At 34.0% G+C, this 57,671-nt stretch carries 44 protein-coding genes; 12 read left to right on the forward strand and 32 right to left on the reverse strand.

Annotated features, from left to right (window positions below):
- The first annotated feature begins 296 nt into the window (after positions 1–296).
- A complete protein-coding gene (locus QLQ96_RS19560; RefSeq protein ID WP_482492684.1) occupies positions 297–1,052 on the forward strand; it encodes a response regulator transcription factor in 756 nt (251 codons plus the stop codon).
- A gap of 130 nt (positions 1,053–1,182) precedes the next feature.
- Here QLQ96_RS19560 and QLQ96_RS19565 read toward each other — a convergent pair whose 3' ends face one another.
- From QLQ96_RS19565 to QLQ96_RS19645, 17 genes are all read right to left on the reverse strand, one after another.
- On the reverse strand, positions 1,183–1,359 hold the full coding sequence (locus QLQ96_RS19565) for a histone H1 (RefSeq protein WP_482492686.1): 177 nt from the start codon (positions 1,357–1,359) through the stop codon (positions 1,183–1,185).
- A gap of 308 nt (positions 1,360–1,667) precedes the next feature.
- Positions 1,668–2,990, reverse strand: a complete 1,323-nt coding sequence (locus tag QLQ96_RS19570; protein ID WP_482492688.1) for a rhamnogalacturonidase — start codon at positions 2,988–2,990, stop codon at positions 1,668–1,670.
- Positions 2,991–3,013: 23 nt separating this feature from the next.
- Positions 3,014–4,303, reverse strand: coding sequence for a DUF4861 domain-containing protein (locus QLQ96_RS19575; protein WP_482492689.1), 1,290 nt, complete (start codon positions 4,301–4,303; stop codon positions 3,014–3,016).
- A 189-nt stretch (positions 4,304–4,492) separates the two neighbouring features.
- On the reverse strand, positions 4,493–4,927 hold the full coding sequence (locus QLQ96_RS19580) for a hypothetical protein (protein ID WP_482492690.1): 435 nt from the start codon (positions 4,925–4,927) through the stop codon (positions 4,493–4,495).
- 164 nt (positions 4,928–5,091) lie between these two features.
- The gene (locus QLQ96_RS19585; RefSeq protein ID WP_482492692.1) at positions 5,092–5,625 is read right to left on the reverse strand and encodes a YcxB family protein; all 534 of its coding nucleotides are present in this window, start codon (positions 5,623–5,625) and stop codon (positions 5,092–5,094) included.
- A 213-nt stretch (positions 5,626–5,838) separates the two neighbouring features.
- On the reverse strand, positions 5,839–6,582 hold the full coding sequence (locus QLQ96_RS19590) for a rhamnogalacturonan acetylesterase (RefSeq protein ID WP_482492694.1): 744 nt from the start codon (positions 6,580–6,582) through the stop codon (positions 5,839–5,841).
- Between the two features lie 253 nt (positions 6,583–6,835).
- Positions 6,836–8,191, reverse strand: a complete 1,356-nt coding sequence (locus QLQ96_RS19595; protein ID WP_482492696.1) for a glycoside hydrolase family 28 protein — start codon at positions 8,189–8,191, stop codon at positions 6,836–6,838.
- A gap of 88 nt (positions 8,192–8,279) precedes the next feature.
- Entirely contained in the window at positions 8,280–10,280 is a 2,001-nt protein-coding gene (gene pelA, locus QLQ96_RS19600) for a pectate lyase (RefSeq protein ID WP_482492699.1), read from the reverse strand.
- A gap of 6 nt (positions 10,281–10,286) precedes the next feature.
- On the reverse strand, positions 10,287–11,876 hold the full coding sequence (locus QLQ96_RS19605) for a glycoside hydrolase family 43 protein (RefSeq protein ID WP_482492701.1): 1,590 nt from the start codon (positions 11,874–11,876) through the stop codon (positions 10,287–10,289).
- 171 nt (positions 11,877–12,047) lie between these two features.
- The gene (locus QLQ96_RS19610; protein ID WP_482492702.1) at positions 12,048–13,271 is read right to left on the reverse strand and encodes a glycoside hydrolase family 88/105 protein; all 1,224 of its coding nucleotides are present in this window, start codon (positions 13,269–13,271) and stop codon (positions 12,048–12,050) included.
- 22 nt (positions 13,272–13,293) lie between these two features.
- Positions 13,294–14,499 carry a glycoside hydrolase family 88/105 protein gene (locus QLQ96_RS19615; RefSeq protein ID WP_482492703.1) on the reverse strand — a complete coding sequence of 402 codons (1,206 nt, stop codon included), beginning with the start codon at positions 14,497–14,499 and terminating at the stop codon, positions 13,294–13,296.
- 10 nt (positions 14,500–14,509) lie between these two features.
- Positions 14,510–15,718 (reverse strand): glycoside hydrolase family 88/105 protein, encoded by a 1,209-nt coding sequence (locus QLQ96_RS19620; RefSeq protein WP_482492705.1) that lies wholly within the window; start codon positions 15,716–15,718, stop codon positions 14,510–14,512.
- A gap of 5 nt (positions 15,719–15,723) precedes the next feature.
- Positions 15,724–16,689 (reverse strand): DUF4861 family protein, encoded by a 966-nt coding sequence (locus QLQ96_RS19625; protein WP_482492707.1) that lies wholly within the window; start codon positions 16,687–16,689, stop codon positions 15,724–15,726.
- A 12-nt stretch (positions 16,690–16,701) separates the two neighbouring features.
- Positions 16,702–17,637 (reverse strand): alpha/beta hydrolase fold domain-containing protein, encoded by a 936-nt coding sequence (locus QLQ96_RS19630; protein WP_482492709.1) that lies wholly within the window; start codon positions 17,635–17,637, stop codon positions 16,702–16,704.
- Between the two features lie 98 nt (positions 17,638–17,735).
- Positions 17,736–19,409 carry a RagB/SusD family nutrient uptake outer membrane protein gene (locus QLQ96_RS19635; protein WP_482492711.1) on the reverse strand — a complete coding sequence of 558 codons (1,674 nt, stop codon included), beginning with the start codon at positions 19,407–19,409 and terminating at the stop codon, positions 17,736–17,738.
- Between the two features lie 13 nt (positions 19,410–19,422).
- Complete coding sequence (locus QLQ96_RS19640) at positions 19,423–22,554, reverse strand: SusC/RagA family TonB-linked outer membrane protein (protein ID WP_482492713.1); 3,132 nt, start codon at positions 22,552–22,554, stop codon at positions 19,423–19,425.
- Between the two features lie 33 nt (positions 22,555–22,587).
- A complete protein-coding gene (locus QLQ96_RS19645) occupies positions 22,588–24,027 on the reverse strand; it encodes a glycoside hydrolase family 28 protein (protein WP_482492715.1) in 1,440 nt (479 codons plus the stop codon).
- 287 nt (positions 24,028–24,314) lie between these two features.
- Between QLQ96_RS19645 and QLQ96_RS19650 the strand changes: the two genes are divergently transcribed.
- Positions 24,315–25,343, forward strand: a complete 1,029-nt coding sequence (locus QLQ96_RS19650) for a LacI family DNA-binding transcriptional regulator (protein ID WP_482492717.1) — start codon at positions 24,315–24,317, stop codon at positions 25,341–25,343.
- 149 nt (positions 25,344–25,492) lie between these two features.
- On the opposite strand, the gene QLQ96_RS19655 is transcribed toward QLQ96_RS19650, so the two are convergent.
- The 9 genes from QLQ96_RS19655 to QLQ96_RS19695 all read right to left on the reverse strand — a co-directional run bounded on the left by QLQ96_RS19655 (position 25,493) and on the right by QLQ96_RS19695 (position 36,803).
- Positions 25,493–27,115 (reverse strand): UxaA family hydrolase, encoded by a 1,623-nt coding sequence (locus QLQ96_RS19655; protein ID WP_482492719.1) that lies wholly within the window; start codon positions 27,113–27,115, stop codon positions 25,493–25,495.
- Between the two features lie 229 nt (positions 27,116–27,344).
- Complete coding sequence (locus tag QLQ96_RS19660; RefSeq protein ID WP_482492720.1) at positions 27,345–28,790, reverse strand: tagaturonate reductase; 1,446 nt, start codon at positions 28,788–28,790, stop codon at positions 27,345–27,347.
- Positions 28,791–29,010: 220 nt separating this feature from the next.
- A complete protein-coding gene (locus tag QLQ96_RS19665; RefSeq protein ID WP_482492721.1) occupies positions 29,011–29,679 on the reverse strand; it encodes a bifunctional 4-hydroxy-2-oxoglutarate aldolase/2-dehydro-3-deoxy-phosphogluconate aldolase in 669 nt (222 codons plus the stop codon).
- 10 nt (positions 29,680–29,689) lie between these two features.
- On the reverse strand, positions 29,690–30,712 hold the full coding sequence (locus tag QLQ96_RS19670; protein WP_482492723.1) for a PfkB family carbohydrate kinase: 1,023 nt from the start codon (positions 30,710–30,712) through the stop codon (positions 29,690–29,692).
- Between the two features lie 106 nt (positions 30,713–30,818).
- Positions 30,819–32,219, reverse strand: a complete 1,401-nt coding sequence (gene uxaC / locus QLQ96_RS19675; protein ID WP_482492725.1) for a glucuronate isomerase — start codon at positions 32,217–32,219, stop codon at positions 30,819–30,821.
- Between the two features lie 24 nt (positions 32,220–32,243).
- Entirely contained in the window at positions 32,244–33,035 is a 792-nt protein-coding gene (locus tag QLQ96_RS19680; RefSeq protein ID WP_482492727.1) for a gluconate 5-dehydrogenase, read from the reverse strand.
- A 4-nt stretch (positions 33,036–33,039) separates the two neighbouring features.
- Positions 33,040–33,879, reverse strand: a complete 840-nt coding sequence (kduI, locus tag QLQ96_RS19685) for a 5-dehydro-4-deoxy-D-glucuronate isomerase (RefSeq protein WP_482492728.1) — start codon at positions 33,877–33,879, stop codon at positions 33,040–33,042.
- A 98-nt stretch (positions 33,880–33,977) separates the two neighbouring features.
- The gene (locus QLQ96_RS19690; RefSeq protein ID WP_482492730.1) at positions 33,978–35,294 is read right to left on the reverse strand and encodes an MFS transporter; all 1,317 of its coding nucleotides are present in this window, start codon (positions 35,292–35,294) and stop codon (positions 33,978–33,980) included.
- A gap of 42 nt (positions 35,295–35,336) precedes the next feature.
- The gene (locus tag QLQ96_RS19695) at positions 35,337–36,803 is read right to left on the reverse strand and encodes an MFS transporter (protein WP_482492732.1); all 1,467 of its coding nucleotides are present in this window, start codon (positions 36,801–36,803) and stop codon (positions 35,337–35,339) included.
- Positions 36,804–37,209: 406 nt separating this feature from the next.
- Between QLQ96_RS19695 and QLQ96_RS19700 the strand changes: the two genes are divergently transcribed.
- Positions 37,210–38,148 (forward strand): alpha/beta hydrolase, encoded by a 939-nt coding sequence (locus tag QLQ96_RS19700; protein ID WP_482492733.1) that lies wholly within the window; start codon positions 37,210–37,212, stop codon positions 38,146–38,148.
- Between the two features lie 89 nt (positions 38,149–38,237).
- Here QLQ96_RS19700 and QLQ96_RS19705 read toward each other — a convergent pair whose 3' ends face one another.
- From QLQ96_RS19705 to QLQ96_RS19715, 3 genes are all read right to left on the reverse strand, one after another.
- Positions 38,238–39,677: a PepSY-associated TM helix domain-containing protein gene (locus tag QLQ96_RS19705; protein WP_482492735.1), complete on the reverse strand. Its 1,440-nt coding sequence runs from the start codon at positions 39,675–39,677 to the stop codon at positions 38,238–38,240.
- A gap of 71 nt (positions 39,678–39,748) precedes the next feature.
- Positions 39,749–40,984 (reverse strand): DUF4374 domain-containing protein, encoded by a 1,236-nt coding sequence (locus tag QLQ96_RS19710; RefSeq protein ID WP_482492736.1) that lies wholly within the window; start codon positions 40,982–40,984, stop codon positions 39,749–39,751.
- Between the two features lie 24 nt (positions 40,985–41,008).
- Positions 41,009–43,399: a TonB-dependent receptor gene (locus tag QLQ96_RS19715; protein ID WP_482492737.1), complete on the reverse strand. Its 2,391-nt coding sequence runs from the start codon at positions 43,397–43,399 to the stop codon at positions 41,009–41,011.
- A gap of 107 nt (positions 43,400–43,506) precedes the next feature.
- Here QLQ96_RS19715 and QLQ96_RS19720 point away from each other — a divergent pair, with 107 nt between their 5' ends.
- The 6 genes from QLQ96_RS19720 to QLQ96_RS19745 all read left to right on the forward strand — a co-directional run bounded on the left by QLQ96_RS19720 (position 43,507) and on the right by QLQ96_RS19745 (position 49,127).
- Positions 43,507–44,538 (forward strand): helix-turn-helix domain-containing protein, encoded by a 1,032-nt coding sequence (locus QLQ96_RS19720; RefSeq protein WP_482492738.1) that lies wholly within the window; start codon positions 43,507–43,509, stop codon positions 44,536–44,538.
- A 579-nt stretch (positions 44,539–45,117) separates the two neighbouring features.
- Positions 45,118–45,432, forward strand: a complete 315-nt coding sequence (locus QLQ96_RS19725; RefSeq protein ID WP_482492740.1) for a hypothetical protein — start codon at positions 45,118–45,120, stop codon at positions 45,430–45,432.
- A gap of 23 nt (positions 45,433–45,455) precedes the next feature.
- Positions 45,456–46,016, forward strand: coding sequence for a 2'-5' RNA ligase family protein (locus QLQ96_RS19730; protein ID WP_482492741.1), 561 nt, complete (start codon positions 45,456–45,458; stop codon positions 46,014–46,016).
- A 270-nt stretch (positions 46,017–46,286) separates the two neighbouring features.
- Complete coding sequence (locus tag QLQ96_RS19735; protein WP_482492742.1) at positions 46,287–47,210, forward strand: helix-turn-helix domain-containing protein; 924 nt, start codon at positions 46,287–46,289, stop codon at positions 47,208–47,210.
- 329 nt (positions 47,211–47,539) lie between these two features.
- Positions 47,540–48,262: an SDR family oxidoreductase gene (locus QLQ96_RS19740; RefSeq protein ID WP_482492743.1), complete on the forward strand. Its 723-nt coding sequence runs from the start codon at positions 47,540–47,542 to the stop codon at positions 48,260–48,262.
- Between the two features lie 100 nt (positions 48,263–48,362).
- A complete protein-coding gene (locus QLQ96_RS19745; protein ID WP_482492744.1) occupies positions 48,363–49,127 on the forward strand; it encodes an SDR family oxidoreductase in 765 nt (254 codons plus the stop codon).
- A gap of 158 nt (positions 49,128–49,285) precedes the next feature.
- Here the strand turns inward: QLQ96_RS19745 and QLQ96_RS19750 are convergent, their stop codons facing one another.
- The 3 genes from QLQ96_RS19750 to QLQ96_RS19760 all read right to left on the reverse strand — a co-directional run bounded on the left by QLQ96_RS19750 (position 49,286) and on the right by QLQ96_RS19760 (position 51,622).
- Entirely contained in the window at positions 49,286–49,759 is a 474-nt protein-coding gene (locus QLQ96_RS19750) for a hypothetical protein (RefSeq protein WP_482492746.1), read from the reverse strand.
- A gap of 124 nt (positions 49,760–49,883) precedes the next feature.
- Complete coding sequence (locus QLQ96_RS19755; RefSeq protein WP_482492748.1) at positions 49,884–50,588, reverse strand: LytR/AlgR family response regulator transcription factor; 705 nt, start codon at positions 50,586–50,588, stop codon at positions 49,884–49,886.
- Complete coding sequence (locus tag QLQ96_RS19760) at positions 50,585–51,622, reverse strand: sensor histidine kinase (protein ID WP_482492749.1); 1,038 nt, start codon at positions 51,620–51,622, stop codon at positions 50,585–50,587. Before QLQ96_RS19760 ends, QLQ96_RS19755 begins: the two co-directional genes overlap by 4 nt.
- A 173-nt stretch (positions 51,623–51,795) precedes the next feature.
- Here QLQ96_RS19760 and QLQ96_RS19765 point away from each other — a divergent pair, with 173 nt between their 5' ends.
- From QLQ96_RS19765 to QLQ96_RS19775, 3 genes are read left to right on the forward strand one after another with little or no spacing between them, the layout of a single operon-like run.
- Positions 51,796–53,181 carry a TolC family protein gene (locus QLQ96_RS19765; RefSeq protein ID WP_482492751.1) on the forward strand — a complete coding sequence of 462 codons (1,386 nt, stop codon included), beginning with the start codon at positions 51,796–51,798 and terminating at the stop codon, positions 53,179–53,181.
- A gap of 12 nt (positions 53,182–53,193) precedes the next feature.
- A complete protein-coding gene (locus QLQ96_RS19770; RefSeq protein WP_482492752.1) occupies positions 53,194–56,478 on the forward strand; it encodes an efflux RND transporter permease subunit in 3,285 nt (1,094 codons plus the stop codon).
- A complete protein-coding gene (locus QLQ96_RS19775; protein WP_482492753.1) occupies positions 56,468–57,556 on the forward strand; it encodes an efflux RND transporter periplasmic adaptor subunit in 1,089 nt (362 codons plus the stop codon). Before QLQ96_RS19770 ends, QLQ96_RS19775 begins: the two co-directional genes overlap by 11 nt.
- Positions 57,557–57,671 lie beyond the last annotated feature (115 nt).

Below are 57,671 nucleotides of genomic sequence, written 5' to 3' on the forward strand. Positions count from 1 at the left end.
CTTTGAATATATTGATCCCATTCCCGTGGTGTGAAGGTGTCTTTTATTCCTGTTTCCAATAAATCTTTATTATTTTTCCTGTCGGATAACTGTTTGACATGATGGATTAGTTTATACTGCTTTTATCAAACATTCGTGCATTACTTTACGCAAAAGAGCTTGATAATAAGTCAAGTAAAACAATTAAGAATTTTATAATTAATTTAAATCCCATTTTTTATTATATTTCAGTCCTATAATCCTACAAATATATTTGCAAAAAAAGCATTAGACAATACTTATAAATGACCATTTTTATGAAAAACATAAAAGATGATTTGAGTGAACAACTTTTGGAACAGAAAAACTCTGGCGGTTTTCATAATACGCAAATTTTAAAAACGTGTCAGGAAATCGCTCAAAATTTTGCTGATTTAGAAAATGGTATTGCTGTTCTGAGCGATTTGTATAACAATAAAAGCTATATCTATTCTGGGAAAATAGCCGATGAACTTTCCATTTTTAGAAAAGATCAAGTGCAAGAAATTGAGAGTATTTGGGAAGAAGACCTTTTTGGCAAATTAAATTCGGATGATGTATTGCAAAAATACCTTTTAGAACTTCATTTTTTTCAGTTCATAAAAACGATTCCGATAGAGGAACGAAAAGACTTTTGTGTAATCAGCAAATTGAGAATGAATAATAAAGAGGCGGAGAAATCTTTACTGCACAAAATGTTCTATTTTTCTAATGAACACGAAGATGTTGAATTGGCACTTTGCCTTTACAATTTTGATTTTTCTCTCGCTCTGCAATACGAAGGTGCGATCATAAATACAGCAACTGGAAATATTGTAAAACAGAACGAAAAACAAAATGAATTCTTTCTTTCTGCAAGAGAGAAAGAAGTTCTTAAAATGCTGCAAGCAGGCAAACAAAGCAAAGAGATTGCAACTCTACTATTTATTAGCATCAATACAGTAAGCCGCCATCGCCAAAATATTCTTGAGAAAATGAAAGTGAGTAATACAGTAGAAGCTTGTTATATTGCGGCAAAGCTGAAGTGGATATAGTTTTTTTTGAGGAGCTAAGATTCTGAGATGCTAAGGTTCTAAGTTTTTTTCTCTTTGTCTCAAACTATATTCTTTGTACTTTGTACTTTGCAAAATAAAAAACCCCGCTTTATCAGCGGGGTTAGTTGTATTATTTTTTTGATTCTTCGATAGAAACTTTTCTAAACTCTTTTAAAAGTTTTTCAATTTCTAAAGTTGATTTACGTGCTCTTGGTCCAGCAGCTTTAATTCCTTTTTCAGTCAAAGATTCAGATTCAGCTTTGAATGTTTCAATTTCGGCGTTGATTTTTACTAATAAATCTTTCATGCTTATATATTGTTAAATTAAGCCACAAAAATAAAAGTTTGTGTGATAGTTCCAACACTTTTGCTGTTAAATTTAATGCAGTTTTTCATTCATTTCCTTTACAATAAATTGACTTCTATTTTTTCAAAACCCCTAGTAACCACAATGTATTAACAATCAAATACTTGTTGAAAAAAGTGTTTTTACAACACCTATTTTAATGCTTTGTAGAAAGTATCTTATTGGCTACATTTTTATTTAAAATACAGGCTGAAAATGCTCCAATTTGTTAATTTTTACATGAAAAAATTCCAAAAAAAGAGAAAAAATCACTCAAAAAGCATCTTGTTGAGATACACATGCTTAAATATAATTCCGTTTATAATACTCTTATCAATCTTAGTTTTAGAGGATTCTATATTCAAGTTTTCAAATCTAAAATTGCTCAATCTCACGTTCGGATCTTTTTCTACTCCGTAAAAATTAGTGCATTTGAGATTAATGTTTTTTAAAGTAATGTGATCTCCAAAGGATAACGGAATATCTTGACGATCTTTTAAATCGTAAAATTGTCGCCAAGCAAAAATAGCCAAACCAGTTTCGGCCTGACCTTCTATATTTTCAACCAAAATATATTCGTAACGCTGTGGTGTATCTGGTCGCATTTTCAGCCAAAGCAATCGTGAAGCTCCCTCAATCTTACTGTTTCTAAAAATGACATTTCGATTATGAATCGCTTCACTTCCATTGGTCAAAGCCGAATGACAAAATCCAAAAGTACAATCCTCAATTATAATGTTTTTATTAGATCCGTTATTTTGGTCTTTATCAGCATAAGGACCTTTGCCGCCTTTTAAAGCAACCGCATCGTCATTAACCGACATGTAGCAGTTTTTTATCAAAACATTTTCGCAGACATCCAAATCAACGGCATCTGTGCTAGGCGCTTTAATTCCGATATGAGGCGAGAAAATATAAAGATTTAGCAGTTTTACTTTATTGCATTTGTAAAAATGATTCGTCCAAAAACCAGAATTAATCAATTTGACATCCTGAAATTGAACATCATTTGAGTTCCATATAAAAACTAATCTTGGTCTAGAAACTTCAAGATTTGTACAATCGGGATTTTCACTGCGTCTTTTCCAGAAAGCTTCCCAAAACTTTTTGCCATTTCCATTTATAGTTCCTTCGCCAGAAATAGAAAAGCGATCAACTCCGTAAGCATTAATTAAAGCTGGAAAATACTCCAGATTTTGCCCTTCAATTCTTGAAGCTCCAATTGGATAATCAATGATATTATCTGAACCTTTTAAGACAGCTCCTTTAGCTAAATATAAAGCTGTTTTTGGTTTAAAAAACAAAGCACCGCTCAAGAATACGCCTTTCGGAATTACAATTACACCGCCTCCATTTGCCGATGCTTGGTCAATTACCGCTTGAATGGTCTGAGTTTGAACTATTGTACTGTCTTGTTTGACACCAAAATCTGTTATGCGATATTGCTTTCCTAAATCTTTTAATTGCAATTTCTGATGATTTTTGAACCACTCATCAACTGGAGTTCCGTCAGGAAAATGTTCTTGATTGTGTTGCGAAAAAGATAAATTCAAACTACTTATAAAAGCTAAAACAACAAGAATCTTTCTCATTTTGAACCGTTATAATTTCAAAATTACTTTATTTCAATTTTTATTTTAGCAGAAAGCTGGTTGGCTAAATTCGTCACATACTTGGTAAAAAAAGCGGAATCATTAAAACCTTTGTCCGCACTTAACTCCCACGCTGCAATTGCATAATAGCTGATTTCTTTTTTATTATCAACTTTTAATTTTGCTAAATAAGAATCTGTCAGCTGTCCAGTTTTAGGAGCTTCAATATAACCTTGATAAACATTTAAAGGAACTAAAATTGCTGTTCCTAAAATCCATTGGCGCTCATAAGTCAAATAGTCGTGCTGAATTAAGCAAACCCAATCTCCAGCTTCAATAACCTGAAGCGGGTTTTTATTATTTAAATTAGAAATTGCTGCAAGAAAAGTTTCTTTCCCTTTGATACCATCAATTGAAACTGTGTTTTTAAAACCATACATTCCTAGCCAGATCGAAGTGGTTTCATGGACTTGATAAAGATTTTCAGAAGCTTTCCAGTTTTGATATTGGTAACTTAGAACAGAATTTACTGGCCCTTCTGCTACAATTTTAAAAGTTGTTTTTTCGACATTATTAATTGTATCATTTCCTAGAATTCCAAGTCGATTTATTTTATTATCAATTAATAACGCATAACCGCCTAAACCTACAGAATTTCCAACTGGAAAAATATCTCTTCCCCAATCATACATAACATGATAATTGTCTTCGACTGCACCTTTACTGTTTATGCCTACATTTTCTGGAGTTATCCCTGGAAGCTTTTTTCCGAAAACATCTTTAGAATTTCTTCCATCCAAATAATGTCTAAAACCAACCTTGTCATTTTCCCAAGTTGGCCCGTCTGTCTGGTATTTTTGGTATCCCAATTTTTTATGAACCTGATCTGCCATTAAAACTTCCTGCGTATCTGGATGAACTGGGAGATTTTTACCTTCTCTTTTTCCAAAACGAACGCTAGTTTTTACTGTAAACTTTGGATCTGTTTCAGACCACTTTAATTGAATATTTTTTTCTTCCTTTGGCGAAAAATCAGCTGTAAAGAAAAGTTCGTCCCATTTTCCGTCGCCATTAAGATCATTGGTTTGTGCCGGAATTGTATCTTTTTTAGAAAGTAAAATCGGAAAAGTTCCTTTTATACTGCTTTCTCCCAAATTCTCTCTTTTTATTGAAATTGCTCTTTGTGAAAGTGCTAAAGAGCTATTGTTTTTTAATACAATCGTTTTTTCTGATACATTTTGAGAAACTTTACAGCTTGTTAATAAAGTTGCTGCTAAAGTAATTGGAAGATAAAATAATACTCTTGTTTTCATTCTGTCTTATTCTTTATTTTTTTACAGAACAATTTAAGAGTTTTAATTGTTATAACAACACTTAAAAACAAAAAACTTCTGTTTTTAACTTATATATTGTCAAAAAAAATGCAGGATAAAGCACCACACTTACCCCGCATTTAAAGCACTAATTTGTGCTAGAAAAAAAACATAAAAAATAAAATTATATTACATTAAATAATACATTGCCCTGTAATATTCGGGAAACTCAATATTATTGGGTTGCTTCAAAGAAATTTTATGAGCTGTTGAGTCTTTTTTCTTTTTAAAAAAAGCTTTTATTTCCTTAAAAATTTCTCTGCTTGTTTTACACTCATCAAACAAAATCAAATTATTCATTACTTCTAAAAATGACAAACTTGTATAAAACTGCTTATCAAATAGACAAACCAAAACATTTCTAGTTATATTTTGCTGCAGAAAAGCAAGAAGTTCATTTTTATCATAAACTACATAAATAATGCGATCATAATGCTTTAACTTTTCTTCGCTATTATCAAAAAAAGATTTTTCAAAAAAATCAAATTCAGCTTTTAATTTTCTTCTAAACATTTTTAAAAAGGTGCCTTTATTATCTCGCACTAAAATTTTTTCCTTTTCCATTCGCATTTTTTTAGATCCTAGTAATAAGTATTTTAGTTTCTTAATAATCATCAATTAAGAAATGTAAAATTATATTTATGATTTGTAATTTACAGTCCTAGTAAGCCATAAAAAGATAAGAATAAGACAATTTCTAACAAGCATTATATTTTTAGAAATGGAGCTTAAACCTTGATAACATGAGTAACATTTTTTTCAACAAAAGAGAGGAGTTCTTCAATTTTTCTAGAATTGCTTTCTTTCTTAGAAATAGATATGATATAACCATTTCGCTCTTTTATATATAGAAATAAGAAGTTTTTGGTTTGAATAACTTTTTCAATTTGCGACCATTTATGAGTTAGTTCTCCCAAAGGCGATTTCACACAAATATCAGAATAGGTAAAAGAGAGCTTATATTTATTGGAAGATTTTTTCGATGTGATAATTATTTTTGCCAATTTAAAAATCGATTTAGAAATAACATCTATCAGTAAAAACTGAATTACTACAAAAAAAACAACCAAAAGCAGACTTCTTATCAACCAATCAAAATAATCCATTTGCAGGCTAAAATCATTTAATATCAGTAACAATAAAACAATCAGAAGACCAAATACAATTCGTTCTTTAAACAAATGCTTAAAATACATTTTGTTAAGCATTTTTATTTCTGAAACATCCAATTGAAATTCTAACGAAAAGTTTGCAATATTCATGCTTGTATATTTTTCCTATTATTCTTGAAGCAAAAGTATAACTAAGTCAATCCTCAAAATCGACATTAAAGTCTTTAAACTATCAAAATAAGACTGAATTCAAAATAGAAGGTTTTTCATTAATTACAAAAAGAAGAAAAACAAAAAACCTGTAATTTCATAAGGTTGAAATTACAGGTCTGCACTGCTTTTTTTTTTTAGTTTAAACTAAAGCTATTTTATTTCTTTTTTTAGTTTCTGCAAAGAAGAATCTTGAAATTGTTTGATTTGATTGATAACAATTTGAGCTATTTCTGTTGCTCCTTTTAAAGACAAATGTGTATCATCTTCTTTATCTTTATCATAATACGGATTTTCGCCTGCTTTAAAATGCAAGTGCAACAGCTTAGATTGTTCTGGTCCGTAAGCTTGTTCTAATAATTCTGTATGATATTCTAAATCGATAAAAGGAACTTTATATTCCTGAGCTACCAAACGGGTTTCTAATGGGTAATCGCCATGTGTTGGAACTAGAACTCCTTTTTCGTTAAAATTACGTCTTGAAATTGAAGTCAATAAAACAGGGATTGCGCCCTTTGCCCTACTTTCATTTACAAATTTTATAAGGTTATACCTGTAAGCGGTATGCGGATTAGTGTAACGACTTGGATCTTCTATTTTTTCGTCATTATGTCCAAATTCAATAAAAACATAATCTCCTTTTTTTAGTTTATCATAAATTGAATCCCAACGTTTTTCTGCTATAAAACTCTTTGTGCTTCTACCGTTTACAGCTTTATTTTCTACAATTATATTATCTGTAAAAAAAGGTTGTAAAACTTGTGCCCATCCGTGTTCTGGATTTTTTTCAGGGTCTTTTTTATTCGCCATTGTAGAGTCACCAATGCAATATAAGGTAGTTTTTTGAGCTACTGCTGCTGTATTGATTAATAGTATTAGGAGTATGTATTTTTTCATTTGCTTGTGTGTTTTATTTTACCACTAAGTTTATTTTTTAACCGCAAAGTGCGCAAAGGCTACGCAAAGAACGCTAAGTTTTTCTTTTTTAATCCTCTTTGGCTTAAGGGCGCTAAGCTTTGTGGATATTCTTTGTGTTAGACGCACTGCACTGCGTCTCTACAGCAAATCTTTATACATACAGCTTTGCGTCCTCTGCGTTTTCTAAAGGCATTTTTCTTAAAAAAACTTTGCGTACTTTGCGGTAAAATTTCTAGTTTTTCGAAACTGCCGTAGGCACGCTAGCTTTTTGCCCGATAAAAACATCTGTCATCAAAACATTTTCTGCGTTTTCGTTGGACAACGCGTTTTTTGCTTCTTTAATTTCTATGTTTTTTAAGGATATATTTCTGATTTTTTTATCTGGAAATCCTTGAATTACGATTCCAGATTCTGATGCTTTGTTACAAGTGATATTCGAAAAATGTACATTTGATATATCCGATTGAAAACCTCTTCCTTCTCCATGATAATTGGCTGTAATGTAAAGGCAGTCTTCTACTTGATCTAATTGAATATTTCTAACAAATATATTTTTGATATATCCTCCGCGATCAGCATTGGTTTTCAAATAAATGCCTCTTTTTAAATAACCAACCGTTTTGCAATTTTCTACAAATACATTCTGTACACCTGCCGACATTTCACTGCCGATTACAACTCCATGCAATCCTTTAAAATTACAATTTCTAATGACAATGTTTTGACTCGGAGTTGCTGTATTGGCTCTTCCTTCGTGATCTCTTCCTGCTTTTATCGCCACATTATCGTCACCGTTGTCGAAAGTAACATTCTCAATTAAAACGTCTTTTGCATATTCTGGATCGATGCCGTCGTTGTTATGATTTAGCGATTTATAGCTTATGCCACGAACAGTAATGCTTTCAGATTTTAAAAGATGGAGACACCAAAATGGCGAATTTTCGATTCTAACATTTTCAACCAAAACGTTCTTACAGTTCAGAAACTGAATCATCTGCGGTCTTAAGAAATAACCTTCTCCAAATTTTCTTTCGCTTAATGGAGTATTGTTATGGTTCATTTCGCGGCTTCTGTTTTTGCCTTCGTTTTCTTTTGCTTTAAAAGTTTTCCACGTTTTTCCTCCTTCTCCGTCAATTGTTCCTTCTCCAGAAATGGAAATATTCGTGCAATTATTAGCATAAATAAGCGGACTGTAATTATATAACATTGTTCCTTCCCAACTTGTTAAAACCATTGGAAGATAATCTTTGGGATTATCACTGAACTTTATTTTAGCTCCTTTTTCAATTCTAAGGCTTACATTACTTACAAAATGTATCGGTCCGTTGATTTTATAAATTCCTTTTGAAACTATAATTGTTCCTCCATTATTCTTTTTACACAAGGCCATTGCTTTATCAAAAGCCTTTTTATTGTCTGTAATAGAATCGCCTTTTGCACCCAATGTCAAAACATTAATACGATAGGAAGTTATTAGCGGAAGCTGAATTCGTTTCACAATAGAATCCACTTTAGCAGACGGAAAATCGCTATTCTGTGCAAATGATGCCCATGAAAGGAATATTAGAAAAAGGTATTTGAAATTCATGTTTTTTTATTTTAAGTTCGTGCTAGTCGCAGTCGCAGTCCCAGTTTTCAGTGCCGACTGAAACTGCGACTGAGAACTGCGACTGTGACTAAAGAGAATACCAGTTTACGATTTTGTCTTTAAGAATGTTTTCGATTGAATATTGTGTTGCTTCTTTTTTTGAAAGCTGATGTGACCATTTTACTCTTTTAGAGGGCTGAAATCCTTCTCCGCTGCAATTGTATTCTGCGTAAAAAGATTTTTTTTCTGCTTCTGGTTTTGACCAATTTTCCCAGCCTTCAGGTTTAATTTGATTACCCATTTCGCAGTTTATAAAAACCGTTTTAGCATAAATGCGCCAAGGTCTTCCTAAATAAACGTCTTTTGCTTCTGGATTTGCTGTGATTTTACAGTTTTTAAAAACGAAACCGAATGCAGTTCCTTCCGGAGTTGAAGCCGCTGTGATATAAGAACTTTTTATACTGTGAATAGTACAATTTTCAAATAAAGCTGTTGCGCCTCCAAATATAAAATCGGTTGTTCCTTCAATATAACAATCTTTAAAATATTGTTTGGCATCTTTTCCAGACAAATATAAAGTATCTTGATTTCCCAAAAGTATACAATTTGTAATCTTAGCGCGATTTGCCACTACAGATAATGCAATAGCTTGTCCATGTTCGCCAGAAGTATTTTTAATCGTAAGATTTGATGCTGAAAAATCATCTCCTTCGACCAAAAGTGTAGACGTGTAAAAAGTACTATTTCTTCCTAAACCAATTTTAGAGAAATTATCATCGTAAGTAATTATTGTATTTTCTTTGCTTTCTCCTTGTAAAACGACATTGTTGTTCCATTCTGGAATTCGCACTTTTTCGTTATAAATTCCGTTTTTTACAAAGATTGTTACTTTCTCATACGGAAATGCTGGCGTTGCATAAACGGCATCTTGAATTTTAGTAAAATCTCCAGAACCGTCTTGTGCTACTGTAATGTAGTTTATATTTTTCTTTTCTGTAGCGCCAACTTTAGTCCCGTTTTTAACTGCCCAATCAGCATATTTTTTCAAAACTTCTTCGGGTGCATCTGAGTACCACGAATAACCGTTTCTTCTCTCTGATCCAATTTGATCCAGCGACTTTTTCTTAATTCCGTCACGATCACAAAAGAATGGTTCGTTGGTTTCTAGATCCATAAATCTTGCCCAAATTGGTTTTGCATTTACGGTCGGAATCATTTTTTTATCTACAATTTTCCCAGCATCATTCAGTACTCTTTTTTCTTCTAAATTGGTGATTTTTGTTTTTTCAAACCATGCTGCAGCACTTTTAACCGCAGTCACAATTTCTCGCGAAGGCTTATCAATTGACATTAAAAGCAATGTGATTTTAGCCGATTCGTAACCGCTTAAAGATGCTAGTTCAAAAGCTCTTGCATTTGCGGGAGCAAGTGTAACTTCGTCATGCTGTGCGCACCATGCAGTTAAAACTCCGTTTTGTTTGTATTGCGTTTTCAAAACACAATCAATTCCTTTATCGAATGCTTTTTTACATTTTTCGACAATTTCTGCTGAGGGTTTAATGCTGTAATAATCTGTCTGATCTGCAACAGCTCTTATAACATTAATAATATTGACCATCGAATCATCATTGTAAGTAATATGAGTATAATAGCCTTTTTTTAACGGATAAAACTGTGGCCATCCGCCATTTGCATATTGAGCTTTAAGAAGATAATTTAAGCCTTTTAAGAAAGATTCTTGGTAGCGTTCGTCTTTAACCTGTGCATACATTTTAGACATAAAAAGCATTTCCTGACAAGTTGCTCCGTTGTCTGTAGTAGTTTCTACAGCCGTTTTTTTAAGCGAAATTAAATCCTTTTTCTGCTTTTCAGTCAATTCATCTTGCATTTGGATATTCTTTGGCCATCCTCCAATATCTCTTTGGTATAGCAACACATTCTCTGCTATTTTTTTGGCTTCCGCCGAAGCAAACCAAGAAGCATCATTCTTTCGAATAATTTCAGACCATTTTTTGTACGTATTTTGAGATTTTACAGCAAAACTGCAAAGGCATAAAAAAAGCACTATTTGTTTTTTAAACTGCATCATTTCTTTTTATTTTGTTATTCTAAACCAATCAACTTCAACATTTCCCGAATCGTTTTTTACTTCTTCGCCTAAAGCAAAAAGTCCGACTTTAGCTCCAATCCATTTTCCTTCTTTTGCTTTAAAATCATTTCCAATTTTTTGATAATTTTGATCGTCTAAACTGTAAAAGAAGCTGCAAATTCCTTCTTTACCGATTTTTACTCTCAAATAAATGGTATTGGTTTCTATTGCTATCGGTGTGGTTTCTGTTTCTGAAACTGTTTTATCAAATGTTCCCGTTTTCTGACTTAAGAATAGTTTTCCTCCATTATTTTTAAAACTTAGAAAACTATAATCTAATCCCATTACGATTAAACCTGTAGATTCCTTATTTAATCTCGGGTTGAAAGTCAGTTTTGTTGTGGCTGTAAATTCTTCTGCTGGAAATTTCTGCAACAATAAATTTGGAGCATTGAAGATGTTTTGAGAAGATGTATTGCAAAATAAATTCAAGTAACCTAAACTCGTTGGAAATCCCCAATTGATTTGTCTGTTTGCTTGCCATTGCCATTGCAAACCTAATTTTGGCTCATTAAATTCGTCAGATTCTGCTGGAGTTTCAATTGGATATTTTTTACCAACATTTGGTTTTTTATAAGTAGTAACTGGTTCTCCAATTCCGTTTTTATCGTAATCCTCGCCCATTACTGGCCAGTCGTTTACCCATTTTACTGGTTGCAGATGTACAATTCGTCCGTAAGCTTCTTTATCCTGAAAATGAAAAAACCAATCTTCGCCTGTCTGAGTCGTAACCCAAGCACCTTGATGCGGACCATTTATCTTGGTCGAACCTTGTTCTAGAACCTTCTTTTTTTCATACGGTCCGAAAACATTTTTCGATCTTAAAATAGTCTGCCATCCTGTTGGAACTCCGCCTGCAGGAGCAAAAATATAGTAATAGCCATTTCGTTTATAAAATTTAGGGCCTTCAATTGTTTCTTCGCCTTTATGTCCGTCAATTACCATTACTTCATCGTTATTTACAACGGTACCTTCTGGATTCATGGTACAAACTACCAAAAGGCTTTTAATTTGTGCACGGCTTCCAGCAAAAGCATGAGTCATATACGCTTTACCATCAGTATCCCAAAGCGGACTAGGATCTATCAAACCTTTTCCTGCTTTTACTAAAAGCGGTTCAGACCAAGGCCCTTCTGCTTTTTTTGATTTAATCAAATAAATTCCGAAATCAGGATCAGGATAATAAATGTAAAATTCATTTTTATGATAAGTTATGCTTGGCGCCCAAACTCCATTTCCGTGCTGAACTCTATCGTAGGTTTCAAAAGGCGGCTGTTTTACCAAAGCATGACCAATAATTTTCCAGTTTACTAAATCTTTAGAATGCAAAATCGGAAGACCTGGAATACAGTTAAAAGAAGAAGCCGTCATATAATAATCATCGCCTACACGAACAACATCTGGATCTGAATAATCGGCATGCAGAATCGGATTGGTAAATGTTCCGTCTCCGTTATCCGATGTCCAGACTTGTGCGTTATTCTTCTGAAAGCAAAAAATGGCAAGAAGAAAAAGGATGATTTTTATATTTTTCATTTGAAACTATTATTTTCTGAAAATTTAACGTTTTGTTTTTTGTCATTTCGACCGAAGGGAGAAATCGCACTAGAAACTCTATACTGAATGTCGCCAATCTTTGTCGAATTCCGAGTGCGATTTCTCCCTTCGGTCGAAAAGACAAACTATATGTAAATCATTAATAATTGATTATCTATTTAATTCTAAAGCTGCCAAAATAAATGGTCCTGTTGCCTTAGGATCGTTGTCTTTTTTTCTTTCGTTTACGTAATATTCGTAAGATCCGTCACGGTAAGGATTTCCACCTAAACCGGCAACTTGACAACAGTTTGTTAAAGTGATTCCGCCATCTTGATCCACTTTTTTGATTAATACCGTTGTTAATCCGTCAAAAGCTTTGTTGGCTGCTTTTTTAAATTTAGCCGGCAAATATCCTTTGTTAGCTCCTTTTGCAAAAGCATACGAAAACATTGCAGATCCAGAAGCTTCTAAATAATTGTCTTTTCCGCCAGGTTTATCTGTAACTTGATACCACAATCCAGATTTATCTTGGAATTTTAGTAAAGCCTCAGAAACATTATTTAAATACTTAATCAAGTCTTTTCTTTTCGGATGATCTTTTGGCATATAATCTAAAACATCAACCAAAGCCATTGCATACCAGCCTAAAGATCTAGACCAGAAATTTGGAGAGTTTCCTGTTTCTTTATTTGCCCAAGGCATTTGTTTGCTTTCGTCCCAACCATGGTATAATAATCCTGTTTTTGGATCTGTAGCTTTTAATTGAATTATTTCAAATTGTTTTGCGATATCATCAAAGCTTTTTCCGTTTTCGAATTTAGCTGTATATTCTGCGTAGAAAGGCTCTCCCATATACAAACCGTCTAACCACATTTGATTTGGATAGATTTGTTTGTGCCAGAATCCGCCGCTTTGTGTTCTTGGCTGTTCTGTAAGTTGTTTACGAATTAATTGCAATGCTTTTAAATATTTCTCTTCTTTTGAAGTTTCATAAACATCAAAAAGCAAACGTCCTGGCAATACTAAATCAATGTTGTATTTCTCAAATTCGTAAGTATTAATGCTTCCGTCAGCTTGAACAAAATTATCTACATAACCTCTTATGTAAGCTTTGTATTTAGGGTCCGGATTTTTTTTGTACAATTCTTCGATTGAATGCAATACTAAAGCGTGAACATAATCCCACTTTGGCTTTTTAGCATCGTCGATCATATATGCTTCTGGATGACGTTTCATCAATGTCAAGGCCATTTTATCAGACCATTTCGCATTTTTTCCAATTACGATGTCTGTTTTTGCTGGCTCTTGCGATGTTACTTTACAACTTGTAATGGTCATAAAACAAGCCATCAAAATCGACATAAAATAACCTTGCTTTCTACTCTTTTTCATTTCAAAATATATTTAAATTCTACTATTTTTCTAATTCAACTGCGGCTAAAATAAAAGGCCCTAATCCGTGAGAATTGTCTATTTTTATTTTTTCACCTATATAATATTCATAAGAACCATCTCTATACGGATTTCCTCCTAACCCCGCGCTCGCGCAAACTTGTGTAATGTGTATTTCTCCGTCTGAATCTACTGTAATGAGTTTTTTTACAATACCGTCAAATCCTTTTTCTGCTAAGTTTTTATAGCTTTTTGGCAAATACCCTTTTTTTGCTCCTTTCGCAAATGCGTAAACAAACATCTCAGAACCCGATGCTTCAAGATAATTTCCTTTTTTATTTCCGGCATCTGTAACTTGATACCATAATCCTGATTTATCTTGATATTTTGCCACAGCTTTCGAAATGTCATTCAAATACTGAATCAGTTCTTTTCTTTTTGGATGATATTTTGGCATGTAATCCAAAACATCTACCAAAGCCATCATGTACCAGCCAATAGATCGTGACCAAAAATTAGGTGAAGTTCCCGTTTCTTTATTTGCCCAATCCATTTTTTTACTTTCATCCCAAGCATGGAAAAGAAGTCCTGTTTTTGGGTCTAAAGTATGCTGGTGAACCTGCTCAAACTGTTTTGCAATATCATCGAAACCTTTTCCTTGTTGAAACTCAGCTGTGTAATGCGCATAAAAAGGAGTTCCCATATACAAACCATCCAACCACATTTGATTTGGATAAATCTTCTTGTGCCAAAATCCTCCCGAATTTGTTCTCGGATGTGTCTCTAATTGTTTTCTTAAAAGTTGCAAAGCCTTCAGATAACGTTCGTCTTTTGTTTGTTTATAAACTTCAAAAAGCCCTTTACCAGCATTTATATAATCAATATTGTAATCTTCTAATTTATAGTTTAGAATATCTCCAGAACTGTTTATTGCCGTTTCGTAATACTCTTTAACATAATTGAAATAAATCGGATTTTGTGTTTTATTGTATAAATTCTCAAAAGCAGTCATCACAAGACCTAACTTATAATCCCATTTTGGTTTTTCGTTATTATCGATCTGCCAAGCTTTTGGATCACGTTTCATAATAGAAAGAGCCATTCTTTCAGACCACTTTAAATCTTTAGAAATAGCAATTGTTTTTTCCTGAGCCGTTACATTCAAAAATGAAAATAACAGACATCCCATCGCAATCAGTGAACCAAAATATTTTTTCTTTCTATCCATTTTAAAACATTTATTTATCCAATTCGATTGCACTTAACAAAAATGCTCCCAAACCTATTGCACCGTTATCTTTTGTTTTAGAAGCTAAATAATAACTGTTTGTTCCATCGCGGAATGGTTTTCCGCCCAAACCTACATTTGATGAAACATTCAAAACATTTACTTCTCCCTTTTTATCTACTTTCACAAATTCTTTTACAAAACTGTCAAATGATTTTTTGGCTGTTGATTTATAGCTTGACGCTAAATAACCTTTGTTCGTACCTTTTGCAAAAGCATAAATAATCATTCCAGAAGCTGATGGTTCTACGTAATTTCCGTACAATTCTGGTTTATCGGCAACTTGATACCAAAGCCCATTTTCACTTTTAACCTGATTCACATTTTTTGCAATCTGATTCAAATAGCCTACCAAAACTTTATATTTTGGATGTGATTTCGGAAAATAATCTAACGTTTCAACCAAAGCCACCATGTACCAGCCAATTCCTCTTCCCCAGATTGTTGGCGAAGTTCCCGTTTGTTTATCTGCCCATGCAATCTCTTTACTTTCATCCCAAGCTTGGTAAACCAAACCTGTTTTTTTATCTACTATATGATTTTGAACCAATTCAAATTGTTTCGCAATATCATCCAGACTTTTTCCTTTTTCGTATTTAACGGTAAACTGAGCGTAAAAAGGTTCTGCCATATACAAACCGTCAATCCACATTTGATTTGGATAAATCTGTTTGTGCCAAAATCCTCCACTTGGTGTTCTCGGCTGACTTTCTAATTGATTTCTAAGTTGTCCCAGAATCTTCTGATAGCGAGAATCTTTTGTTATATCATATAAATTAAACAACAGTTTTCCTGGATTCAAACAATCGATATTGTATTCTTTACTATCATATTTTTTGATATTTCCCGTACTGTCAATCATTCCATCAACATATTCTTTGATGTAATTCAGGTATTTTTTATTGTTTGTTTTTTGATATAATTTTTCAAAACCAGATAATACAAAACCCATTTTATAATCCCATTTTGGCTTTTCATTTCCGTCAAGCTGCCAAGCATTTGGGTATTTATTTAAAATAGAAAGCGCTGTTCGTTCTGACCATTTTAAGTCGTACGGAATTGCATCAGCTTGGTCTTGCGCATTAATTTTGTTTCCAAAAATTAGAATCAAAACCAAAATGCCTTTAAAAATGAAGTTTGTAGAAAGAGATTTGCGCATAAAAATTACATTTTGCCTTTTTTATTCAGTACTTCCAATTGTTTGTCTAAATATTTAGCAAATTCTTCTTTTGTTTTGATTCCGTTCACCTCTTGTTCCCAAGCTCCTAAAAGGTAAAAAGTCACCGCTTTTGTAGTTGGTTTGAAAACTAATAGATAATCTAAATCTGTATCTGGAATATTTTCGATAGTACTAATTTCATAAAAAATTGCCATTCCTAACTTATCCGGAACCAAAGATTGTTCTCCGTAAGTTGCTAAATATGCCCATTTTTTATTTTTGCTTTCTTTTTTAAGCAATTCACCCGTTTTTGTTTTTACAATTCCAGTACAAATTCCTTGTATTGCTTGTGAAGCTTTAATTGTATGCTGCGTGTAAAGCTGATCTGGTTTAATTGTCAATTCTGAAATAAAATCAATTTTATCTGAAGCCGTTTTCCATCCGTAGTAATTTACTTTTACTGTAGATTCGTTTGATTTGTTAGCCACTGTTGCAATTGTTGAATCTACTTCACGGAAGTGTAATTTTTCGTTGTTTAAATAACGATCGATAGAACCAATTCCGATTCCTTTTCCAGCTTTCAAAATGTCAGCTCCCCAATCGCTCATGTTATGATAAGAATCAAATCCGTCTTGACCAACAAGTGGAAGAATATTTTCTGAAGTCTTTTTTCCGAAGATATCAATAGCATTTCTCCAGTCTAAATACAAACGATATCCAATTCTATTATTTTCCCATCCTGGTCCTTCGTAACGAATATCAAAAGAGTGGTCTGTATGCTCAGGAGCCAATTTTAATCGGTCCACATTTTTAAAAACAGTTCCGCCTTTATATTTTCTTCCTTCCCATTTTCCATCTGTTTTTGCAGAAATTTCGGCGTAAGTTTTATTGGTTTTGATATCGTATTTCTGCGCATTTACAGCTGTCAAACCCGCGAAAAATAAAATTGCTGTGGTGATTTTTGCTTTCATTTGTATTCTAAATTATTTAAAAATTTTATCTAAAAATCGTACGCTGTACGAAATTGTCTGTGTAAACCAAGGGTCGTAAAACCAAAATGAATGGGGAGAATCTGGAATTGTCTGCACTTCATTGTAGATTTTATAATTGTTTAAAATCTTGATCATGTCGTCTCTTCCTGCATGAAATCTCGGAATACTGCTGCAGATGTATAAAACGGGTGGCGTATTTTTGTCTGTATGGCTTAATGCCGAAGCGTTTTTCCAATTCTCAGGTATTTCATCTGATTTTCCTCCTAACCAAAAAGCAGCCATATCTCCTTCTGATGATTCTGGATGTTTGAATGCCAAAACTCCATCAACATCAATTATGGCGTGAACTTTTGACGAAGATTTGCTTTTAAAATTTTTATCTTCAAAAAGCGGATTATTATTTGTTGTACCAATCAAACCTGCCATTTGCCCTCCCGAAGAACAGCCCAAAACCGCAATTTTGTTTGGATCTACATTAAATTTCGCCGCATTGTCTTTAATAAATTTTATTGCATTCTTGACATCAATAACCCCTTCAGGATATTTTGCTTCTAATGATAATCTGTATTCGATTGCAAAACAAGAATAGCCTTTTGCAGCAATTTCTTTTCCTATAAACTGCATATGGCTTTTATTTCCTGATCGCCAACCTCCACCGTGAATCATAATCACTGCTGGATTTTTTTTCTTTTTTGTATTGATAAAAACATCAAAATGCAAAGCGCGATCTTTTTGATTGTAAACCAAATCGAACGTTTCTTTAACCTCTGGATTGGCTTTTACTTCTGGAATTGTAATAAAGGGATATTTCTTAATTAATTTAGTATAAGTGCTTTTTATCGTATAAGATGTGTCAACGTTGTACTGCTGGCTTTGCATTACAATGACATTAAAAAACAATACTAAGATTAATTTAACTTTTTGCATTTTAAAAATTATTTTTAGTTAAGAAAGGAGTTCGACATATAGTCAAACTCCTTTTTAACTACTTCAAAAAACATAGTTCTCAAAAAACTAACAAATTACTAATAACCAGGATTCTGAGGAAAATCTTTGTTTTGGTTTAAATCCAAAACGGTTTGAGGTATTGGTCTTAAAATTTTTTGGTTGCCATCAATACCAACAAAATTTGCTTCTTTTATTTTATAGTTATGAGCTGAAGCTCTAGCTACCAAAGTTCCAGTACGTTTTAAGTCGAACCAGCGTTTGTATTCTCCTAATAATTCACGTCCTCTTTCGTCTAAGATATAGTCGATATTAAATTGAGCTAAAGTCGCATTGGCAACACCTGCTCTTCTTCTTACTTCGTTTAAACGGTCTAAACCAGTTTGTGGATTTCCTGCTTTTAAATAAGCTTCAGCAGCTACTAAATAAGTTTCTCCAAGTCTCGAAACAATAATATCTCTTGTGCTTACAGGTCCCGTACTTGATGGCGTAGTTGGATCTGGATCATCAAATTTCTTAACTGGAATAGTATAGCAATCTAAGTTTTTAATTAATGTATGTGCCGCAGAATATTCTCCCCATGGATGATAAACAAATGTCGAAGCTAATCTAGAAGCATTCGTTGTCATGTAAGTAGCTTTATCTGTGGGCGTAAACCATTTTGGCTCGTAAAAATGTCTCACTTTTAAAGTCGCAGGATTTGTACTTCTGTAATACGGATAATATAAAATAGTTTTTGTAACTCCGTTTGTTGTTTCTGGTCCTTCTAAGATTTCAGTCATAAAAGTAGCATTCCATCTTGCATCGCCTTTTTCGTATAAACCTAAAGCATAATCAGTTGGACATAAGTTGTAACTTCTTAATGGAGCTCCTGTTTCTGCTCCTCCTAAATAAGAACTGAAATAGTAAAACTGGTTGTTACCCAATTTTGTAGGATCTGTACTTGTTGATGCTTTATCGTATTGAACAGAGAAAATTGTTTCTGCATTTAAATCGTTTCCTGGTTTAAATAACTGGTCGAACGCGATTGCTAAAGTTTGTCCTGCAATTGCAGCATCAGCATAAGCGGCAGCTTTTGAAAAATCATCTGCTTTACCAAAACTTTCGTATCCTCTTGTTAAATATACTTTTGCTAATAAATCGTTTACGGCTCTCTTGTTTACTTTTCCAGCTGTACTGTAAGTTGAAGTTCCAACATTCGCTAAAGCGAAATCTAAATCGGCAATGATTTGCGTATATACTTCTTCAGCAGAATTTCTTGTAAAAGATAAAACTGGAGTTGTGATGTTATCCAAAACAATAGGTACACCGCCATAAGTCTGCACTAATAAGAAATAAGCATTTGCTCTTAAATAACGTGCCTCGCCAACAAGTGTGTTTATGTTTGGTGTCTGTTCTGTTATTGTAGAATAATATACAGTCTTGTTTACTGCTTGAATTTGCTGATAACAAGAATTGTACAAATCTGCAACGTTATCTGAAGAAGGAATTAAAAGCGTATATTGGCTTAATCCTGCTGGTTCTGGAGTTCTTCCTTCAGCATACATATCTGTTCCTGCTTCAAAAAGCCACGGATTTCCTCCGTAAATTCCTTTTAACCAAGCATAATTTGTATTGACTAATAACTGAAATCCTGTTGCTGTTTTGTATGTTGCGTCTGCCGGTACAAACGAACGGCTATCTTCTTCAATATATTCACTGCATGAACTTACAGATGCAGCAATTATTCCTAGCATTACTATTATTTTTTTCATTTGAATATCTTTATTAAAATTTAACACTTAATCCTAATTGTGTAGTTACTGCAGCTGGACGGTTTACTCCAAAAGCAGAACCTGCCCATTCTGGATCGTAACCATCAAAATCTGTAAACACAAACGGATCTAGAACGTTTACATAAATTCTGAAATTAGAAATTTTCAATTTTTTCAATAATTCAGAATCTAAAGTGTAACCTAAAGATATATTTTTGATTTTCACATAAGAAACATCTCTGTAGTAACCAAATAAAGAAGTCCAATAAGCTCCTGCTCCAGTTGCAACTGGTCCTGGTCTTGGGTTTGTAGTGTTAGCATTTGCCTCGATTCCAGCACCGTTGGTTGGAATAAAGTAATCCATTGCTAATTTTTGACGTCCTCTATCACTTACATCGGCAAAGTTTTGGTGGAAAGTACTTAAAACTGTTTGCCCTTGGCTTGTTAAAACTGAGAAATTAAAATCAAATTGTCCAACAGTAAGTTTTGAATATAAACTTCCTTGCCATTCTGGATTTGGATTTCCAATAACCGTTCTATCGTCTTGGTTAAATTTACCATCACCATTTAAATCTTTCGGTCTTGCTTGTCCGGGAGCCATTCCGTAAGATGCTGCCTGAGCTGCTTCACTTTCTTGCCAAACTCCGTCGTAAACATAATTGTAGTTCGGATTTAATGGCGCTCCAAGGATTAATTTATTACCAATATCACTTACTTTATCTTGATTGTAAATTGACTCTAATTTGTTTACGTTTTTAGTAAACGTAAAAGTAGTTTCCCAAGTTACATTTTTAGTTCTAATATTTTTTGTAGTCAATAAAGCCTCGATACCTTTATTACTTACAGAACCAACGTTTGCAAATGTATTTTTCCATCCTGATTCTGATGGCAACTGCTGTTTGTAAATCAAATTGTCTGACAATCTATCATATACATCTACAGTACCTGTAATTCTATTGTTTAAGAATCCGAAATCAACACCAAGATTATATTCTCTAGTTTTTTCCCAAGTTAAATTTGGATTAGCCAAATTCTCTGACTGCCATCCTGGAAGTACATTTGCGCCTTGAGCATAAAAAGTCTGTTGGTTTAAAAGTGCTTGAGATGTATAAGGAGCTACGTTATCATTTCCTGTGTAACCAATACTTGCGCGTAATTTTAAATCTGAAACAACCTTGCTGCTAGCTAAAAATGATTCTTTGCTCAATTTCCATCCTAAAGCCAATGATGGAAAACTTTGCCATTTATTGCCTTCAGACAATACAGATGAACCATCCCATCTTGTAGATGCTGTAACCAAATATTTGTCTTTAAATCCGTAGTTTATACGTACCGCATACGAGTTCAAAGTATTTTTTGCATAAGCAGATTTAACTACATAACTTGTTTGTGCTCCAGAACCCATGTTGTCTGTTCCAACATCAAAAGGCTGATTATTAGAATATAGATATGAACTTTCATCTGTATTTGAATACAAACTCTGCAATAATAATACGCTAACATCATGAACTTCATTAAAAGTATGTTTCAAATCAACTTGATTATCCCAAGTATAGTTGAAGTTGTTTACGTTTTCTAAAGTAGCAGAATTTTTTCCGTTTAATGTTACCCCAGCATTTGTTTGCGCTGTGTAAGCTTTAGAATTTTGCGTATCCATAATTCCTGCCGCAAATGTCGTTTTGAACGAAAGCCATTTTAGCGGTTGGTATTGGAAATATGCGTTACCAACAGTTTGCCATGTTTTTTCTGTCTGAGAAGAATTAGCAATTTCCATTAAAGGATTGACAGTAGAAGTTTTATTGATTGCCCAATCGTTATTAGGGTAAGTCAATTTTCCTGGCAAGAAAAACAAAGTTCCCACTTTTTCATTTCCTTGTGCATCAATTGCCCATGGAGACATAAGCGGACTTAATCTGAATGCGTCTTGCATTGCCAAATCACTTCCTAATTGATTGTCTAATCTTGCAATTGTAACATTTACTCCTGTAGTAAATTTGTCGTTGATTTTATGATTCAATCCTAATTTGAAAGAATATTTATCTGTCGCATCATTTTCAATAAGTCCGCGATCGCTTTGGATTCCGAATCCTAAGTTATAGCTTAATCCAGAATCCGAACGTCCAGAAATATTTAAATAATTATTCTCTGTCATTCCAGATTTAAGCACAGCATCGTACCAGTCAAAATTATAACCGCTGTTTGCACGAGAAACTAATAATGGACTCTGATTTCCTGCTAAAGTAGCCAATTGTGCTGGTGTTTGTGTAAGAGGTGTTGCGCTCATGTAAGCAACTTGGTGAAATTTCCACCATTGCTCTCCAGTCATCATATTTGGTAATCTTGTTGCTATTTTATTTCCGTAAGAAGTATCAAAAGTTACGCTAATTCCAGCTTTTGCACTAGTACCGCTTTTTGTTGTAACGATAATAACCCCGTTTGATCCTCTAGAACCGTAAATAGCAGCAGATGAAGCATCTTTTAAAACGTCCATTCTCGCAATATCCTGCGGATTTAAGAAATCTATTCCGTCCATAGGAACACCATCTACAACATATAATGGAGAAGATCCAACTACGTTTGGATTACTAGAATCTGCAATTAGAGAGTTATTTCCTCTAATTACAACTTTAAATCCGTCTCCTGCACGTCCTGATGAAGATGAAATCTGAACCCCCGGCGTACTACCTTGAATAGCTTCTAATGCATTTGTTGTATTTCTTTCTGTAATTGTAGCCGCACTAATTGTACTAACCGATCCTGTAAGATCTGTCTTTTTTACAGAACCATATCCTACAACAACAACTTCGTTTAATGAATTTGATTGTTCTGCAAGACTTACATTGACTTTTGATTTTCCAGCTACGCTAACTTCTTGTGACTGAAATCCTAAATAGCTTATTACTAAAATAGCTTTACTATTTGATACATTAATTTTAAAACTTCCTTCAAAATCAGTTGAAGTTCCGTTTTTAGTTCCCTTTTCATTAATGTTTACCCCTGGCAATGACATACCAGTCGCATCGGTAATCTTTCCTTCAATTGTGGTTGACTGTGCATTTATAGTACTGCACAGCAAAAAATTCAGGAAAAAGAAAAATACAAAACCGTATTTATCTTTTTTCTCAGATAATTGTTTAATACTCATGTGGTTTAAAGTTTGGTTAATTGATAGTGTGTTTTAATTCTTAATAGATTCTACTTTTTTCTCATTGATATAGGTGTTTATAAAATTTATGTTTTTTACGTTCTTTAATAAATAGATCGAATCTACCTTTTGGATTTTTACATTTTTCAAAGTAATATTCTCCACTGGAGACGCCGCATAACCTTCTGCCCAAACGCTGTATTTTCCGCCGTTTTTCACAGTTACATTCTCTAAGCTTACATTTCTAATGACCGGAATAAAGTTTCCTGTCTGAGAACCGTATACATTGTAAAACATGTTCAATTTTAAAACACATTCTTTTACCGTTCCCACTTCTAGATTTCGCACATAGATATCTTCAATCACTCCGCCTCTTTTTGAATTAGTTTTAATGCGAATGGCACGATCCAAATGCGGACTATCCATGACGCAATTTTCAACAAAAACATTATTTACTCCTGCCGAAATTTCGCTTCCAATTACAACGCCGCCGTGACCATCAACCATTTTACAATTTTGCACAATGATATTTTTACTTGGTATTGCCACTCTTCTTCCATCACCGTCACGTCCAGCTTTGATTGCGATACAATCGTCTCCTGTATTGAAAGTGCAGTTTTTAATTAAAATATTTTGCGAGTATTCTGGATCACAACCATCATTATTCGGACCGTGGCTATTAACCGTTACTCCGTCAATAATCATGTTGTTCGTTTTTATCGGATGCAAAATCCAAAAAGGAGAATTAATAATTGTTACATCTTTTATTAAAGCAGTATTACATTCAAAAAATTCAATAAAATTTGGTCTTAAATAACGTCCTTCACCAAAAACTCTTTCTGATACCGGAACACCTTTTTCTGCCATGTCTACCAAAACTTCACGATTTGTTGGGTCATTTTGAGATGGAATCCCTTTTTTCCAGCCATAATCTTTTCCGCCTGACCAAATCCACCAATTGGTGCTGTCTGCCTGACCGTTTAAAGTCCCTTTTCCTGTAACTGCGATATTGGTTTTGTCCTTTGCGTAAATAAGAGGTGAATAATTCATTAATTCTGTTCCTTCCCAAGAAGTATGAACAATAGGATAATCTTTCGGATTTAAACTAAAAAGAATTTCTGCCTTATCATCTAAATGCAGGTTTACATTACTTTCTAAATGAATTGCTCCTGTTAAATATTTTCCGTTTGGAACCAAAACTTTCCCTCCGCCGTTTTTTGCACATTCTTGTATTGCTTTTTGGAAAGCCAAAGTGTTTAACGTTTTTCCATCTGCAACAGCACCAAAATCGTTTATGTTATATATTTTATTTGAAAAATGTGTTTGAGGAATACTTTTTACAACCAAATTCATTCGTTCCCAAGGATTTTCTGCAGAAATTGAAGAAGCCTGTTTTGCGCACGACACCGTTAACAGCCCGAAAGCAGCTAAAAAAAGAATCATTTTTACGGTGACCAACTTATTTGTAATCATTTTGCGCAGATTTTCTGTTTTGAATGTTAAAAACTCTAGGTTTTATGTAATCGATTACACGAAAGTAGAAAAAATGTTCTATTAGACCAAATTAATTTAGAAAAAAATTATATATTTAATTTTTATTACAAAAATTAATTACATTTAATGCAAAAAATTAGATAATTTATTATCATTGTAGAATCTAAAACGTTTGAGTTTTTAGATATGGTAATCGATAACAATTTTTATTACATAATGAAAAAAAATGTACTTTTGTCTAGAAATAATCCGAAAACTTTTTTTGAATGAGTGAAAAAGTAACTATTTATGATATTGCTGAAAAATTAAACATCACAGCTGCAACAGTTTCCAGAGCGTTAAACAATAATCCTAAAATAAAGGAAGCGACACGCGAGTTGGTTATTAAAACTGCCGCTGCGATGAACTACAAGCAAAATAAATTGGCGCTAGCTTTAAAGAGCGGTCGAAGTAATAATATCGGAGTTATTGTTCCGCGTATTGACAGCAACTTTTTTGCTTCAGTTATTCGAGGAATCGAAGAAGAACTTTATCCTCATGGCTATCAAGTTATTATCTGTCAGACGCATGAGAGCATTAAAAGAGAAAATGAAAATCTTCATACGTTGGTAGACGCACAGGTAGACGGAATTATGATGTCGGTTACTGGGGTTTCAGATGAAAACGATAGTGCTTTCAGAAATGTATTAGAAAAAAATGTACCTCTAATATTTTTTGATAGAAGTAAACATATTGATGGTGTAAGTTCTGTAACCATTAATGACTTTAAAGGCGGCTATCTTGCTACCAAACATTTAATTGATGAAGGCTGCCGACATATTGCTCATCTTTCAGGAGACCAATCTTTGGATATCTTTAAAAACAGGTTTCTTGGCTACAAACAAGCCTTATTAGATAATGGATTGGAATTTAAAGAAGAATATGTTATTCATGTAAAAAGTAGTGTTGAAGCGGGAAAAGAAGCAACTAACACATTACTGGCTTTAGCAACTCCACCAGATGCCATATTTTCTTCAAGTGATTTCGCCGCTTTAGGCGCAATTCAAGAACTTCAAAATAGAAATATTAGTATTCCAAATGAATTTTGCGTAGCAGGTTTCAGTAACGAACCTTTTACTAAATTTATGGAACTGTCAATCACTTCTGTAGATCAGTCGCCATTAGAAATGGGTAAAATGTCTGCTCGCGTTTTCTTAGAACAAGTAGACAAAACAGATACCATTAAAATTGAAAAAAAGGTTGTCCTTGCCCCAGAATTACATATTCGTAAATCTTCTACAAGAACCAATTTTTAGCAAATAAAAAATATCTTTAAACCATATAAGTCATATAAGACAATTTAAGCTTTGTCCAAAATATATGATTTATATGGTTTTCTTAAATAAAAAAGTCCATTTAAAATATTCTTTTAAATGGACTTATATAACTTATATGGTTTAAAAACCTACAAAGAAACCCCTCTTTTCCAAGGAATAAAATCGTTTTGATTTAAAATTGCAGCTTTAGTTTTTATCGTACCACTAGCAATATCGATAATAGTTTCAAGCATTTCATCAGCCATTTCTTCGATGGATTTTTCACCTTTGATGATTCCTCCAGTATCAATATCGATAATATCAGACATTTTTGCTGCCAACTCCGAGTTAGAAGATATTTTTACAACCGGCGCAATTGGATTTCCTGTTGGAGTTCCTAAACCTGTTGTAAACAATACCATATTAGCTCCTGAACCTACCATTGCAGTTGTACACTCAACATCATTTCCTGGAGTACATAACAATGTTAATCCTGGCTCGTTAATATATTCACCGTAATCGTAAACACCCGCAATTGGAGATGTTCCTCCTTTTTTAGCTGCTCCTGCAGATTTCATCGCGTCTGTAATTAAACCGTCTTTGATATTTCCTGGAGAAGGATTCATATCAAATCCTGAACCTGCGTCTACAACTGTTTTTTCGTACCATTTCATCAAATCCAAGAAACGTTTTCCGTCTTCGTCATCAACGCAACGGTTTACTAATTCTTGCTCTACACCACACAATTCAGGGAACTCAGAAAGAATTGTAGTTCCTCCTAATGCTGCCAATTTATCAGACAATACTCCTAAAGTTGGGTTTGCAGAAATTCCAGAGAAACCATCAGATCCACCACATTCTAAACCAATTCTAAGTTTAGATAACGGAGCTGGTTCTCTCTTAATTTCGTTTGCTTTTTTGATGGCTTCGAAAGTATCTTTTACAACACTGCTCAACATCGTTTCAATAGTTCCGATAGACTGCTGATCGTAAATTAAAACAGGTTTTTTACTGTCTGGATTAATCGCATCTAAAGCTTCTTTGAAAATTGAAATTTGAAGATTTTGACATCCTAAACTCAATACAGTAGCTCCAGCAACATTTGGATTGTTTACATAACCAGCCAAAAGTTTCGCTAAACTGTGAGAATCCTGACGAATTCCACCGCAACCACCTTGATGTGTAATGAATTTAACTTCAATATTATTGAACAAGTTTGCGTCGTTTGAAGCCTCTTGATTTCCTGCCCCACCAGTTTCTGATTTCACTAAAGAACGTAACAATAATTGATAATCGTTCTCTTTAGGTTTCATCAATTCTTTCTCAAATATATCTTTTAAGATTTCGATGTTTCTGTTTTCACAAAAAACCAATGGAAAAAACAACCAAACATTCTCCGTTCCAACCTGCCCATCTTCTCTGTGATAGCCCTGCCACGTTCTGTCTTTCCATTTATCAACATTTGGAGCTGTCCAGCCAATAGTTTCAGTTTTACCTGTAACTTTATCACTCTCGTGTTTAACGTTTAAAGTAGAAAGCAATCCTCCTTTTTCGATTCTTGCACTTGCTTTACCAACTAAAACACCATACATAATGATTCTGTCTCCTACATTAAAAGGAACCATTGCAATCTTATGTTTCATTTTCACATCAGACTCAACAGCAATTGATTGTCCTTCAAAATCAATCACTTCGCCAGCTGACAGATTCACTAAAGCCACCGCTACGTTATCAGTAGGATGAACTTTTATTAATTTTTTCTGCGTTGCCATAATTAACCTTTGTTCTTTGTTCTTTTTGTTTTCTTTTATTTTAAAGAGTTGAGTAAAATTGTATTTCCTCGATTTTACTTAACCTTTTAGATTTAAATCTGTGTAAATCTGCTTTAATCTGTATAAATCTGCGTGAAAAAATCGATGAGCAAAAAATATTTCACGCAGATTTTAAAAGATTTTAGCAGATCAAATTAGATTTTAATTGTTGATTCTTGCTCAACCTTTTTTATTTTATTCTTTCTTGAAACTTAGCAAAACCAGCTTCAATTCCGTTTGAATCTATTTCTTCTAAAGCAATTGTAATCGCTCTAGTTAACCCTGGGATTTCAGTTAAATCTTCTTCCCAGAAACCTTTATTTTGTAATGTTAAACGAGCAATTTTCTCGTAATCATCAGACTTCCAAAGACCGCTGAAGAATGCTGTAATATCTTCACCATCTTTAACCGGTAAACTTTGATCATTCCAAGTTCCTTTGTAGAAACGAATTAAACTCGCTAATGAAAAAGTCAAATTAACAGGCAGTTTTTTATTAACCTTAACATATCCTAATAAACTAGGCAAAACTCTTACTTTGAATTTCGATACAGAATTTAATGCAATATCAGCAAGTGCATGTTTGATAAATGGATTTTTAAATCGGTCCATTACTTCCTCAGAATAGGCCGTAATTTCATTTTTGTCCATATCAAGAGTTTCACTAATTTCACTAATAACACTATTTACAAATTTTCCTGTAAAATCTCCGTTAACAGTTTCCATTACTAATTTATTACCATGCAAAAGTGAAAAAGGAACCATTGCTGTATGCGCACCGTTTAAAATACGAACCTTAATCATTTTGAAAGGACGTATATCATCAACGATTTTTACATTCAAATCTGTTTTATGAAAAGGCAATTTTGCTTTTAAATCATCTCCACCTTCAATAGCCCAAAGAAAGAAAGGTTCAGCCGCAACAATTAAATTGTCCTCATAATCTAATTTACTATTGTATTCTTCAATTTCAGCTCTTGGATATCCAGGAACAATTCTGTCAACCAAAGTACTATGATAGGTACAAGCATCTGATACCCAAGTTTTAAATGCATCTTCTAATTTCCATAAATCAACATATTGTAAAATATATTTTTTAAGTGTCTCAGAGTTATAATCAATTAATTCACAAGGAATAATTGTAACTCCTTTAGAAGCATCTCCATTAAAATGTTTAAATCTTTCATATAATAAAACCGTCAATTTTGCAGGGAATGACACTGGTGGCTGCATCTCTGGAGTATCGCTTTCAATAAATTCAATTCCAGCTTCTGTAGTATTCGAAACAATAAACTGAAGTTCTTCTTCTTTAGCTAAAGCCAAATAATTTGCAAATTCAGTATATGGGTTTACAGTTTTAACGATATTACTAATTAATTCAATATCTTGTATCTTTTCACCTTTTTTAATTCCGTTCATAAATAAGGTGTAAAGACCGTCCTGATCATTAATCATATTTACCATACCGTCTTTCAAAGGTTGAACTATTGCAATACCAGCATTAAAATCAACTTCTTTATTTAGTCTGTAAAAAGCATAATCAACAAAGGCTCTTAAAAAGTTGCCTTCTCCAAATTGAACTACCTTAATTGGCTGTAACTTTTCTAATCCTGTATTTATTCTATTTAATTTTTTCATTTTAAATTTTCTTTAATGCGTTATAAATAACCATTTATAAACCTTATTCTTTTATGTCTGCCTTTAAAATTGTAAAAGAAACATCACACTCGATTGGGTTAAATAAAATCCGCTGTGAGGAATGGCAGACTAAATTTTTCAAGCGTAATGTTCAATTACAATCTCTAAAAATCTAAAAAAAACTTATAAAATAAGGAGTTCGGCATGATTACCCCTTAATCTATTTTCTTATATCTTTTATAATGTCAAGAACCTGTTTTACTTTTGCAGTCAGTCCGTTGAAATCTTTATTGTCGAGTATGTCTTTTGAGATTAGCTGCGAACCCAAACCAACACAAGTTGCTCCAGCATTCAGCCATGAACTCAAACTTTCAACCGTAGGATAAACACCTCCCGTAGGCATAATGTTTGTCCACGGACATGGACCTTTTATTGCTTTTATAAATTCTGGCCCGTAAATATCAGCTGGAAATAATTTTACGATTTCACAACCCAATTCTTCTGCTCTAGCAATTTCTGTCAAAGTACCGCAGCCTGGTGACCAAAGCACTTTTCTGCGATTACAAGCTATAGCAATGTCTTCTCTAAAAACTGGCGTTACAATAAAATTTGCTCCTAAACTCATGTACAATGAAGCCGAAGCCGCATCTGTAATAGAACCAACTCCTAAAATCATTCCTGGAAGTTCTGCTAAAGCGTATTTATTTAAAGCTCCAAAAACTTCATGAGCAAAATCACCACGACTTGTAAACTCCATTAATCTGGAACCTCCGTCGTAACACGCTTTTAAAACTTTTTTACTTAGCTCGATATCCGAATGAAAAAACAACGGAACCATACCATTATCTTTCATTGTTTGAGCTACTTCAATTCTTGAATATTTTGCCATTTTTATATTTTTATCTTGATACTAATGCAGATCCATCACCATCAATCATATTTTCAACTTCTTTTAAAGTAACCAAGTTGTAATCTCCAGCAATTGTATGTTTTAAACAACAAGCCGCAACTGCAAAATCTAATGCTCTCTGATTGTTGTTTTGATATTCTAATAAACCATAAATTAGTCCGCCCATAAAGGCATCTCCACTTCCTACGCGGTCTACGACTGGAGTAACTTCTTTAACGGCTGCGCTGTAAATTGCTTTTCCGTCGTATAGAATTCCACCGATTCTCTGGTGAGAAGCACTTACAGAATAACGAAGTGTTGTTGCAGCAATTTTCAAATTCGGAATCAATTCAAACAATTTATCGTAAACCGCTGGAAGCGATTTTTCATCCTGATAATTTGGGTTTACTTTTGGAATTCCTAACATGAAATAAGCCGTGTCAATGTCTCCTAAAATAACATTGCTGTATTTCAGCATTTCTGGCATTACTTCGCTTGGCGTTTTTCCGTATTGCCAAAGTTTTGATCTATAGTTTAAATCGCATGAGATTTTAACTCCCAATTTATGAGCGACTTTAATTGCTTCTAAACAAGCTTCTGCTGCACTTTCTGTAATGGCTGGTGTAATACCGCTCCAGTGAAACCATTCGGCTCCTTCAAGAACTTTTTCCCAATCAACCATTCCTTTTTGGATTGTTGACATTGCACTGTGCGCACGATCGTAAACCACATTACTTCCGCGAGTTCCTGCGCCAGTTTCTAAGAAATAGATCCCTAAACGTTCTCCTCCGTAAACAATGTTTTTAGCCTCAACATTCATTTTTCGCATTTCTCTCAATGCCGAAAAACCAATTTCGTTTTCAGGTAATCTGGATACAAATTCAGCATTAATGCCATAATTTGCTAAAGAAACACACACATTGAACTCTCCACCTCCATACGTAGCACCAAATGCTGTAGATTGTGAAAAACGTAAGTGTCTCTCCGTCGAAAGACGAAGCATGATTTCTCCAAATGCAACTACTCTACTCATGTTATATTTATTTTGCCACAGATTACAAAGATTTCAAGGATTTCAAGAATTTTAAAACTTAGCGAACCTTGCGTAAATCTTTGCGAACTTTGCGGTTAAACTTTAATTAAAATTTGAAATATTCTTTAGCGTTGTTGTATGAAATATCAGAAACTAATTTTCCGATCCATTCCATATCATTTGGCAATTCTCCTCTTTTGATTTCGTCTCCAAGAAGATTACATAAAATACGTCTGAAATATTCATGTCTTGGGAACGATAAGAAACTTCTTGAATCTGTCAACATTCCAACAAAACAGCTAATTAAGCCCATGTTTGAAAGTGCATTCAATTGTTTTGTCATTCCGTCTTTTTGATCTAAGAACCACCATCCAGAACCAAATTGAACTTTTCCGCGAACGCTTCCGTCGTTGAAGTTTCCAATCATTGTTGCCATAACTTCGTTATCAGCAGGATTTAGGTTGTAGATAATAGTTTTAGTCAATTTATCTTTACTGTCTAAAGCATTCAAGAAAGCAGATAATTTTTGTGCTTGTGGATAATCTCCAATAGAATCCCATCCTGTATCTGGACCTAAGATTCTGTGCATACGAGCATTGTTGTTACGTAATGCACCTAAGTGAAATTGCTGTACCCATCCAAACTCATGATAAGTTTCTGACAAGAAAACCAAAATTGCAGTATGAAATTTTAAAACTTCTTCTGGAGACAATTCGCCGTTTTCTCTTTTCTTTTTGAAAATAGCATTCACTTCACTTTCTGTAAAGTTTTCAAAATCAATTTGATTTAAACCGTGATCACTTAATTTACATCCGTTTGCATTAAAGAATTCGATTCTTTTTCTCAATGCAGACTGTAAATCAGCATAAGTGTTAATTGCAACTCCGGACACATCCCCTAATGTGTCCAGATATGCATTATAACCATCATTAGCAATTAAGATGGCTTTATCAGGTCTGAAAGCCGTACTCATCTTGATTCCAGTTGAGTTGTTCGCGAATTTTTGGTGAAATTCTAATGAATCAATTGGATCTTCTGTAGTACAAACTAATTCAGCGTTTACTTTTTTAAGAAGGTTTTGTGTGCTGTACGCTGGAGAATTGATTTTCTCAGAAGTTTCGATATAGATTTTCTCTGCAGATTTCTCATTCAATAAATCGTAAATATCAAAATAACGAGCTAACTCTAAATGTGTCCAGTGGTACAAAGGATTACGCATTGTGTACGGAACCGTTTTTCCCCAGTTTAAGAACTTATCTTTATCAGATCCGTTTCCTGTTACAAACTGTTCGTTGATTCCTAATGTACGCATTGCACGCCATTTGTAGTGATCTCCGTTAATCCAAACCTGAGTGATATTGTCAAAGATTTTATCTTCAGCAATAAACTGTGGGTTTAAGTGATTATGGTAATCTATAATTGGCTGATTTTTTGAGTAATTGTGATATAACTCTTCAGCATATTTATTTTCTAATAAAAAATTATCGTTTATGAATGTCTGGCTCATGTCTTTTAAAATATAATTTGAAAATTATTCTTCGTTTGAAGGTTTTCCGATTGTTGCAAGAATTCCTCCGTCAACGTACAAAATGTGACCGTTTACAAAATCACTTGCTTTTGATGATAAAAATATTGCTGCTCCAGCTAAATCGATTGGGTCTCCCCATTTAGCCGCTGGCGTTCTGCTAATGATAAAATCATTAAACGGATGTCCGTCAACTCTAATTGGTTTTGTCTGTTCGGTCGCAAAATATCCAGGACCAATTCCGTTGATCTGAACATTGTATTTTGCCCATTCTGTTGCCATGTTTTTAGTAAGCATTTTTAAACCGCCTTTTGCAGCAGCATAAGCAGAAACAGTACTTCTACCCAACTCACTCATCATAGAACAGATGTTGATGATTTTACCTTGTCTTCTTTCGATCATTCCTTTTGCAACGTGCTTAGAAACGATAAACGGACTCACTAAATCAATGTCAACTACTTCTCTGAAATCTGAAACTTCCATATCTAAAAGCGGAATTCTTTTAATAATTCCAGCGTTGTTGATCAAGATATCGATTGGACCAACTTCACTTTCAATTTTCTGAACAGCCGTTTTTACTTCCTGCTCTTCTGTTACATTAAATTTGTAACCCACAGCATTAATACCTTCGCTTTTCAATTCAGCTACAGCATTATCAATTTTTTCTTGAGAAGAATTTCCGTTTACAACAATTGTTGCACCCGCCTGACCTAATCCTTTTGCCATTGCCATTCCCAGTCCGTGCGTACTTCCTGTGATAAGGGCAACTTTTCCTTTTATATCAAATAAATTTGTCATTTTCTTATCTTAAATCAGTGATTTTACAAACATCCATATCTCCGTAATCTAAGTTCTCACCAGCCATTCCCCAGATAAAAGTATAATTGCTAGTTCCTGAACCTGAGTGAATTGACCAAGGCGGAGAAATTACAGCCTGATGATTGTTCATCCAAATATGTCTTGTTTCCTGCGGCTGTCCCATAAAGTGGCAAACTGCTTGATTTTCTGGAATATCTAAATAGAAATAAACCTCCATTCTACGATCATGAACGTGTGCTGGCATTGTATTCCAAACACTTCCCGGTTTCAATTCTGTCATTCCCATTTGCAATTGGCAAGTTGTTACTACACTTCCAATAATCATTTGGTTAACGGTACGGTGATTTGCCGTTTCCATTGTTCCCAATTGTAATTTATTAGCTTCAGCTAAACTTACTTTTTTAGTCGGGTAAGTTGTGTGTGCAGGAGCAGAATTCAAATAGAATTTTGCTGGATTGCTGCTGTCATCACTTTTGAAAACAACTTCTTTATTTCCAGCTCCGATGTACAAAGCATCTTTAAAACCTAACTCATAAGTTGTTCCTTCAACAACAACAGAACCACTTCCTCCAACATTGATAATCCCTAATTCTCTACGCTCTAAAAAATAAGGTGCTTTAAGCGGATCTATAGTTTCTAAAGCCAAATCGCCTTTTACAGGAACTGCAGAACCTGCAATATATCTGTCGTAGTGAGAATAAACTAACACCACTTCATCTTCCTGCATTAGATCATCAATTAAGAATTCTTCTCTCAATTGTTGTGTGTCATACTTTTTAACAGCTTCAGGGCTTGACGCGTATCTTGAACTATATTTTGTCATAATTTTAAATTAATGTAATCGATTGCACAAAATTATATTTTTATATTTAAATAGCATAATTGAAATGAAAAAATTATTTCAATTAGCTTCATTTTTCTTTATAATTCGACTTTTTTCATTCGCGGAACTAGAATGTGCATTATCAGCCAAGCCAATAAATAAGACGCTCCACAAATACAGAACATAATAAAATAACCTGTTTCTACTTTACCTAATTTGGTATAATAAACAAACATATTTTTCTGAACTAATAGCGTTAGTAAAATTCCACCAAGCGCACCAAACATTCCGCCTAATCCTGTAACAGATGCCGTTGCTTTTTTAGGAAACATATCAGACACTGTTGTAAAGATATTAGCGCTCCACGCTTGATGAGCCGATACAGCCAAACCAATTACTAAAATCGCAAACCAAATATTGATCGATCCTAGCTGCTGTGCAAATAAAACCGGTAAAACTGCAAATGCATACAATAACATACTAGTTTTACGAGCTTTGTAGGCAGGCCAATTGTTATTTATCAATTTCAATGGAAGCCAGCCTCCGCCTATACTTCCAAAACTTCCAATCATGTAAACCATTGCGCAAGGCCAGATTATCTGAGTTGCCGTCAGTTTGTACTGTTTCATCAAGAAATCTGGAAGCCAGAATAAATAAAACCACCAAACTGGATCTGTCAATAATTTTCCGATAGCAAAAGCCCAAGTTTGACGAAATGATAATAATTTTATCCAAGAAACTTTTTCTTTTGACTCTACTTCGACTTCCGTAACTTGATCGGAAGTGATATATTCTAATTCAGCTTGCGATAAACGCTTTTGTTTTTGAGGCACTTCATAAAACAAAAACCATAAACCCAGCCATATAAAACCAACTATTCCAGTTAAAATAAAAGCCCATTGCCAGCCATAATTTTCAGCAATAAAAGGAACGGTTAACGGAACTATAATGGCGCCGATATTACTCCCAGAATTAAAAATCCCTGTCGCAAGAGCTCTTTCTTTCTGCGGAAACCATTCTGCAGTAGCTTTGATTGCTGCTGGAAAGTTTCCCGCTTCTGTAACTCCTAAAAACACACGAGCAATTAAAAATCCTCCTGTACCTGTTGCTAGCGCATGCCCAATTGCTGCCAAACTCCATAATCCCGTTGCAATTGCATAGCCTAATTTTGTTCCTAACTTATCAATAACTCCTCCAGCAATCAACATCCCGAGCGCATAAGCAATTTTAAATGCTAATTCAATATTCGAGTAATCTATAACCTCCTGTTCGGGAGTCCAATGAAATGCTTCTGCCAAAAATGGCCTAAGGTAACTTATTACATTTCTATCCAGATAATTGACAGTTGTAGCAAAAAAAACTAAACTGCATATAGTCCAACGGTATTTTCCTATTGCTGCATTAGCTTGGTTCATGATGTGGTTTTGGTTTAGGTTGGTTAGTTAGTTTTTAGATTTTTACAAATCTGTAATCGGACTGTATTTAGGAACCAATGATTTCATTACAATCCAGCCTGTTAAATAACAAACTGCGCAAATAGAAAATATGATAAAATATCCAGCTTCAATTCCTTTGAATCCCATAAAGGCCATATTCGTTTCTTTAGCATGGTCAAACAAAACTCCCGATCCTTTATTAATTAAAGTGGATCCTATTCCACCTGCTAAACCTCCAATTCCTGTAATCGTTGCAATTGCTTTTTTAGGAAACATATCTCCAACTGTTGTAAAAATATTTGCCGACCAAGATTGGTGTGCTGCTCCCGCAATTCCGATGATGATTACTGGAACCCAGTAACTGATATATCCTAATGGTTGTGCAACCAATGCTAATAGCGGAAAAAATGCAAAAATCAACATGGATCTCATTCTTCCTTCGTACGGATTCATTCCTTTTTTCTCTACGAAATAAGTTGGCAACCATCCTCCAATGATTGATAATAAAGTGATCATATAAAGCACAAATAAAGGAAGTGCTGCTTCTGTAGAATCCATTCCGTAAACAGAACTTAAATACGCTGGCGTCCAGAATAAAAAGAACCACCAAACACCATCGGTCATGAATTTACCAAATGCAAATGCCCAAGTCTGTTTGTATTTAAAACAATCTGCAAGAGACACTTTGCCTTTCGCTTCTGGTTTAAAACCTATTTTACTATCTGCTATATCATCTTGCTGAATATAAGCCAATTCTTCTGCTGAAACTTTTGCATGTTTTTCTGGCTTGTCATACATAAACATCCAGAATCCCATCCATACAAATCCTAATGCTCCAATGATGATGAATGACATTTCCCAACCAAAAGATTTTGCGATGAACGGAATTGTAATTGGCGCCGCTAAAGCTCCAACTGTTGCTCCTGCGTTGAAAATACTAGTAGCAAATGCTCTGTCTTTTTTAGGAAAATATTCTGCTGTTGTTTTAATTGCCGCAGGAAAGTTTCCTGCTTCTCCAACTGCTAAAACGAAACGAGCAAAAATAAATAAAGCCACACTTACATTGATCACCAATGCTGTATCGCTTATTGTACTGATTATTTCTTTTGAACCATGAAATCCTACAAACCAATTTCCTGTTATAATTCCTGAAGTTGCAATTCCGCAAAATGCATGAAGACAAGCTCCTAAAGACCAAATTCCGATTGCCCAAAGAAAACCTTTTTTAGTATCCAACCAATCCACAAATCTTCCTGCAAACAATAATGATACTGCGTAAAATATTGAAAATAAAGCTGTAATGTTTCCGTAATCGTTATTAGTCCAGTGAAATTCTGGCGCGATAAAGTCGCTCCAAGTTAACGAAAGTACTTGTCTGTCAAGATAATTGATTGTAGTTGCAAAAAATAATAAGGCACAAATACTCCAACGGTATTTTCCAGTAGTTTTGATGCTCTGATTTACTGCAACAGTTTCGGTTTGATTCATAGTAAGTGGGTATTATAGTTTTGTAATTTTTGGTAATCCTAAAAGACTATATTTACTGCTTTCTAAAAATATTAAAATCAATAAATTAATACCTTTAAAGAAAATTAATGTAATCGATTGCACAAATATAGTTTTTAATCTGTACAATCCAAATAATATTGTGTAAAAAATTATTTTAACTCCTTAAATAAACATTTTACATAAAAAAAAGAATACAAAATTACACATTAAACAATATATTTGTTAAAAGCTAATAGGTTAAATTCATCCTTTTTATGGGGTAAAATTGTCCTGAAATCTTTGTTTTGAGAGCCTGTATTGATGTATTTTTATCTTTTAAAGTAAACTTTCGAATTTCTTACAGTAAAACTAAATAAACAATTGTAAACAATTAATTAAAATCAAATTGAAAACTGCAAAAACACAAACGATAAGAAGAATAGCCTTTAGTTTTCTTCTTTTTTCAGGAATATTTAGTGCAAACGCACAAGATCAGGTGATTCCGCTTTGGAATAAAATTCCAGATGAAATAAAAGCAACCGATTACAAAGAAAAACCAGATTTAAAAGACGGAAAAATGCAGAGTACAAGTCAGGTTTCTGTTCCTACTTTAAGCATTTTTATTCCGAAAGAAGCAAAACCAAATCAGACTGCTGTAGTTATTTGTCCTGGAGGTGGTTACACGCATTTAGCATTTGACAAAGAAGGAACAAAAGTTGCTGAATGGTTTAACAGTTTAGGAATTGCTGCTTTTGTATTGAAATACAGAATGCCAACCGATTTAACGATGAAAAATAAAAATATTGGTCCATTGCAAGATGCGCAGGAAGCTATTCGATACATAAGGCAAAATGCTGCAAAATGGAACATTGATCCTAATAAAGTTGGAATTTTAGGTTTTTCTGCCGGAGGTCATTTGGCATCGACTGCATCCACTCATTATGATCATAAAGTTTATGAATCGGCATATAAAGTAAGTGCTCGTCCTGATTTTTCATTATTGATTTATCCTGTAATTTCAATGGAAAATGAAATTACGCATAAAGGTTCGCAAACTAATTTACTTGGAAAAAATCCTTCAAAAGAATTGATAGATTCTTATTCGAATGAAAAAAAAGTGACTTCTAAAACGCCTCCGACTTTCTTAATTCATGCTACTGACGATACTGTTGTTATACCAGAAAACAGCATTAATTATTATTTGGCTTTAAAGAAAAATGGCGTTTCAGCAGAAATGCATATTTATGAAAAAGGCGGCCACGGATTTGGATTAGGAATAAGCGACACCAACAAATTCTGGACTAGAGATTGTGCTGAATGGCTAAAAGCAAACGGTTATAATTAAAAATAAGGAAAGGCAAAACTTTTACAAGTTTTGCCTTTTATCAAAAAAAAAAAAACAAAAAAGGAATTATAAAAACCAATTTTATATGTTTAAGCAGTAACTTCTTGTTCTGCTGTGTTTTTCAATTTAGGAGCGGGAATTGCTTTACTTGCCACTTTTGGTTTTGCAGCAGGTTTCTTTTTACCAAATTTCTGTTTTCCCCACCAAATAATAAATCCGGTAATTGGCAAACTGGCAGAAATCAAACTGGCCAAAAAGGCAATAATTTTACCCGTAAGTCCGAGAACACTTCCTACGTGAATATCATAATTCATTCTTCGGATTTTGTCTGGAATATTAGCTTCGATATATTTTCCTGAAAAAGGCGTTTTAATCGAGATTTCTTTCAAACTCTGCTGATCAAAACTATATCGGTCCATGTTATAAAAAGTATGTCTTTGTTTGTAAACAAAAGCACCAATCGGATCCGCAGGTTTTCCTGGAATACTAATCATAATTCCGGCCGCCTGAGGATTTTCTTTTCTTAAATTCAATAAAACTTTATCGGCTGTTGTAATATTGAATGTTTTGATATTTGTTGTATCAGATTTTGGAGATTCGCGATTTTCTGTCAACGGTTTTCCTCCAGAAGTTACCCAATAGAGAGATTTACTCCACCATCCAAAACTCCATACTAAACCTGTTACGGCAATAAAAAACAGGAAAATACAGCTGTAAAAACCAAGTACATTATGCATATCATAATTGACACGCTTAAAGCTGGCATCCCATTTTATTTTAAAACTTTTATCAATAATGGATTTAATCCATTTGGTTGGCCACCACAAAACGATGCCCGATATTAATAATACGACGAAAATTAAAACAGCAACTCCAACAATGGGTCTTCCAATATCATACGGAAGCCATAAAGCGCGGTGCCCATTTAAAATCCATCTGAAAAAATCTGGTGACTCTCCTCTTGAAAATGTCTTTACATTTAAAACTTCTCCCGTATACGGATTCATGTAAACGCTAATAAAAGTACCATTTCTTCTTCCTCCTTTACCTTTTTTTCCCTTTTCTCCTTTGCCTTTTTCGCCAGGTTTTCCTTGAGGTTTCAGTTCAGACTTTGACTTTTCTTTGTTTTGAGCGAAATCTTTTTTACGTTCTTCTCTTTTATTTTCTCCTTTTTCGCCTCTGCCGCCTTCGCCTTCTTCTTTTTTCTCCACAAAATAACCCACAATCGCAGCTTCATCTTTTGCACCAAAAGTTACACTTGTAGCTTTTTTGTCTTTCATTTTTTTATCTGCAATCGAAACCAATTGAGACGGCAATAAAAATGCTTCTTTCTGAGGTTTTACAAAACGCCAGTCTTCGATAAAGTCTTTTATTTCATTTTCGAAAACATAAATGCAGCCTGTAAGACTAACAATAACTACAATGATTCCAGATGCCAAACCAAGCCACAAATGCAGCCAAGCCATGATACGCTTAAAAAGCGACTTTTTACTTTTTTTCTTATTATTTGGTTTTGAAGAAGAAAACATATTGGGATAGATAAATAGGATAAATAAAAAAACCGCAAGCCCTCAGAAAATGAGGACTTACGGCAAAAAAATTAGTATTTCAATTTTTGGATTGCAGTAACTTGTCCGCCTTCAACTTTCATACCTTGTGTTGCAACTGCTGTTGAACCATTGATAGTATAAATCCAGTTTCCTTGTGGTGTGTTGATACCAATAATCGCTGAGTTTCCGTCTTCTGTAGCAATATTGTAACGGCTTGTTGCCATTGTAATTGTTTCAGGAGCGTTTGTAACCCATTGAAAAGTTTGGTTGTAAACATCGGCAACGGCCAATTTAACAGCTCCAGTGTTTTTTCCTGCAGTTCCGTACATTAACAATAAGAATTTCCCTTTTGAAATATATGACGTAGAAGAAATTTTATATCCTCCAGATTTTTCTTCAACATTAAAGAAATAAGTCTGATCAAACTCTGTAGTTCCTTTTTTAATTTTTACAACTGCAGAAGGTTTGGTAGAAGTTACAACAGCATTGCTAGTTGCAACAGCTCCAGAGAAACCATAAGCATCCCCATTTTCATCTTGGAATAATCCGTTTGTGAAATAAGCTCCTAAATAACTTGTACGATTATCTTTGATTACTTTCTCTAATTTTAATTCTGGATAATTGTAAACAGCAACCCAAGTACTATCTGGATTTACAGTTCCGAAATTGTCTTTTCCGTCACCTTTAATACTCATATAAGGCATAAATACTTTGTCACCAACTTGAGTAGCCCAAGTAAAGAAAGCTCTTTCCCCGTTTCCTGCAAGTTTTTTTGTATCTTGTTGTGCTTCACCTACGATAATCGCTTTTTCAGCATCAATTTTATACATAGATGCAATTGAAGCATCACCGCTTCTAGGAACTTTAATTGTTAAAACATCATTGTTCACAGCAGCAAAAACGTGAACCGTCTCCGCTTGAAAGTTTGATTTTTTAACTAATTTTCCTTCTGAGTTTAAGTTGTAAGTAGTTACAGCACCAGGATTTCCTTGTCCGTAAAGCAAACTGAAGAAATTGTTTTTCGCAGTGATATAATAACGGTAAGTTCCATCCTGCTCCAATCCATTACCTGTAGTAGTGATAGATCCTGTAGAAATATCATCTGTCGTTAGTAAATAATCTGCAATTCCTTGTGCTCCAGTCGTTGCAGTAATGATATATTTAGTTTTTCCGGTATCGCTTCCTCCTCCAGTATCTTCTCCTGATTTATCCGAATCACTACTGCAAGAAAAAGCTGTAAAAGCTAAAACAGCTGATAATAAAGCTAATGTTGTACTTTTTTTCATTGTATTATGGTGTTTGTATTAAAATTAATTGTTTGATTTACTGAAATAATATCTCAACTTGATATAGAAAGCCCTACTTGGTTTTTGCAATGAAAAATTATCATAAAGCTTGTTGTCTAGAAAGTTTTTGCATTCCAACGCAATGTTGTATTTTCCGTTTGCCATCGTATAAACGGCATTCAAATCATGGCTAAACTGTTGCGGAATTTCTAATTTGCTGTCCTTGCTTCCCATACTTGGCCAAGACAAATAATAGGTATGAACATAAAGCAGATTATAACCTACTGACAGATTGTTTCCTTTCTTCCATACATTATTAAAAAACATTGTAGCATCTGCATTACCAAACAGATAAGGCATATTTGGAATTCTGTCGTTATAAAATGCCGAAACATAATCCTGATTAGGTTCGTACTTTGTTTTGTTTCTAATGTTCTGATAAGTAGCGTTGAAACCGGCTGTAAAACGATTGCCATATGAATATCTAATTTCTCCGTCGATACCATAATTCGTCACTTTTCCCTGATTCACATTTGTAGTCATGGTTTGATTGTTATTCAACGTTGGACGAATAAAATCGACAGCATTTCTATGAAGAAGATTTACATCAAATGATAGCGCATTTTTAATATTAAAACTGGTTTGATAACTTGCTCCAACATTGTAATTGTTACTTGTTTCAGGTTTTAAAGCAAGATTTCCTTCCAAGTTGTCATTTACGTTACCGAAAATCTCTTCTGGAGTTGGAAGTCGGTACGTTTTTTCATAAGAAGCTTTTACTTGAAGATTTGGACGCAAATAATAGCTCGTCGCTCCACCATATCCTGTTGCTGAAGTCTTGTCTATATACAATTGATACGCAATATCTCCCGCATTTCCTGATGGGTTGTAACTTCTTGTGTAAGTAGTTTTTAATGAATAATCTTTTAAGAATACAGACGTACTCCATTTTGAAGTCAAATCTAATTTATAACCTAAACCTAAAACATTTTTCTGCGTTTTTTTAGGCTGTTTATAAACTAATGATTCAGGAACTAATTCATCACTTTCTTTACGATCGAACGTATTGAACGTATTATTCAACATAAAAGAGTGTTTTTCACCAAGCGAATACGTCGCATTTGCTGTAGCAATTCCGTTATTGTTATAGAATTTACGTAGCGTACGGCTTCTTTCTCCACCTGCTCCTTCATACTCCTTGTAATCTCCAAACCAATTGTATCTTCTAAAAACAGTATCAATATTCTGTTCGTAACCAAAATTGTAATTCCCTGTCACATTTACGTTAAGACCTTTTGTAAATAAATCTTTCACCTGATATTTTAAAGTTGGCATAACAATGCTTCCTTTTCTGTAAACCTTCCCAAAAACACTTACCATTCTTGCACCAGTCTGAATATCTGCTTGATTTTCTCCACCTGTAAAACCAATCATCAATTTATCAGCATATTTTTTTCCTGTTATACCAACATTAAAAATTACCGTCTCGTTACGATATTTATCATGAAAACGTCTCACTCTTTGATTAGGAAAATAAGCACCAGTAGTTAAATCGGCTACATCTACATTTACCCAATAATCATTATCTGAATAATTCTGAAAAGCATTAATTTCTGTTGTAAAACCACTTTTAGCCATATAACCAGCATTTATGCTTGAACGATGCGTATTAAAAGATCCAAATGAATAAGATGCATCAACAAAAGTTCTTGGTTTGCTGTTGGTTACAATATTTATTGCACCTCCCAAAGCATCTCCCCCAAGCCAAATCGGCACTACGCCTTTGTAAACTTCTACACGATCGGCAAGATTGATTGGAATATTATTTATTTGAAAAGAAGAACCAAAATTATCCATTGGAACTCCATCAATAAAAACTTTAATCTGATTTCCTGAAAATCCGTTAATCGAAAGCTCTGATCTTGAACCAACTCCACCCGCTTCACGATTACGAACACCAGAAACACGGTCCAAGGCATGCGATAAATCTAGAGTTGAATTATGCAGTTTTTTAGCATCAATTGCAGTTACACTATAAGATTGTTTGTTTACTTTATCTGTTTGTGATCTTCCCAAAACAGTTACACTTTCTAGCTCCTGCAACTCGCTTTCCATTTTAATTGAAACTTCTAAATTCCCTGAAACTTCAATGTGTTTTTTCTGAACTGCAAATCCCATTGCCGAGATTTTTAATGTATGTTTTCCTGATGGTACATTTTTTAAAATATAGTTTCCGTTTTCATCTGAAATAACACTTAAACCTGTTTTTTCGATAACAACTGTTGCGAACGGAATTGTTTCTCCAGAATTTTCAACAACTTTTCCAGACACTTCGAAACCTTGATTTTGTTGAGAAAATGATAAGAACGTGCTTAGAAAAAATAAACTGGCAAATAAAAATTTTTGAGTTGACATATATTTAATTAGACTAATTATAAATAACTTTGCTGCAAAAGTACCATCAACGTCTTTAAAAAAGATAGGGAAAAACGGATTATTATTTTGTAAAAACGGATTATATTTTGAAAATCAAAGCCACACTTCTAAACTCTCAAACGCCTATAATTAAAATTCAAATTGGAGATAAATATTACCCAAAAAGTATTTTAACCGAAGAAAATGTTAATATTCAAAATGAAAATTCAGAGCAAATAATCAGTAGGCATCTCATTACAGAAGGTTTGGTTTTACTTGATACCCAATTTTATTTTTCGAGCTCTAGAACCGTCATTTTTGAAATTGATGAAGAATCAATTGTCATGAATTTTATCTACAGCAGCAATGTAGAAACGCAAATCGATCAATTGGAAAGCGAAAAATATTCTAAAGAAAACACTCATAATGTTTTTTACACGAATAATTTTAAGGGTTCATTCAAAATTCCAGCACACAAACATGTAAATTATATGTCAATAATTCTTTCTAAAGAGTTTTATTACAACATTATAAATGAAGACTGGCAGTTGCATGAAAAATTTTCAAAAAAAATCCTTCAGCAGCAATCTTGCTATTTAACCTCAAAATATCTTCCTTTTACTCCGGCAATTCAGTGGGTAACTTCTGAGATAAAAAACTGTGTGAGAGAAGGTGTTTTAAAAAGAATATATATCGAAAGTAAAATTAAAGAATTGCTTATTCATCAGCTTGAAACATTAATTACCAAACCTTTACCGGCAGAAAAAATCAACGATGAAGATTACAGCAAACTTTTAGAAGCAAAAAAAATATTAGAAAACGATTATAGAAACACACCTACTCTACCAGAACTTTCCAGACTTATTTCGCTCAACGAATTCAAATTAAAAAAAGGCTTTAAAGCTTGTTTTGGAACAACTGTAAAAAGTTATATCATTAAATTAAGAATGGAACACGCCAAAGAATTGTTTCAAAACAAAACGGCTACAGTAAGCGAAACAGCTTATAAATGCGGTTATAAAGATGTTTCACATTTTTCGGCTGCTTTTAAAACCTATTACGGTTTTTCACCTCAAAAGTTCAAAATCAACACCGATATCATTCAGTTTTGGCTGTTTGCTTTTTCACTTATTTTCTAAAAAAAGGGTTCTAAAATTAAGTCCGTCGACTTCATTTTAAAACCCTTAAAAACTAGACATTAATGTATAAATGCAAACTTCTTATACAATTACCCACGATCAAATGAATATGTCAAAATTTAATTCAAAAAAAATGTTTCTCCAAAAAACATGATGTTAAAACTTAAAAATGTTATTCTAAAAAAGGTAAAAACAACATTAGTTTTAAAATTTCAACATGCCAAAAGTAAAACCCTAAAAAGAGAATACCTTACGGTTTTCCTCATTGAATGAAAATTTTAACAACATTAATCGCAGACAAAAACCTTAAGTAATTGTAATGCAAAATAATACCAAAATATACTTTAACTAAATTTTAGCAAAATAAAATATCTTATTCATACATAAACTCGCTAAAAAAAAGTCCAAAAATATATTTTCTTATCCTAGATTAAGTCTATTTTCCGAAAACACTACCTATTTTTGCTACTGATTCAAATTGGACAATAAAAGAATTAGTCAATCAGACAATTTTGAATATCAAAAACTTAGTATCTTAGAAACTCAGTCCCGAAACTTCGGAATAGAACCTGAAAAAAAATGAAAAAATTAGAATTTTTATTACTCGGAAAAAACGAAGCTATTTTAGCTGTTCTACTTCGTCTTGTTAACGCAGATGAAAACTGGAACGCTGTTGCTTTTAACAACGAAAATGAAGCGCAAGAATACTTTCAAACTAATAAAATCGACATTGTACTTTTGAGTTCTGCAATCGAAGATCATGTCGAAAAAGAATTTACTTCTTTCTGCCTTGAACACCAGCCAGATGTTGAAGTAATTGAACATTTTGGAGGCGGAAGCGGTTTGTTGAAATCAGAAATTCTGCATCGATTGCATTTGAAAGGAAAGCTTTAATTTTGCATTTCAAAGCCTTAAAAATGGAGAAAACCTATTCTGTAATTTTCTACTCTAAACCAGTTGTTGATACTGTCAAAAAACTGAAAGATTTTTTGAGAAGTAAAATCAATTGGTACAACAGCTGTAATTCTGAAGCGCATATTACGATTTGCGAATTTAAAATTGACGATTCTCAAATCGATTCCATTAAAAAAAAGCTAATTAAAATCTGTGATACTTTTAAGCCTTCCCAGGTATATTTAGATCATTTTGGTTCTTATGACAATGCCGGAGCTTTTTTTATTGCTCCGAATGAAGAATCCAAAAACAATCTAAAACCAATAATGAAAAAGATTCACGAAACCCTGAAATCTTTAAAACTCAAAAAAAGTGACGATCCGCACATGTCAATCGGACGAAAATTAACTCCCGAAAATCTAAAAATAGCATCTCAGCTTTTCACTACTATTGAAATTGATTTTCTATGCAATGAAATTGTTTTAAGAGAATTTGATCCGATAAAAAAACAGTTTTTCGTAATTGATTCAATTGAATTCGGAAACAATCCTGAGTCTGAATTTGTGCAGGGAAGTTTGTTTTGATTTTGCCACAAAGTCGCTAAGGCACTAAGTTTATTAAACGATATCACTTGTCCTCCTGAGCTAAGTCGAAGGACACACCGTATGGATTTAGCATGAGATCCTTCGACTTCGCTCAGGGAGACATGAATTGTGAATAATAAATCTTGCTAACTTTGCAAATAAACATTGCGTGCTTTGCGGTTAAACCTACTTGAAACCATAAACTTTAAATCAAACAAAAATCAACATTTATTTTTTTCCGTATATTTGAATTTTGCAATTCACTGCTATATGAAATCTCTAGACTCATTTTATAAAGATATTACGGAAGGATCAACCGTTGATCCGAATTCCTTGCTTCCAAATGACATTCAAAAAGAAATCGGACATTTTAATGTTTTTGATATAAAAGAACTTTTGGAACGCATGAAAGGAAAACCTGGAATGCCCTATGACCGCAGAGCTTATTACAAAATAAGTTTAATTAGAGGTCACAATAAAGCAGAATATGCCGACAAAGTAATCGAAATTGAAAAACAGGGATTGTTATTTGCAACACCAAAAATTCCCTACAATTATTTACCTCAAGACACCAATCAAGGCGGGCAGTTTTGTGTTTTTACAAGCGAATTTTTATCTAAAAATAAAAGCGGAATTGACTTAGACGAACTACCGATTTTCGCCTCAGACGGCTATCCGATTTTTCAACTTTCTGACGAAGAAGTTTCAGAAGTAGAATTGATTTTCAATAAAATACAAAAAGAAATTAACTCTGATTATATTTATAAATACGATTTAATTCGAAATTATGTCGCGGAGTTAATTCACTTCGGGCAAAAATTACAGCCTATTACCGCTTTATATTCTAAGCACAATTCGGCCGCGAGAGTTTCTTCTTTATTTGCTGAATTGTTGGAAAGACAATTCCCAATCGAATCGCCAAATCAGCGATTAGAATTGAGAACAGCAAAAGATTTCGCTGCACGTTTATCGGTGCATGTCAATCATTTAAATAAGGTTTTAAAGGAAAACACCGGAAAAACCACCACCGAATTAATTAGCAACCGACTAACAAACGAAGCCAAAATACTTTTAAAGCAGACAGATTGGAACATTTCTGAAATTGCGTATTCTCTTGGTTTTGAAGAACTAGCACATTTCTCAAATTTCTTTAAAAAACAAACTACTTATACGCCGCTTGCTTTCCGTTCATAATTTTAGATTGCAGATTTTAGATTTTCCTTTAAGAACTCAAGTAAAGCTTGTCTTCCTGAGCGGAGTCGAAGGACACGCACAGTGCGGATTTAGCATGAGATCCTTCGACTCCGCTCAGGAGGACATAAAACGAGAATTGGAATTTAGAGTTTTATAGTGTGGTTGCTTCGTTCCTCGCAATGACATAAAATGAGAATTAGAATTTGGCATTTGATTTTTGCAATTTAAATTAATGTGATTTGAATTTCGCAAACATCGATTTGATATTTACAATTCTCGACCACCACTTCGTTTCTAACTTTGTCTCATCAAATTAAAAGATCGAAAAAATGAATTTATCAAACAACAAAATCTTAATAACTGGCGGTGCAAGCGGTATCGGACTTGGACTTGCAGAACGATTCGTTCAAGAAAATAACACCGTAATTATCTGCGGAAGAAGAGCTTCTCTTTTAGAGGAAGTAAAAACAAAATTTCCAACTGTAATTACTAAAGTATGCGATTTGTCTTTAGAAGAAGAACGAATTGCGCTTTACGAATGGACAGCAGCAAATCATCCTGATTTAAATGTTTTAGTAAACAACGCTGGAATTCAAAATTGGATGACGATAACGGATGCTGATTTTTATGAAAACATGAAAAATGAGCTTACTACAAATATTGAAGCCCCTTTGCATTTAACTTCATTATTTATTCAGTTGCCAAATCTAAAAACTGTAATGAATACAACATCTGGACTGGCTTTTTCGCCTTTTGCAAAAGTTCCTGTTTATTCGGCTACAAAAGCGTTTTTCCGCTCGTTTACGCTTTCGCTTCGTCATTTATTAAAGGAGAAAAATATTGAAGTAATCGAAATTATTCCACCAGCACTAAACACAGATTTAGGCGGAATCGGACTTCACGACGCGCATCCAAGTGTGAGCAGTTTTATCGAATCTATTTTCGAACAATTGAAAGAAGGCAAACAAGAATTGACTTTCGGTACAAGCGAAACCAGATTAAACGCAAGCGCAGAAGATTTAAGAAATCATTTTAATGCAATGCATCCATAGTTGTGAAATGTGAAATGTAAAATGACATACATTCTCAATTTTCACATTTCACATTTCACATTTTACAAATAACACAATTAACAATTAACAATTAAAAAATATGGCAGTAAACACAAAAATAGCTCTAGTTACAGGTGGTAGCAGAGGTTTAGGGAAAAACATGGCAATAGCAATTGCAAAAAAAGGATTGGATGTAATTATCACTTACAACAGTAAAAAAGACGAAGCTGACGCTGTGGTTTTAGAAATTGAAAGTTTGGGGCAAAAAGCAGCTGCGTTACAATTAAACGTTGCAGAATCAAGCACTTTTGATGCTTTCTTTGAAGAAGTAAAAACCGTTTTGAAAGATACTTTTAAAACAGACAAATTTGACTTTTTAATTAACAACGCTGGAATCGGAATTCACAATTCTTTCATCGGAACAACTGAAGCGGAATTTGACACGTTGACTAATATTCAATTTAAAGGTCCATTTTTCTTAACTCAAAAAGGACTTAACGTAATGAATGACGGCGGCGGAATTGTAAACATTTCAACTGGTTTAGCTAGATTTTCATTCCCAGGTTACGCAGCTTATGCATCTATGAAAGGTGCAATGGAAACTTTGACAAAGTATCAAGCAAAAGAATTAGGCGCAAGAAAAATTAAAGTTAATATTGTTGCTCCTGGTGCTATCGAAACAGATTTTGGAGGCGGTGTCGTTCGTGATAACGAGCAAATGAATCAGCAAATTGCTTCTGTAACAGCTTTAGGAAGAGTTGGCCTTCCTGACGATATTGGAGGTGTTGTTGCCTTTTTATGTTCAGAAGATGCAGTCTGGGTAAACGCTCAAAGAATTGAAGTTTCTGGAGGAATGATGCTTTAAAAGTTTCAAGTTTCAAGTTTCAAGTTTCAGGTTTCAGGTTTAAACGTGCAACCTGAAACTTGAAACCTGAAACAAAAAAACATAAAAAACAAAACCCGATAAGCTTTAAAAACTTATCGGGTTTGTCATTTCAAATAATATTTGAATTAGTAAAATCTTTAATTCTTTTCTACTGAAACATCAAATTTGCCTTCTTTATCGAAAACAACGTCGTAAAATTTGGTATCTTTTGTTACGCCAACTTCATAAGTTGTTTTGTTTTTATCATCAACTACTTTTGCGATTTCTAGAATTGCTTTCGCTTTGTAATTCTTTTTTAGGTAAGACTGCGCTTTTATTGGAAGATCTCTAAACGGAATCTGCAATTCAAAAGCTTTCATGTTTCCTAAATTATCATAAATCGCAACCGCTTTGGTCGTGTCGTTTACATTATATCGTGCTTCAAATCTAATTTCATCTGCATCATCCCCAACATATTCTTCAGACCAAACGGGCACTTTTCCTGCGTATTCTTTTTCAAAAGCAAATCGAACCTTTTCTGGAGGTGTGATTACTTTTTTCATATTCGTTCCTTCTTGCGCAATTAAAAAACTACTGCATAAAAAAGCAAAAGACAAAAGCACGTTTTTCATAGTTTCATTTTTTTAATTAAACTTCAAACAACGTATTAAATTTACTACTTTTTTATTAAGATAATATGAAGAAGCAAAGTTTTTTCATTAACATTCAAAACTGCTTTTAAATCAAGTCCTTTAATCAAATTTCAAGCTTTTTCAATCTATCTGTTAATTCTCTTTTATAGGTAATTCCGATCGGGATTCTTTCGTTTTTAATAACGACAAAATCTTTTTCAGTTCCATCTATTTTGTCTAAAGCAACGATATATGATTTATGAATCCGCATAAAACTCTTTTCTGGCAGACATTTTTCAAATTCCGTTGTAGTTATAGAAGCCAGATAAGTTCTTTTGATCGTATGAAGTTTGACGTAATTTCCAAAACTCTGAGCAAATAGAAGCTGGTCCAATTCGATATTCATCAAATAACCATCAACTTTTACATTGACAGAATTTACTGTTTCTTCTGCTTTTTGCTTCACACTTTCTGTAGCAAAAAAACGATCGATTGCTTTTAGAAATCTTGGAAAAAAAATCGGTTTCAGCAAATAATCAATTACACCATAATCGTAGCTTTCTAAGGCAAATTCAGAATAAGCTGTAGTTAAAATTGTTTTAGGATGCGTTGGAAGGATTTTAAGCAATTCCATTCCTGAAATCTCAGGCATGTTGATATCTAAAAACATCAAGTCTACTGGATTTTCTCTAAGATAATTCATTGCTTCTATGCCATTATAACCTTGAAAAACCAATTCTAACTGCGGATTCTGCTTGATATAATTAGCTAAAACATAATGCGCTGCGGGTTCATCATCTACGATTATACATTTCTTTGTTTCTTTCATCCTACAAACTTTTTAAGTTGTATTTCTAAATCCACAACATAGATTTGTTTGTCGTCCTGAATGTCTAATTTATAGTCTTTTCCATAAATTAAATTCAATCTTTCAATTGTATTTTTCAATCCAATTTTAGTTGAAACCACATCTGTCTTCTTCGGAATTGAATTTGTAACATGAAGATGCAACAATCCATTTTCTACAGAAATCGTAATATTGACAAAGCACTTTTCTATGGCACAAGTTCCGTGTTTAAAGGCATTTTCGATAAATGCAATTAAAAGCATCGGCGAAATTTTATACGTATAATCTTTATCAACATTACTTTCAAAAGTGATATCACAACGATAACCAACACGTTCTTTTTCAAGCTGAACGTAACTGTTTATAAATTCCAATTCGTCTTCTAAAGAAACACATTGTTTGCTGTTACTTTCTAATTGATAACGCATTAGCTGCGAAACTTTCATAATTAAATCGGGCGTTCTTTCAGGAAATTCCAAACTGATTCCGTAAAGTGTATTAAAAGTATTGAACAAAAAATGCGGATTTAATTGTCCTTTCAATGAATTCAATTGCATTTGATTGAACAATAAAGCCGCATCGGTTTGTTTTCTATGAATACGATAAAACTTAAACACAATAATCGGACTCAAAATGCAGACCAAAGTTCCTAAAACGCTTGCCAATTGATAGGCATAACTTCTCTGATGTGAATTTTGATACAAATGACATTTAGCAAACATGTCCATCATTGTAATTTCATAAAGCAAAACCGAAAAAACAAAAACTCCAAACAGCGTTAAAATGATATAAGTAAAAGGTTTATTGGCTTTGAATAAAATTGGAAGTAAAAAGAAACGGTTAAACTGCGCGTGCAGGTATAAAATGCAATAGAAAAACACACCCATTAAGATAGATGTGAATGAACTAATGAGCATCCAATCGTTTTTTAAGGTATAAATGGTAAAGGAAAAAAGGATAACAGCAACTTCTTGCCACCATTTGTTATCCAGTATATTATCAATTTTTTTGTTCATTCTTAATTGTGAAATAGGTTACAAAGTACGAACAAATATTTAATTATTTTTTTCAAAAAATGACCAATTCAATTCGTCATTTACTAGTGCAGTACATCACTTAACCTGACTTTTATCAGCAGAAGAGAAATAAATTTGTTCCATCAAAACATTCTATTTCACACCTTGAGTTTATGTATTTCAAAAAAATTACCTTTTTATTTTTATTGATTTTTGCCTCAATCGGTTATGCTCAAACCCTGTCTTTAAAAGAAGCAGTAAAAACAGGTCTTGAAAACTACGGTTCTATCCGAGCAAAAAACAATTACACCAATGCATCAAAAGAGACGCTGAAACAATCTCGTCGTGATTACCTGCCGAACTTAAATTTATCGGCGCAACAGGATTACGGAACTGTAAACGGACAAAACGGGCCGCTTTACGGATTCGGAGGTTTAGGAGTTGCTTCATCTGGTTTGCCTCTTCCAGAGCAAAACTGGAATTCGGCGTTTGGTGCGCTTTACTTAGTCAACATGAACTGGGATTTTTTCACTTTCGGAAAAACACAGGAAAAAATCAATTTATCTAAAATTGATGTTCAGGCTAAAGAAAAAGATTTAGAGCAGGAAAAATTTCAACAGGAAATTAAAATTTCAGCTGCTTATCTAAATTTATTAGCAAGTCAGCGCTTACTGATTTCGCAAGTAAAAAATCTTTCTCGCGCAGAAATTTTCAAGAAAACAGCTGTAGCCAGAGTTAAAAACGGTTTATTGGCCGGTGTAGATTCTACCTTGGCAACTGCCGAAGTTTCTAAAGCTAAAATGGCTTTAAACCTTGCTAAGAATTTCGTTAAAGAACAAAACAACAAATTAGTTGATTTAATGGGAGTTGCTCCACAAGATTTTGTTACAGATACCCTTTTTGTAACTCAGATTCCAAAAGAGTTGGTGACAAAAGAAATCGCAGGAGACAGCCTTCACCCTTTATTGCAATTCTACAAAACGAAAATCGATTACAGCAACCAGCAGGTTAAATTGTATAAGAGATTTTATTATCCAACGATGAGCGCTTTTGGTGTTTTACAAACAAGAGCTTCAGGGTTTGATTCTTCTTATGCAACCAATCAAAACGCTTTTACAAGAAATTATTGGGATGGCGTAAATCCGGATCGTACCAATTATTTAGTGGGAGTTGGAATTACTTGGAATTTAACTACTCCATTTAGATCAAGCAAACAAGTAAGTTCTCAAAAATATGTTTCTCAAGCATTGCAAGAAGAATACAATCAAGCAGATAGAGAATTGAAATCTCAATTGGCTTTCGCCGAAGATAAAATCAAAATTACTTTGGAAAACTATGCAGAAGCACCAATTCAAGTTGATGCAGCGCAGAGAGCTTACACGCAAAAATCTGCTTTATACAAAAATGGTTTAACCGATTTAACTGATTTAACGCAAACTATTTACACTTTAAATCGTGCTGAAATCGATCGAGATATTGTCAATAATAATGTGTGGCAATCGTACTTATTGAAAGTCGCTGCAACAGGAAATTTTGACTTATTTATAAATGAATTTTAATTATAAATCCTAATGAATTTAATACGTTTTGCACTCCGCAAACCCATTTCTATATTAGTATTAGTTGCGGGTCTATTTTTCTTCGGAATTGGTGCCATCAAAGACATTAAGGTAGATATTTTACCAAAAATGAATTTGCCGGTTATCTATATCGCGCACCCGTTTGGAGGTTACACGCCAGACCAGATGGAAGCTTATTTTGCCAAAAACTACGTCAACGTTTTACCTTTCTCGAACGGCATCAAATCGGTTGAAACCAAAAATATTCAAGGGTTAATGATTATGAAATTAACCTATTACGAAGGAACAAATATGGCTCAGGCTGCTGCCGAGTTAAGTGCGCTTTCGAACAGAATTCAGGCGGTTTTTCCTCCGGGTACACAGCCACCGTTTATCATTCGTTTTGATGCTTCTTCACTACCGATCGGACAATTGGTTTTGAGCAGTAAAATTAGATCAAACAACGAACTGCAAGATTTAGCTAACGTTTACGTTCGTGCTTCGTTTACTTCAATTCCTGGTTTATTGTCTCCGGCGCCCTTCGGCGGAAGCCCAAGAACGATTGAGGTTAACGTAGATCCAGATTTATTGCGTTCTCATAATATGACGCCAGATCAGATTGTTGAAGCAATTCGTTTGAACAACCAAACGGCTCCTTCTGGAAACGTTCGTATAGGCGACAAAAATTATATTACACCTACCAATAATACAATTAAAGAAGTTAAAGATTTTGAACAGATTCCGATCTTCAAAGGCGGTGTTCAAAACTTAAAATTAGGCGATGTTGCATCTGTAAAAGATGGTGCCGATATTACGGCAGGTTATGCTTTAGTAAACGGAAAACGTTCGGTTTATATTAGTATTGCAAAAGCGGGAGATGCTTCGACTTGGGATGTAGTTCAGAAATTAAAATCGGAATTGCCTAAAATTCAAAGTACACTTCCTGAAGACGTAAAATTATCTTATGAATTTGACCAGTCGGTTTATGTAATCAACTCGGTTAAAAGTTTGATTACTGAGGGAATTATCGGTGCGGTTTTAACCGGATTAATGGTAATGCTTTTCCTTGGAGACCGTCGTGCGGCGTTAATCGTAATTATGACGATCCCGATTTCGATTATTTCTGGGGTTTTATTCTTGAAATTATTCGGACAAACAATCAACTTAATGTCGTTGTCAGGGTTAGCTCTAGCAATTGGTATTTTGGTGGATGAAAGTACCGTAACGATCGAAAACATTCACCAGCATCTCGACATGGGAAAACCAAAAGCACTCGCCATTTGGGACGCCTGTCAGGAAATTGCTTTGCCTAAATTATTGATCCTACTTTGTATTCTAGCTGTATTTGCACCAGCATTTACAATGGTTGGTATTCCGGGAGCGTTGTTTTTGCCTTTAGCTTTGGCAATTGGTTTTTCAATGGTTATTTCATTTTTATTATCTCAGACTTTTGTTCCTGTAATGGCCAACTGGATGATGAAAGACCACGTAAAACATGATCATACACCTGAAATTACAGACGATGAAGCAGAATTTAAAGCCTGCGGATTAACGCCTGAATCGGAGCAAAATTTAATTGGTCAGAAAAAGGATTTGGTGGAAAGAACCGATTTCAATGATGACGGAAAAGTTTCTGGTTTCGAAAAATTCAGAAATCGTTTTATGCGAACTTTAGATCGTTTGTTTGTACACAAAAAAGCAACGAGTATCGTTTATTTGGTTGTCGCAACGCTTTTGGCAATTGTCTTCCTTAATTTTATCGGAAAAGATGTTTTTCCGAGAACAAACTCTAGCCAATTTCAGTTGAGAATGCGCGCCGCAGATGGAACGCGTTTGGAAAGAACTGAAGAACAAGCCCGAATTGTTTTAAGAGAAATAGAACAAAAAGTTGGTAAAGAACATATCGGAATTTCATCTGTTTATGTGGGTCAGCACCCTTCTCTATTCTCAATTAACCCGATTTATTTGTTTATGGCGGGTTCTCATGAAGCGGTTTTCCAAGTGAGTTTGAAAGACTATGAGGCAGACATGGATGATTTTAAAGATGACTTGAGAGCAAGAATTAAAAAAGTTTTGCCTGATACTAAAGTTTCTTTCGAACCAATCGAATTGACAGATAAAGTTTTAAGCCAAGGTTCTCCTACTCCAATCGAAATTCGAGTGGCTGGAAAAGACAAAAAACGCAATGAATTATTCGCCACACAAATTGTAGATAAATTAAAAGCAATATCCTATTTCAGAGACGTACAAATTGGTCAGCCAATTCATTATCCTGCAATGAATATTGATATTGACAGAACTCGTGCAGCCGAATTAGGTGTTGACATGAATGATATTTCACGTTCGCTTGTCGCTTCGACTTCATCTTCACGTTATACAGAAAAAAATAACTGGGTTGATGAAAAAGCAGGATTATCGTATTCTGTTCAGGTTCAAGTTCCTTTGAATAAAATGAAAAGCAAAACTGATATTGGAGAAATTCCAGTATTGAAAAACTCGCTTCGTCCTGTTTTGAGTGACGTTGCCAAAATTACACCGGGCTTTGTAAGTGGTGAAAATGACAATTTAGGGGCTATGCCATACATTACCGTTACTGCAAACATCTATCAAACCGATTTAGGTACTGCATCAAAAGATGTGAGCAAAACAATTAGTTCATTGGGCGAATTACCTCGTGGTTTGTTTATCACGCCAATTGGACTAAGTACTGTATTGACTGAAACATTAAGCAGTTTGCAAACAGGATTATTGGTTGCCGTTTTTGTAATCTTCTTAATGTTGGCCGCTAATTTCCAATCGTTCAAAGTTTCGTTAGTAATCTTAACGACAGTTCCTGCGGTAGTTTTAGGATCTTTATTAATGCTAACGCTAACAGGTTCTACGTTGAACTTACAATCATATATGGGAATCATCATGTCGGTTGGGGTTTCTATTGCCAACGCCGTACTTTTGGTGACCAATGCCGAACAATTGCGTAAAATAAATGGAAATGCCTTAGAATCGGCTCGTGAAGCGGCTGCGTTGCGTCTTCGTCCAATTATCATGACTTCGGTTGCGATGATTGCGGGAATGTTGCCAATGGCAATCGGACACGGCGAAGGAGGCGATCAGGTTTCTCCATTAGGAAGAGCGGTTATCGGTGGACTATTATTTTCTACTTTTGCCGTATTATTGATCCTTCCGCAGATATTTGCGTGGGCACAAGAAAAAACATCGACACAATCTGTTTCTTTAGATCCTGAAGACGAAGAAAGCATCCATTATATCTCATCATTAAAACCAAAAAATGAAAAGTAATATTATAAAATCATCTGCATTATTATTTACAGCATTAGTTGTATTAAGCGGTTGCGAAAAGAAAAAAGAAGAAACTGCGAAAGCAGAAATCGAACCTAAAGTTGAAACTTTCCTTTTATCGAAAGAAAAACTAACAACAGAGTTACGTTTGCCAGCTGAATTAACAGGTTTTCAACAAGTTGATTTGTATGCAAAAGTGAGCAGTTTCGTAAAAACATTAAAAGTAGATATTGGTTCTAAAGTTAAAAAAGGACAGCTTTTAATTGTTTTAGAAGCGCCAGAAATCAGTTCGCAATTGGCTGCTGCCGAATCTAGATTGAAATCTATGGAAGCGATTTATGCAACCAGCAAAAGCACTTACAACCGTTTGTACGAAACAAGCAAAGTGGAAGGAACGATTTCTAAAAACGATTTAGAAATGGCAAGCGGTAAAAAGAATTCTGATTACGCACAATATCAAGCTGCAATTGCGGCTCATAAAGAAGTGGCGATTATGAGAGGATATTTAGAAATTCGTGCTCCTTTTGATGGCATTGTAGCGGCTAGAAATGTGAATTTAGGAACATTTGTTGGTCCAGCAGGTAAAGGTTCAGATTTGCCTTTATTAACGATTCAGGAGCAATCTAAATTACGTTTGGCGGTTTCTGTTCCAGAATTGTACACAGGATATTTGCATGCAGGAGACGAAATGAGTTTTAATGTAAAATCGTTGCCTGACACTTTCTCAGCAAAAATTACCAGAATGTCTGGTGCTTTAGATTTAAAACTTCGTTCTGAAAGAGTTGAAATGGATGTTCACAACACCAAAGGAAATTTATTGCCTGGAATGGTTGCCGAAGTTTTATTACCGCTTAACGCGAAAGACAGCACGTATGTAGTTCCAAAATCGGCAGTAGTAAGTTCTGCAGAAGGAATTTATGTGGTAAAAGTAGTAAACCACAAAGCAACAAGAGTTGATATTAAAAAAGGAAGAGAAATCGAAGATAAAATCGAAATTTTCGGTGACTTAAACCCGCAAGATAAACTGGTAAAAATCGCCAGCGAAGAAACTAAAGAAGGCGATGTCATAAACGAATAACCTGCGTTTAGTCTTCTTTTTAGTAGATTACCAATTACCGTACGCATTCTTCGGAGTGCAAATCTAAAATTTGCCTTAACAGCCCTCTATTAATTTAGAGGGCTGTTTTTTTATA

The sequence above is a fragment of the Flavobacterium sp. B167r genome (assembly GCF_056824315.1).

Excerpts from the sequence above, each read along its gene's own strand:
- QLQ96_RS19620 (WP_482492705.1), bottom strand. The coding sequence starts at position 15,718 with ATGCGCAAATCTCTTTCTACAAACTTCATTTTTAAAGGCATTTTGGTT.
- QLQ96_RS19670 (WP_482492723.1), bottom strand. The coding sequence starts at position 30,712 with ATGAGTAGAGTAGTTGCATTTGGAGAAATCATGCTTCGTCTTTCGACG.
- QLQ96_RS19565 (WP_482492686.1), bottom strand. The coding sequence starts at position 1,359 with ATGAAAGATTTATTAGTAAAAATCAACGCCGAAATTGAAACATTCAAA.
- kduI (WP_482492728.1), bottom strand. The coding sequence starts at position 33,879 with ATGACAAAATATAGTTCAAGATACGCGTCAAGCCCTGAAGCTGTTAAA.
- QLQ96_RS19660 (WP_482492720.1), bottom strand. The coding sequence starts at position 28,790 with ATGAAAAAATTAAATAGAATAAATACAGGATTAGAAAAGTTACAGCCA.
- QLQ96_RS19615 (WP_482492703.1), bottom strand. The coding sequence starts at position 14,499 with ATGGATAGAAAGAAAAAATATTTTGGTTCACTGATTGCGATGGGATGT.
- QLQ96_RS19760 (WP_482492749.1), bottom strand. The coding sequence starts at position 51,622 with ATGAACAAAAAAATTGATAATATACTGGATAACAAATGGTGGCAAGAA.
- QLQ96_RS19655 (WP_482492719.1), bottom strand. The coding sequence starts at position 27,115 with ATGGCAACGCAGAAAAAATTAATAAAAGTTCATCCTACTGATAACGTA.
- QLQ96_RS19710 (WP_482492736.1), bottom strand. The coding sequence starts at position 40,984 with ATGAAAAAAAGTACAACATTAGCTTTATTATCAGCTGTTTTAGCTTTT.
- QLQ96_RS19645 (WP_482492715.1), bottom strand. The coding sequence starts at position 24,027 with ATGATTACAAATAAGTTGGTCACCGTAAAAATGATTCTTTTTTTAGCT.
- QLQ96_RS19735 (WP_482492742.1), top strand. The coding sequence starts at position 46,287 with ATGAAATCTCTAGACTCATTTTATAAAGATATTACGGAAGGATCAACC.
- QLQ96_RS19585 (WP_482492692.1), bottom strand. The coding sequence starts at position 5,625 with ATGAATATTGCAAACTTTTCGTTAGAATTTCAATTGGATGTTTCAGAA.
- QLQ96_RS19605 (WP_482492701.1), bottom strand. The coding sequence starts at position 11,876 with ATGAAAAATATAAAAATCATCCTTTTTCTTCTTGCCATTTTTTGCTTT.
- QLQ96_RS19725 (WP_482492740.1), top strand. The coding sequence starts at position 45,118 with ATGAAAAAATTAGAATTTTTATTACTCGGAAAAAACGAAGCTATTTTA.
- QLQ96_RS19740 (WP_482492743.1), top strand. The coding sequence starts at position 47,540 with ATGAATTTATCAAACAACAAAATCTTAATAACTGGCGGTGCAAGCGGT.
- QLQ96_RS19695 (WP_482492732.1), bottom strand. The coding sequence starts at position 36,803 with ATGAATCAAACCGAAACTGTTGCAGTAAATCAGAGCATCAAAACTACT.
- uxaC (WP_482492725.1), bottom strand. The coding sequence starts at position 32,219 with ATGAGCCAGACATTCATAAACGATAATTTTTTATTAGAAAATAAATAT.
- QLQ96_RS19715 (WP_482492737.1), bottom strand. The coding sequence starts at position 43,399 with ATGTCAACTCAAAAATTTTTATTTGCCAGTTTATTTTTTCTAAGCACG.
- QLQ96_RS19560 (WP_482492684.1), top strand. The coding sequence starts at position 297 with ATGAAAAACATAAAAGATGATTTGAGTGAACAACTTTTGGAACAGAAA.
- QLQ96_RS19690 (WP_482492730.1), bottom strand. The coding sequence starts at position 35,294 with ATGAACCAAGCTAATGCAGCAATAGGAAAATACCGTTGGACTATATGC.
- QLQ96_RS19625 (WP_482492707.1), bottom strand. The coding sequence starts at position 16,689 with ATGAAAGCAAAAATCACCACAGCAATTTTATTTTTCGCGGGTTTGACA.
- QLQ96_RS19665 (WP_482492721.1), bottom strand. The coding sequence starts at position 29,679 with ATGGCAAAATATTCAAGAATTGAAGTAGCTCAAACAATGAAAGATAAT.
- QLQ96_RS19610 (WP_482492702.1), bottom strand. The coding sequence starts at position 13,271 with ATGAAAAAGAGTAGAAAGCAAGGTTATTTTATGTCGATTTTGATGGCT.
- QLQ96_RS19770 (WP_482492752.1), top strand. The coding sequence starts at position 53,194 with ATGAATTTAATACGTTTTGCACTCCGCAAACCCATTTCTATATTAGTA.
- QLQ96_RS19595 (WP_482492696.1), bottom strand. The coding sequence starts at position 8,191 with ATGAATTTCAAATACCTTTTTCTAATATTCCTTTCATGGGCATCATTT.
- QLQ96_RS19755 (WP_482492748.1), bottom strand. The coding sequence starts at position 50,588 with ATGAAAGAAACAAAGAAATGTATAATCGTAGATGATGAACCCGCAGCG.
- QLQ96_RS19630 (WP_482492709.1), bottom strand. The coding sequence starts at position 17,637 with ATGCAAAAAGTTAAATTAATCTTAGTATTGTTTTTTAATGTCATTGTA.
- QLQ96_RS19680 (WP_482492727.1), bottom strand. The coding sequence starts at position 33,035 with ATGACAAATTTATTTGATATAAAAGGAAAAGTTGCCCTTATCACAGGA.
- QLQ96_RS19570 (WP_482492688.1), bottom strand. The coding sequence starts at position 2,990 with ATGAGAAAGATTCTTGTTGTTTTAGCTTTTATAAGTAGTTTGAATTTA.
- QLQ96_RS19730 (WP_482492741.1), top strand. The coding sequence starts at position 45,456 with ATGGAGAAAACCTATTCTGTAATTTTCTACTCTAAACCAGTTGTTGAT.
- QLQ96_RS19590 (WP_482492694.1), bottom strand. The coding sequence starts at position 6,582 with ATGAAAAAATACATACTCCTAATACTATTAATCAATACAGCAGCAGTA.
- QLQ96_RS19575 (WP_482492689.1), bottom strand. The coding sequence starts at position 4,303 with ATGAAAACAAGAGTATTATTTTATCTTCCAATTACTTTAGCAGCAACT.
- QLQ96_RS19635 (WP_482492711.1), bottom strand. The coding sequence starts at position 19,409 with ATGAAAAAAATAATAGTAATGCTAGGAATAATTGCTGCATCTGTAAGT.
- QLQ96_RS19705 (WP_482492735.1), bottom strand. The coding sequence starts at position 39,677 with ATGTTTTCTTCTTCAAAACCAAATAATAAGAAAAAAAGTAAAAAGTCG.
- QLQ96_RS19745 (WP_482492744.1), top strand. The coding sequence starts at position 48,363 with ATGGCAGTAAACACAAAAATAGCTCTAGTTACAGGTGGTAGCAGAGGT.
- QLQ96_RS19765 (WP_482492751.1), top strand. The coding sequence starts at position 51,796 with ATGTATTTCAAAAAAATTACCTTTTTATTTTTATTGATTTTTGCCTCA.
- QLQ96_RS19750 (WP_482492746.1), bottom strand. The coding sequence starts at position 49,759 with ATGAAAAACGTGCTTTTGTCTTTTGCTTTTTTATGCAGTAGTTTTTTA.
- QLQ96_RS19640 (WP_482492713.1), bottom strand. The coding sequence starts at position 22,554 with ATGAGTATTAAACAATTATCTGAGAAAAAAGATAAATACGGTTTTGTA.
- QLQ96_RS19775 (WP_482492753.1), top strand. The coding sequence starts at position 56,468 with ATGAAAAGTAATATTATAAAATCATCTGCATTATTATTTACAGCATTA.
- pelA (WP_482492699.1), bottom strand. The coding sequence starts at position 10,280 with ATGATGCAGTTTAAAAAACAAATAGTGCTTTTTTTATGCCTTTGCAGT.
- QLQ96_RS19580 (WP_482492690.1), bottom strand. The coding sequence starts at position 4,927 with ATGGAAAAGGAAAAAATTTTAGTGCGAGATAATAAAGGCACCTTTTTA.
- QLQ96_RS19650 (WP_482492717.1), top strand. The coding sequence starts at position 24,315 with ATGAGTGAAAAAGTAACTATTTATGATATTGCTGAAAAATTAAACATC.